General features: G+C 63.7%; 36 protein-coding genes (1 of these 36 only partly in view). 18 read left to right on the top strand and 18 right to left on the bottom strand.

Translation table 11 applies throughout. The annotated features are described in order from the left end of the window. Window positions 1–297: 297 nt before the first annotated feature. Window positions 298–1,362 carry a 23S rRNA (cytidine(2498)-2'-O)-methyltransferase RlmM gene (gene rlmM / locus JV551A3_RS11500; RefSeq protein WP_133978683.1) on the bottom strand — a complete coding sequence of 355 codons (1,065 nt, stop codon included), beginning with the start codon at window positions 1,360–1,362 and terminating at the stop codon, window positions 298–300. A 216-nt stretch (window positions 1,363–1,578) separates the two neighbouring features. Here rlmM and acnA point away from each other — a divergent pair, with 216 nt between their 5' ends. The 3 genes from acnA (at window position 1,579) to JV551A3_RS11485 (ending at window position 7,163) form a co-directional block, all read left to right on the top strand. Beyond that, window positions 1,579–4,320 (top strand): aconitate hydratase AcnA, encoded by a 2,742-nt coding sequence (gene acnA, locus JV551A3_RS11495; RefSeq protein ID WP_133970864.1) that lies wholly within the window; start codon window positions 1,579–1,581, stop codon window positions 4,318–4,320. A 302-nt stretch (window positions 4,321–4,622) separates the two neighbouring features. Next, complete coding sequence (locus JV551A3_RS11490; RefSeq protein ID WP_133970863.1) at window positions 4,623–5,399, top strand: CPBP family intramembrane glutamic endopeptidase; 777 nt, start codon at window positions 4,623–4,625, stop codon at window positions 5,397–5,399. A gap of 198 nt (window positions 5,400–5,597) precedes the next feature. Continuing rightward, window positions 5,598–7,163, top strand: a complete 1,566-nt coding sequence (locus JV551A3_RS11485) for a methyl-accepting chemotaxis protein (RefSeq protein WP_133970862.1) — start codon at window positions 5,598–5,600, stop codon at window positions 7,161–7,163. Between the two features lie 163 nt (window positions 7,164–7,326). Here the strand turns inward: JV551A3_RS11485 and JV551A3_RS11480 are convergent, their stop codons facing one another. From JV551A3_RS11480 to JV551A3_RS11460, 5 genes are all read right to left on the bottom strand, one after another. Next, window positions 7,327–8,211: a pseudouridine synthase gene (locus JV551A3_RS11480; protein ID WP_133970861.1), complete on the bottom strand. Its 885-nt coding sequence runs from the start codon at window positions 8,209–8,211 to the stop codon at window positions 7,327–7,329. A gap of 51 nt (window positions 8,212–8,262) precedes the next feature. After that, the gene (locus JV551A3_RS11475) at window positions 8,263–8,571 is read right to left on the bottom strand and encodes a hypothetical protein (RefSeq protein WP_004376097.1); all 309 of its coding nucleotides are present in this window, start codon (window positions 8,569–8,571) and stop codon (window positions 8,263–8,265) included. A 65-nt stretch (window positions 8,572–8,636) separates the two neighbouring features. Continuing rightward, complete coding sequence (locus JV551A3_RS11470) at window positions 8,637–9,068, bottom strand: D-Ala-D-Ala carboxypeptidase family metallohydrolase (RefSeq protein WP_133970860.1); 432 nt, start codon at window positions 9,066–9,068, stop codon at window positions 8,637–8,639. Between the two features lie 108 nt (window positions 9,069–9,176). Beyond that, a complete protein-coding gene (locus tag JV551A3_RS11465; protein WP_063913871.1) occupies window positions 9,177–9,416 on the bottom strand; it encodes a glutaredoxin family protein in 240 nt (79 codons plus the stop codon). 72 nt (window positions 9,417–9,488) lie between these two features. Continuing rightward, window positions 9,489–10,697, bottom strand: a complete 1,209-nt coding sequence (locus JV551A3_RS11460; protein WP_133970859.1) for an ammonium transporter — start codon at window positions 10,695–10,697, stop codon at window positions 9,489–9,491. A 313-nt stretch (window positions 10,698–11,010) separates the two neighbouring features. Here JV551A3_RS11460 and JV551A3_RS11455 point away from each other — a divergent pair, with 313 nt between their 5' ends. The 8 genes from JV551A3_RS11455 to dacB all read left to right on the top strand — a co-directional run bounded on the left by JV551A3_RS11455 (window position 11,011) and on the right by dacB (window position 20,259). After that, entirely contained in the window at window positions 11,011–11,325 is a 315-nt protein-coding gene (locus JV551A3_RS11455; RefSeq protein WP_085625198.1) for an ElaB/YgaM/YqjD family protein, read from the top strand. A gap of 9 nt (window positions 11,326–11,334) precedes the next feature. Continuing rightward, window positions 11,335–11,709 carry a phage holin family protein gene (locus tag JV551A3_RS11450; protein ID WP_013971683.1) on the top strand — a complete coding sequence of 125 codons (375 nt, stop codon included), beginning with the start codon at window positions 11,335–11,337 and terminating at the stop codon, window positions 11,707–11,709. Next, window positions 11,706–12,035 carry a hypothetical protein gene (locus JV551A3_RS11445; protein WP_112252110.1) on the top strand — a complete coding sequence of 110 codons (330 nt, stop codon included), beginning with the start codon at window positions 11,706–11,708 and terminating at the stop codon, window positions 12,033–12,035. The genes JV551A3_RS11450 and JV551A3_RS11445 overlap by 4 nt, the downstream gene beginning before the upstream one ends. Window positions 12,036–12,203: 168 nt before the next feature. Continuing rightward, window positions 12,204–13,535: a deoxyguanosinetriphosphate triphosphohydrolase gene (locus JV551A3_RS11440; protein ID WP_112252109.1), complete on the top strand. Its 1,332-nt coding sequence runs from the start codon at window positions 12,204–12,206 to the stop codon at window positions 13,533–13,535. A 283-nt stretch (window positions 13,536–13,818) separates the two neighbouring features. After that, on the top strand, window positions 13,819–14,436 hold the full coding sequence (locus tag JV551A3_RS11435; RefSeq protein ID WP_112252108.1) for a response regulator transcription factor: 618 nt from the start codon (window positions 13,819–13,821) through the stop codon (window positions 14,434–14,436). An 8-nt stretch (window positions 14,437–14,444) separates the two neighbouring features. Then, complete coding sequence (locus JV551A3_RS11430) at window positions 14,445–18,074, top strand: ATP-binding protein (protein WP_133970858.1); 3,630 nt, start codon at window positions 14,445–14,447, stop codon at window positions 18,072–18,074. A gap of 41 nt (window positions 18,075–18,115) precedes the next feature. Next, a complete protein-coding gene (locus JV551A3_RS11425; RefSeq protein ID WP_004376110.1) occupies window positions 18,116–18,460 on the top strand; it encodes a YggL family protein in 345 nt (114 codons plus the stop codon). A gap of 341 nt (window positions 18,461–18,801) precedes the next feature. Further along, window positions 18,802–20,259 carry a D-alanyl-D-alanine carboxypeptidase/D-alanyl-D-alanine endopeptidase gene (dacB, locus tag JV551A3_RS11420; protein WP_133970857.1) on the top strand — a complete coding sequence of 486 codons (1,458 nt, stop codon included), beginning with the start codon at window positions 18,802–18,804 and terminating at the stop codon, window positions 20,257–20,259. A gap of 130 nt (window positions 20,260–20,389) precedes the next feature. Here dacB and JV551A3_RS11415 read toward each other — a convergent pair whose 3' ends face one another. Continuing rightward, complete coding sequence (locus JV551A3_RS11415; protein ID WP_133970856.1) at window positions 20,390–22,780, bottom strand: sensor domain-containing diguanylate cyclase; 2,391 nt, start codon at window positions 22,778–22,780, stop codon at window positions 20,390–20,392. A 94-nt stretch (window positions 22,781–22,874) separates the two neighbouring features. Then, window positions 22,875–25,067 (bottom strand): bifunctional 23S rRNA (guanine(2069)-N(7))-methyltransferase RlmK/23S rRNA (guanine(2445)-N(2))-methyltransferase RlmL, encoded by a 2,193-nt coding sequence (gene rlmKL / locus JV551A3_RS11410; protein WP_133970855.1) that lies wholly within the window; start codon window positions 25,065–25,067, stop codon window positions 22,875–22,877. A gap of 561 nt (window positions 25,068–25,628) precedes the next feature. Here rlmKL and rmf point away from each other — a divergent pair. Continuing rightward, complete coding sequence (gene rmf / locus JV551A3_RS11405) at window positions 25,629–25,844, top strand: ribosome modulation factor (RefSeq protein WP_003248687.1); 216 nt, start codon at window positions 25,629–25,631, stop codon at window positions 25,842–25,844. 212 nt (window positions 25,845–26,056) lie between these two features. Here rmf and JV551A3_RS11400 read toward each other — a convergent pair whose 3' ends face one another. Further along, on the bottom strand, window positions 26,057–27,079 hold the full coding sequence (locus JV551A3_RS11400; protein WP_133970854.1) for a quinone-dependent dihydroorotate dehydrogenase: 1,023 nt from the start codon (window positions 27,077–27,079) through the stop codon (window positions 26,057–26,059). 292 nt (window positions 27,080–27,371) lie between these two features. On the opposite strand from JV551A3_RS11400, the gene JV551A3_RS11395 reads away from it, so the two are divergent. From JV551A3_RS11395 to cobA, 5 genes are all read left to right on the top strand, one after another. Beyond that, on the top strand, window positions 27,372–28,583 hold the full coding sequence (locus JV551A3_RS11395; protein ID WP_133970853.1) for a CmpA/NrtA family ABC transporter substrate-binding protein: 1,212 nt from the start codon (window positions 27,372–27,374) through the stop codon (window positions 28,581–28,583). Window positions 28,584–28,595: 12 nt separating this feature from the next. Then, window positions 28,596–29,171, top strand: coding sequence for an ANTAR domain-containing response regulator (locus JV551A3_RS11390; RefSeq protein WP_112252101.1), 576 nt, complete (start codon window positions 28,596–28,598; stop codon window positions 29,169–29,171). A gap of 320 nt (window positions 29,172–29,491) precedes the next feature. Next, a complete protein-coding gene (locus JV551A3_RS11385; protein ID WP_112252100.1) occupies window positions 29,492–30,703 on the top strand; it encodes a nitrate/nitrite transporter in 1,212 nt (403 codons plus the stop codon). A gap of 9 nt (window positions 30,704–30,712) precedes the next feature. Next, the gene (locus JV551A3_RS11380; RefSeq protein WP_133970852.1) at window positions 30,713–32,383 is read left to right on the top strand and encodes a bifunctional protein-serine/threonine kinase/phosphatase; all 1,671 of its coding nucleotides are present in this window, start codon (window positions 30,713–30,715) and stop codon (window positions 32,381–32,383) included. Between the two features lie 27 nt (window positions 32,384–32,410). Then, a complete protein-coding gene (cobA, locus tag JV551A3_RS11375; protein ID WP_133970851.1) occupies window positions 32,411–33,151 on the top strand; it encodes a uroporphyrinogen-III C-methyltransferase in 741 nt (246 codons plus the stop codon). A 213-nt stretch (window positions 33,152–33,364) separates the two neighbouring features. On the opposite strand, the gene JV551A3_RS11370 is transcribed toward cobA, so the two are convergent. From JV551A3_RS11370 to ppsA, 8 genes are all read right to left on the bottom strand, one after another. Beyond that, window positions 33,365–34,402, bottom strand: a complete 1,038-nt coding sequence (locus JV551A3_RS11370; RefSeq protein ID WP_004376136.1) for an OmpA family protein — start codon at window positions 34,400–34,402, stop codon at window positions 33,365–33,367. A gap of 111 nt (window positions 34,403–34,513) precedes the next feature. Further along, complete coding sequence (sigX, locus tag JV551A3_RS11365) at window positions 34,514–35,080, bottom strand: RNA polymerase sigma factor SigX (protein WP_133970850.1); 567 nt, start codon at window positions 35,078–35,080, stop codon at window positions 34,514–34,516. Window positions 35,081–35,192: 112 nt separating this feature from the next. Further along, window positions 35,193–36,017, bottom strand: coding sequence for a mechanosensitive ion channel family protein (locus JV551A3_RS11360; protein ID WP_133970849.1), 825 nt, complete (start codon window positions 36,015–36,017; stop codon window positions 35,193–35,195). Window positions 36,018–36,019: 2 nt separating this feature from the next. Continuing rightward, window positions 36,020–36,292: a CrfX protein gene (locus JV551A3_RS11355; protein WP_133970848.1), complete on the bottom strand. Its 273-nt coding sequence runs from the start codon at window positions 36,290–36,292 to the stop codon at window positions 36,020–36,022. A gap of 205 nt (window positions 36,293–36,497) precedes the next feature. Beyond that, on the bottom strand, window positions 36,498–37,493 hold the full coding sequence (locus JV551A3_RS11345; RefSeq protein WP_112252097.1) for a zinc transporter ZntB: 996 nt from the start codon (window positions 37,491–37,493) through the stop codon (window positions 36,498–36,500). A gap of 27 nt (window positions 37,494–37,520) precedes the next feature. Beyond that, a complete protein-coding gene (rraA, locus tag JV551A3_RS11340) occupies window positions 37,521–38,012 on the bottom strand; it encodes a ribonuclease E activity regulator RraA (protein WP_015269495.1) in 492 nt (163 codons plus the stop codon). A gap of 258 nt (window positions 38,013–38,270) precedes the next feature. After that, window positions 38,271–39,263, bottom strand: coding sequence for an alpha/beta fold hydrolase (locus JV551A3_RS11335; protein ID WP_235874564.1), 993 nt, complete (start codon window positions 39,261–39,263; stop codon window positions 38,271–38,273). A gap of 102 nt (window positions 39,264–39,365) precedes the next feature. Next, window positions 39,366–41,741: a phosphoenolpyruvate synthase gene (ppsA, locus tag JV551A3_RS11330; RefSeq protein ID WP_133970845.1), complete on the bottom strand. Its 2,376-nt coding sequence runs from the start codon at window positions 41,739–41,741 to the stop codon at window positions 39,366–39,368. Between the two features lie 177 nt (window positions 41,742–41,918). On the opposite strand from ppsA, the gene ppsR reads away from it, so the two are divergent. Further along, complete coding sequence (ppsR, locus tag JV551A3_RS11320) at window positions 41,919–42,737, top strand: posphoenolpyruvate synthetase regulatory kinase/phosphorylase PpsR (RefSeq protein ID WP_009684026.1); 819 nt, start codon at window positions 41,919–41,921, stop codon at window positions 42,735–42,737. 167 nt (window positions 42,738–42,904) lie between these two features. Here the strand turns inward: ppsR and JV551A3_RS11315 are convergent, their stop codons facing one another. After that, window positions 42,905–45,536 carry the 3' portion of an NAD-glutamate dehydrogenase gene (locus JV551A3_RS11315; RefSeq protein WP_133970844.1) on the bottom strand. Its footprint extends 2,234 nt past the window's final position, so only the last 2,632 of its 4,866 coding nucleotides appear in the window; the start codon falls outside the window, past its right edge; the stop codon is at window positions 42,905–42,907.

Below are 45,536 nucleotides of genomic sequence, written 5' to 3'. Positions count from 1 at the left end.
AACTTTTATGTAACCCATGTGGGTGACCCGTACATGGCTCCTATCATCCGGCCCCTACGCTGCGCTCCGGGGTTCCCTCGCTACGGGCCTGCTCCCGGGAGTACGCGCTGCAGGCCCCATCCATGGGGCCTCAGCGCTTGACGGGCATCCATGCCCGTCACCTCCCTACGCAGGCCCTTCGCTCGGCCTCCTGAAGTCGCAATCGGCGGCGCTTGAACTATCGCGCGCTTAGAAGCAAAAGCCGAAGCAAGAGCAAGAGCAAGAGCAAGAGCAAGAGCAAAGCGATTCGCGCTGTGCTCAGCGCGGCTTCAAGTCCATCCGGCGTAGATGGCAGGTCACTTCCTCACGGTCGTGATACAGCTGCTTGCAAGCAATCGACACCTTGATCTTGCGCGCCTTGAAGGTCGCCTCCATGCGCTCGAGCAGCCGGCGTACTTCGGCATAGCGCTGTTTCATCGGCAGCTTCAGGTTGACCACCGCCTCACGGCACAGCCCCTCGCCCAGCCAGGTCTCGATCAGCGAGGTGGTACGCGCCGGCTTCTCGACGATGTCGCACACCATCCAGTCCACCGGCTGCTTCGGTTGCCAGGTGAAACCATCGGCCATCAGGTGCTGGACCAACCCGGTGTCCATCAAGCTCTCGGCCATCGGCCCGTTGTCGATGGCAGTCACCAGCATGCCCCGGCGCACCAGCTGGTAGGTCCAGCCACCCGGCGACGCACCCAGGTCAACGCCGGTCATGTCATCGCCCAGGCGCTGCTCCCACTGCTCGCGCGGGATGAACTGGTGCCAGGCCTCTTCGAGCTTGAGCGTCGAGCGACTGGGCGCCTCGCGGGGGAACTTCAGGCGTGGGATGCCCATGGGCCACAGCGCACTGTTGTTGGCCGGGGCAACACCGGCAAATACCCGGCGACCGCTGATGAAGGTGAGCAGCAGGCGTGGGCGGCTGGCATCGTCGACCAGGCGGCCGGCCTTTTCCAAAGCCTTGCGCAGCGGCACCTCGAACTTGCGGCAGAAGGTGGACAGTTCCTTGCCTTCGTTGCTGTCCAGCACCTCCAGCCACAGGCTGCCGAACACCGGAAACCCGGCCAGTTGCGCCAGCAGCACACTGATGCGGTCGCTTTCCGGCAGTTCGACATATCCGCCACGGGCCCACTGCCGCGGGAAAATCAGCTGGTTGAAGCGCAGTTCCCCCATCAAGCGCTCGGCACCGCCCTCCTCGCTACAGACAAACTCGGCACTGGCGCTTTGCGGCTTGCCTTTGGCATAGCCGGCAACACCCAGGCGGGCGGCATGTTCGCTGATTTCGGCGCACACCTCACCCTCGAAACCGGGCCGGCAATGCATGAACAGGGTATTCATCTCTCACTCCACTACGGCTGGCGCACCACAGGCGCTGGCAGGGCGGCGATGATAAAGGAAGATCGGAACCTGCGACACGCCCCGCCGGTCCAGAAAAGGGTCAGGTGGCGCAAAGCGGTCTAACCTGACCTTTCAGCCAGGTCCGTGCCGTGCGGATCGATACACAGCGGTGCCACCGGCAGATCTTGCCAGGCACCGGCGCAGAAGGAGTTGGCAATGCCCTCGCTCGATAGCCTGAATACCCTCAGATCACTCAAGGTCGGCGACCAGACCTACCACTACTTCAGCCTCACCGAGGCCGCCCGCCAACTGGGCGATCTGCAGCACCTGCCCATGTCGCTGAAGGTGCTGCTGGAAAACCTGCTGCGCTGGGAGGACGGCAAGACCGTCACCGGCGACGACCTGCGCGCCCTCGCCCAATGGCTGGGTGAGCGACGCTCCGACCGCGAGATCCAGTACCGCCCGGCGCGGGTGCTGATGCAGGACTTTACCGGTGTGCCGGCCGTAGTCGACCTGGCCGCCATGCGCGCAGCAATGGCCAAGGCCGGCGGCAACCCGCAGCGAATCAACCCGCTGTCACCCGTGGACCTGGTGATCGACCATTCGGTGATGGTCGACCGCTACGGCACGCCGCAGGCCTTCAGCGAGAACGTCGACATCGAGATGCAGCGCAACGGCGAGCGCTATGCCTTCCTGCGCTGGGGCCAGAGCGCCTTCGACAACTTCAGCGTGGTACCGCCGGGCACCGGCATCTGCCACCAGGTCAACCTGGAATACCTCGGCCGCACCGTCTGGACCCGTGAGGCCGATGGTCGCACCTACGCCTTCCCCGATACTCTGGTCGGAACCGACTCACATACCACCATGATCAATGGCCTGGGCGTGCTTGGCTGGGGCGTGGGTGGCATCGAAGCGGAAGCGGCCATGCTCGGCCAGCCGGTGTCGATGCTGATCCCCGAAGTGATCGGCTTCAAGCTGACCGGCAAACTGCGCGAAGGCATCACCGCCACCGACCTGGTGCTGACGGTGACGCAGATGCTGCGCAAGAAGGGCGTGGTGGGCAAGTTCGTCGAGTTCTATGGTGATGGCCTGGCCGAGCTGCCCTTGGCCGACCGTGCGACCATTGCCAACATGGCCCCGGAATACGGTGCCACCTGCGGCTTCTTCCCGGTCGATCAGGTGACCCTGGACTACCTGCGCCTGTCAGGCCGCCCCGAGGCGACCGTGCAGCTGGTCGAGCAGTACTGCAAAGCCCAAGGGCTGTGGCGGCTGCCGGGCCAGGAGCCACTGTTCAGCGACAGCCTGGCGCTGGACATGCAAGAGGTCGAGGCCAGCCTGGCCGGGCCAAAGCGGCCGCAGGACCGGGTAGCCCTGGGCCAGGTCAGCCAAGCCTTCGACCACTTCATCGAACTGCAACCCAAACCGCTGGCCAAAGAGGTGAGCCGCCTGGAAAGCGAAGGTGGCGGCGGCGTGGCGGTGGGCAACGCTGACCAGGCCGGGGAGATCGACTACAGCCATCAAGGCCAGACCCACACCTTGCGCGATGGCGCCGTGGTGATTGCCGCGATCACCTCGTGTACCAACACCTCCAACCCCAGCGTGATGATGGCCGCCGGGCTGGTGGCAAAAAAGGCCCTGGAAAAAGGCCTGCAACGCAAACCCTGGGTCAAGAGTTCGCTGGCGCCGGGCTCGAAGGTGGTCACCGACTACTTCAAGGCCGCCGGGCTCACCACCTATCTGGACCAATTGGGGTTCGATCTGGTCGGCTATGGCTGCACAACCTGCATCGGCAACTCGGGCCCGCTGGATGAAGCGATCGAAAAAGCCATCGGCAGCGCTGACCTCACGGTGGCTTCGGTGTTGTCGGGCAACCGCAACTTCGAAGGCCGCGTGCACCCGCTGGTCAAGACCAACTGGCTGGCCTCGCCGCCGCTGGTGGTGGCCTATGCCCTGGCCGGCAGCGTGCGCCTGGACCTGACCCGCGACCCGCTGGGCACCGGCAAGGATGGCCAGCCGGTGTACCTGCGCGACATCTGGCCCAGCCAGCAGGAAATTGCCGCTGCCGTGGCCAAGGTCGACACGGCAATGTTCCACAAGGAATACGCCGAAGTGTTCGCCGGCGATGCGCAGTGGCAGGCCATCGAGGTACCCCAGGCGGCCACCTACGTGTGGCAGGCCGACTCCACCTATATCCAGCATCCACCATTCTTCGACGACATCGGCGGGCCTCCCCCGCAAATCACCGACATCCAGGGTGCGCGGATTCTGGCGCTGCTGGGTGACTCGGTGACCACCGACCACATTTCCCCGGCCGGCAACATCAAGGCCGACAGCCCGGCCGGGCGCTACCTGCGCGAGAAGGGAGTGGAGCCCCGCGACTTCAACTCCTACGGCTCGCGGCGTGGCAACCATGAAGTGATGATGCGCGGTACCTTCGCCAACATCCGCATCCGCAACGAAATGCTGGCGGGCGAAGAAGGCGGCAACACCCTGCACGTGCCCAGTGGCGAGAAGCTCTCGATCTACGACGCGGCCATGCGCTACCAGCAGGAAGGCACTGCGCTGGTAGTGATCGCCGGCCAGGAATACGGCACCGGCTCGAGCCGAGACTGGGCGGCCAAGGGCACCAACCTGCTGGGGGTCAAGGCGGTGCTGGCGGAAAGCTTCGAGCGCATTCACCGCTCCAACCTGGTAGGCATGGGCGTGCTGCCGCTGCAGTTCAAGGCCGGGCACAACCGCAGGCAACTGGGGCTGACCGGCAAGGAGAAGATCGATGTGCTGGGCTTGAACGGCGCACAGATTCGCCCGGGCATGAGCCTGCCCTTGCGCATCACTCGTGAGGATGGGCAGCAGGAACAGATCGAGGTGCTGTGCCGGATCGATACCCTGAACGAAGTGGAGTACTTCAAGGCCGGGGGAATACTGCATTATGTGTTGCGTCAGCTGATTGCTGGTTGAGGCGCGTATGCTTGGGGCTGCTGTGCAGCCCATCGCCTGTAGGAGCGGCCTTGTGTCGCGATGGGGCGCGCAGCGGCCCCGGGTTTTCAGCTTCGCAGCAAAGATTGCCGGGGCCGCTGCGCGCCCCATCGCGACACAAGGCCGCTCCTACAAGGGCCAGTGCTGGCTTGAAGAGATATTCAAGGCAGTTGCTCCCACAGGCAAAGTACAGCCCTCAGCCTTGAGGCTATCCCTGTGGGAGCTGGCTTGCCGGCGATGGGCCGCGCAGCGGCCCCAATATCGTTCAACGAGAAGGACTACTCGTGCCTCGCTTCAACCTGATCGCACTTTTACTCCTGGCGCTCGGCTACACCCTCGCCCTGAGCCACGGCAGCCTCGCCATCACCACCCTGCCCACCTTCCTCGCCCTGCTCGCCAGCGCCCTGCTCGCCCGCCGCCCCCAGCGCTGGCTACAAGCCCTGGGCCACGCATCGTTCATCCTGCTGGCCATCGCCCTGGCATTGCACTGGCTGCCCGGTTTCAACGCAGCCAAGGTCATCGACGGCGTCATCCTGAGCCCTGGCGCTCTGCCCTTCACGATGTACCTGAACCTGGACAAACCGCTGATTGGCGCCTGGCTGCTGCTGGCCTGCCCTTGGCTGTTGCTATGGCGCAGCCAGGGCCTGGCGACCAGCCTGCTATTCGCCCTGCCCCTGACCCTGCTTGCCTGCCTGGGTGGTGCCTGGGCACTGGGCATGCAGGCCTGGGCCCCGAAATGGCCCGACCAAGCCTGGCTCTGGCTGCTGAACAACCTGCTGCTGGTAAGCCTGACCGAAGAACTGTTGTTCCGCGGTTACATCCAGGCCGGCCTGCAACGGCTGCTGCGCCACCAAGGGCTGGCATTGCTCGCCACCGCCTTGCTGTTCGGCCTGGCCCACCTGGGGGCCGGCTGGCAATGGGTGTACCTGGCCACGCTTGCCGGATTCGGCTACGGCCTGGCGTACCGCTGGGGCGGTGTGGCGGCGGCGGTGCTCTGCCATTTCGCCCTGAACCTGGTGCACTTCACCCTGTTCAGCTATCCGATGCTGGCTCTTGGCTAGCTAATCGGTCATCATTCGACTTATCCGTCATGAAAAAGCAATAAAAACTCAATAATGAGCCTAACTTGCTCAAACGTGCTCGTTGACTAACGCAGATCGATTGATGGCTTATTGCCACAGATCAAGCACATTAAATATCCATTCAATAAAACCAGTGGCTTGCCGATACCTGTCGAAAGCCCTGCGGACTATCAACCCATGCGTAACAACCAGCCGATTACCCAGAGAGAACGGACTTTCCCTGCCCAGCAGCGGTTGATCTCCACCACCAATGCCAAAGGTGTGATCACTTACTGCAACGATGCCTTCATCGAGATCAGTGGTTTCACCCGCGAAGAGCTGACCGGTGCGCCGCACAACCTGGTGCGCCATCCCGATGTGCCGCCAGCGGTGTTTGCCCACATGTGGCAAACCCTCAAGCAGGGCCAGCCGTGGATGGGCATCGTCAAGAACCGCTGCAAGTCCGGCGACCACTACTGGGTCAATGCCTATGTCACGCCGATCTTCGACAACAACCAGGTGGTCGGCTTCGAATCAGTGCGGGTCAAGCCTACTGCCGAGCAGGTCCGCCGCGCCGAGGCGCTGTACCAGCGCATCAACCAGGGCAAGCCGGCGGTACCCCGCCGGGACAAGTGGCTGCCGGTGCTGCAGGACTGGTTGCCGTTCATCCTGATCAGCCAGGTGGGCTTCCTGATCGGCAACTGGCTGGGCCATTCCTGGGGCTTCGCCCTGGCTGCAGGGCTTTCCGTACCGCTGGGCCTGCTGGGCCTGAGCTGGCAGCAGCGCGGCCTCAAACGCCTGCTGCGCCTGGCCGAACAGACCACCTCCGACCCGCTGATCGCGCAGATGTACACCGACAGCCGTGGCGTACAGGCGCGCCTGGAAATGGCCATGCTCAGCCAGGACGCACGCATGAAAACCTGCCTGACCCGCCTGCAGGACAGCGCCGAACACCTCAGCGAACAGGCGCGTCAGTCCGACGTGCTGGCGCACAAGAGTTCTTCGGGCCTGGAACGCCAGCGGGTGGAGACCGAGCAGGTTGCCGCTGCGGTCAACCAGATGGCCGCCACTACCCAGGAAGTGGCCAACCACGTGCAGCGCACCGCCGATGCCACCCAGGAAGCCAACCGCCTGACGAGCCAGGGCCGTCAGATTGCCGGTGAAACCCGCGAGGCCATCGAACGCCTGTCGGCGGCCGTGGGCGAGACCGGCCAGACGGTGACGCAACTGGCCAAGGACAGTGATGAGATCGGTGGCGTGGTCGATGTGATCAAGGGCATCGCCGACCAGACCAACCTGCTGGCGCTGAACGCGGCCATCGAAGCGGCACGTGCCGGTGAAATGGGCCGAGGCTTTGCCGTGGTGGCCGACGAAGTGCGCCAGCTAGCCCAGCGCACTGCCGAATCCACCGGGCAGATCCACGGCCTGATCGCCAAGCTGCAACAAACCGCCAGCAATGCCGTACTGACCATGGAAACCGGCCATCGCCAGGCGCAGGAAGGCGTCGACCGTGTGATGCAGGCCGACGAGGCACTGGTGGGCATCAGTGAGGCGGTTGCCAACATTACCGACATGGCAACCCAGATTGCTGCAGCGACCGAGGAGCAGACTGCAGTGGCTGACGAGATCAGCCGCAACATCAGCACCATCGCCGACCTCGCCGACCAAACTGCCGAACAAGCCCAGCACTCAGCGCTGCTCAGCGAAGAGCTGACCAGCACGGCGGGTACCCAGTACTCGCTGGTGGAGCGGTTCAACCGTTAAAAACTGGCTTGGCACCTACAGGGAAAGCGCATGTTCAAGGCACACGCTATCCCTGTGGGAGCGGGCGTGCCCGCGAACACCGGCGCAGCCGGTGCCATACCCCGAGTTGCCGGCTTCGCGGGCACGCCCGCTCCCACAAGGATTGCGCAGGCTTGAATCAGGTTTACCAGTCCAGGCGCAAGCAGCTCTCGAAGTAGCGCTCTTCCCCGCTCAGCGGGTCTGCAAAGCGCAGGCTCTGCGCCAGCAACTTCAGCGGCCGCTGGTAGTCATCCTCTTCGTTGACCAACTGCGGATAGAACGGGTCATTGCAGATCCCCGCCCCCAATGCTGCCATGTGCACACGCAACTGATGGGTCTTGCCAGTCACCGGCGACAGCCCGTAACGCCACAGCTCACCGTTCTTCTCCAGCACTTCGGCCAGGGTTTCGCTGTTGGCCTCCCCCTCTACCTCATGCATGCGGAAAAACGGCTCGCCATGTACCAGGCGGCTTTTGTGCACCAGCGGGAAAACGTGCTGCGGCATGGCCGCGGCAATGGCCTGGTAGCGCTTGTCGATGCGTCGTTCAGGGAACAGCCGTTGGTAGGCACTGCGGCTCTGCGGGTTGGCGGAAAACAGCACAAGCCCGGCGGTATGCCGATCGATACGGTGCAACGGCACCAGATGCGGGTTGCCCAGGCGTCGGATCAGGCGGCGCAACAAAGTCTGTTCAACGTATTCACCAGTCGGCGTCACCGGCAGGAAATGCGGCTTGTCGGCCACCACCAGGTGCTCATCCACATGCAGTATGGTCTCCTGCACCGGGATCGGCCGCTCGTTCGGCACCTCACGGAAGTAGTGCAAACGCATACCGCGCTTGTAAGGCAGTTCGGCAGAAACCGCCCGCCCCTCGGCATCCAGCACCCGGCCCCGGGCAAAGCGGTCGAGCCACTGGGCGCGGTCGATGGCCTTGAAATGGTCACACAGGCAGTCGAGCACCGTCGCCCAGTTACCGGGGGGCAGGCACACCGTGCTGGCTTGCTGGCGGGCGGGGTCGAAAGGCGTGGTCATGGCAGGGCTCGAAACGTTCACGGCCGCGCATTATCCCCCAAGCCCGCGCCCTCAACCAGCCTGGGCAATGGCCTCACAGCGCTCCTTCAGCCAACGCAACACCTGCACCGGCTCCCAGCGCCCAGGGTCATAGAGGGCATACAGCAACCCCTGGTAACCCACCACGTCCAACCCACGGTGGTAGCCGGCACGCTGGAACAAGGCCTCGATCTCGGCGAAGCAGGTATTGAAGTGGACCTTGCCGAACGGCGTGCGGTCGTCGGTAACCAGGCCTTCGAGGCGCAGTTCCAGAACAGCATCGGCCACCCGCTCGACGGGCATGCGGTTGACGCTGTACTTGAGTTGCTCGACATTGAGCATGGCTTCACCTCGACACTGTATTTATATACAGCATACGAACATCCCCTTGCCGCCGTCAATGCGCTTCATTGCAGCCCCGGCAGATAGCCGGTGCCTTTACGAATGGTCAACACCTGGCGCCGAGGGACGCCGAGCGACACGGCCAGGTGCACCCAGTTATCGAATTCGAGGATCAGCTGGTCGAAGGGAATGGCGCTTTCGCTGACCCGGAGCACAACCTCGCGCGGGCTCAATCCAAACACCGTGAAGTCAGCCGCCAGCCCCTGCAAATGCTTGCTCGTCCGCGCCCCGCCAATGCGCTGGTTGACTGCGGGGCTGCGATAGCCGCTACTGACGATGACCGGTGCGCCGAACAGCGCGCGCACCTGCTCCAGTGAATTGCACAGCAACTGCAGGTTGGCACGCGCCTCGGCTGGTGGATTGTTGTCGAGCCCTTCCCTGGCGGCGAGCTGCGAAACGGTCATTTCATCGAGGGTGAAATGGGGTGAAATGAGCATGGCTGGGTTCCTGATGACCGGTGAAAAATGCCGGCCTCAACGTGCCGGCAGCCGATCATCACAACGCAGCATGCCGCATGGAGCAGGGACAGACCTCCCCTGGCGCAATTACTGCGCGAGAAACGCCACCACTTGTTCGGCATCGAACGGCCAGTGCAGTTCGGCGCCGTTGTCACAGCGGCGCAGCACCGGAATGATCAGGCCATAGCGTTCGAACAGGGCTTCGTTCTCGGCAATGTCGACCAGCTCTACCAGCAGGCCATGGTCGACGAAGGGCATCAGCACGGCCTCGGCCACTTCACACAGGTGGCAGCCGAGGGTGCCGAACAGTTGGCATTCAGGCAGCATGGGGGCAAGTCCGCGTTGGCAGGAGGGAAACCTATTCTAGGTCCGTCCTGCGCACAGTGCACCTGACCTGGCTCAATCCTGGCTAGTGGCGCCGATACGGTGCAGCGACAGGTCCGCGCCCTGGAACTCCTGCTCATGGCTCAAGCGCAGCCCATGCAGCGCACGGATTGCACCATACACGGCAAAACCGCCGGCTAATGCCACCACCACGCCCATCAGGCTGCCCAGCACTTGGCTGACCAGGCTGACACCGCCTATGCCACCCAGCACCTCCTGGCCGAAGATGCCGCAGGCCATGCCACCCCATACGCCACACAGGCCATGCAACGGCCACACACCCAGCACATCGTCGATCTTCCAGCGGTTCTGCGCTGCGGTGAAGGTCCAGACGAACAGCGCGCCCGCCACCAGGCCGGTGGCCAGCGCACCAATCGGGTGCATCAGGTCGGAACCGGCACACACCGCCACCAGCCCGGCCAGCGGCCCGTTATGCAGGAAGCCGGGGTCGTTACGCCCGGCCAGCAAGGCCGACAGGGTGCCACCGACCATGGCCATCAGCGAGTTGATCGCCACCAGGCCACTGACACCCTGCAGGGTCTGGGCACTCATGACGTTGAAACCGAACCAGCCGATGATCAGGATCCACGACCCCAATGCCAGGAAGGGAATGCTCGACGGCGCAAACGCCACCAGCCGGCCCTCGCGGTAGCGCCCGCGGCGCGCGCCCAGCAGCAGCACCGCCGCCAGCGCCAGCCAGCCGCCCATGGCATGCACCACCACCGAGCCGGCAAAGTCATGGAACGGCGCACCGAAGCGTGCCTGCAACCAGGCCTGTACGCCCAGGTTGCCGTTCCACACCACACCCTCGAAGAACGGGTAGATGAAGGCTACGATCAACGCCGTGGCACACAGTTGCGGCACGAAGCGCGCCCGCTCGGCGATGCCCCCGGAGATGATTGCCGGGATCGCCGCGGCGAAGGTCAGCAGGAAGAAACACTTGACCAGCGCATAGCCATGGTCGGCAGCCAGCGTCGCCGCCGGCTGGAAGAAGCTGACCCCGTAGGCGATCCAGTAGCCGATGAAGAAGTACACCAATGCAGAAATAGCGAAATCGCTGAGAATCTTCGACAAGGCGTTGACCTGGTTCTTGTGACGCACCGTGCCCACTTCGAGAAACGCGAAGCCGGCATGCATGGCCAGCACCAGGATGGCGCCCATGAGAATGAACAGGGTGTTGGAACCGTGGACCAGAGAGTCCATCGCGCTGTGCATGTTTTCCATGAAATAGGCAGGCCTGCTGAAAAAGGCACCAGGACAGTTCAAGAACCTGCATCCCTGCACCGAATCGGTGCCAGCCCCCTGCCCTGTTTCGGTGAGCCGGGCGGAGCCTGCGTGGTTTTTTCTTGGGTTTGTCGTGGATTGGGTTAAGGTTTATCGGTATCCGCTGCGCTGGCGCCCTGAATCGGCGCAATACTCGCCCTGGGCGCCCCGCAACGTGGCAAAGCCATAGCAAGGCTCATACCAGCGCCGGCACTTGAACCTTCCGCGCGTGCGATCACTCGAACTACCAACATTCATCGACAGGGAGACACCCATGGCCAGCAAATCGGCAAAGACTGCACAAGAGATATTGATGGCTGACTTCCAGGCACTGGTCCGCGACACCGAGAAGCTGCTGGCCGACACCGCCAACCTGGCAGGCGACCAGGCTGACGAGTTGCGTGAACAGATCCACGACCGCCTGACCCAGGCCCGCGAAACCCTGCAGCTGACCCAGGACTCGGTGCGCGAGCGCGGCCAGGCAGCACTGGGCAGTGCCGAACAGTACGTACAGGAAAAACCATGGCAGGCGATCGGCATTGCCGCTGGCGTCGGCCTGTTGATCGGCCTGCTGGCCAACCGGCGCTAAGGGGTTCCCATGGAGAACGACGCCAACGGCGCCAGCGCCTCGGGCAAGCGCCTGGGTGCGGCTGCCCTGGGGCTGCTGCACAGCCATATCGAACTGTTCGGCATCGAGTTGCAGGAGCAGAAAGGCCGCACCTTGAGCCTGCTGCTGTTCGCTGGTTTGGCCCTGGTATTCGCCCTGCTGCTGCTGACGGCGCTGTCCGGGCTGCTGCTGGTGCTGCTGTGGGACAGCTATCGCCTGGCTGGCATCATCGGCCTGTGCGTGTTCTACGGCATCGCCGCGCTGTATTGCGGCCTGCGCCTGAAGGCAGCGGTGTTCGACGAGTCGTCGCCCTTCGGCGCCACCCTCGAGGAACTTGCCAAGGACCGGGAGCGCCTGTTGCCATGAACCTGCCAGAACTGCCAAACACCCGTAATCCGCGTGAACTGCGCAAGGCGCTGCTGCGCCTGCGCATGGAAATGCACCGCCAGGAAATCCGCCACGAGTCCGCGCAGTTGCTGGAGCCACTGCGCCGTGTGCGCGGCATGGGCAGCTCGCTGCACGATGGGCTGGGCATCAAGCATGCACCGCTGTGGGGGATAGGCGCCGTGGTGGCGCTGGGCTTCCTCACCGGCAAGGGCGTGCGCAGCGGCAACCTGGCGCGGCTGGTGCGCCTGGGCACCAGCCTGCTGCCGTTGCTGCGCCTGTACCTGCAAGGCAGCCGCCGCCCCTGACGACCTGTATTGCCCCTTGTGGGAGCGGGTTTACCCGCGAATGCGGCAGTAGAGCCACCGACGCATTCGCGGGTAAACCCGCTCCCACAGGGTCGGTATCGACCTGCCCCTTGCACATATGCACACGACACTGGAAGCTAATGCCTTCGATCCACAGGAGACCGCGCCTTGGACTGGCACACCCTGCTCACCCGCGAACGCCTGGGCAAAGCCCTGTACAGCGCCGATGAACTCGGGCGCAGCCCCTTTCACAAGGACCACGACCGCATCATCTTCTCCGGTGCCTTCCGCCGCCTTGGGCGCAAGACCCAGGTGCACCCGGTTTCCAGCAACGACCATATCCACACACGCCTGACCCACTCGCTGGAAGTCAGCTGCGTCGGCCGCTCGCTGGGCATGCGCGTCGGCGAAACCCTGCGCGACAGCCTGCCGGACTGGTGCGCCCCCAGTGACCTGGGAATGATCGTGCAGTCGGCCTGCCTGGCCCATGACATCGGCAACCCACCGTTCGGCCACTCTGGCGAAGATGCCATCCGCCACTGGTTCCAGCAGGCCGCCGGGCGCGGCTGGCTGGACGACATGAGCGACGACGAGCGCGCCGACTTCCTCAACTTCGAAGGCAACGCCCAAGGCTTTCGTGTACTCACCCAGCTGGAATATCACCAGTTCGACGGTGGTACCCGGCTGACCTATGCCACCCTCGGCACTTACCTGAAGTACCCGTGGAGCGCACGCCACGCCGACGCCCTGGGTTACAAGAAGCACAAGTTCGGCAGTTACCAGAGCGAACTGCCGCTGCTCGAGCAGATCGCCCGCAAGCTCGGCCTGCCGCAACTGGAACATCAGCGCTGGGCGCGCCATCCGCTGGTCTACCTGATGGAAGCCGCGGATGACATCTGCTACGCGCTGATCGACCTGGAAGACGGCCTGGAAATGGAGCTGCTGCAATATGCCGAAGTCGAAGCGCTGCTGCTCGACCTGGTCGGCGAGGACCTGCCGGAAACCTACCGCCAGCTCGGCCCTGGCGATTCTCGGCGGCGCAAGCTGGCGATCCTGCGCGGCAAGGCCATCGAGCACCTGACCAACGCTGCCGCCCACGCCTTCGTCGAACAGCAGCAAGCCTTGCTGGCCGGGCAGCTGGCGGGCGACCTGGTCGAACACATGCATGGCCCGGCCAAGCGCTGCGTGCTGCAGGCCAAGGACATGGCACGCAACAAGATCTTCCAGGACAAGCGCAAGACCCTGCACGAGATCGGCGCCTACACCACGCTGGAGATTCTGCTGAACACCTTCTGCGGGGCCGCCCTCGAACAGCACGGTGGACGCACGCCGTCGTTCAAGAGCCGCCGGGTACTGGACCTGATCGGCAACAATGCCCCCGACCCGCACGGCTCGCTGCACAGCGCCTTCCTGCGCATGATCGACTTCATCGCCGGGATGACCGACAGCTATGCCAGCGAAATGGCCCGGGAAATGACCGGGCGCTCCAGCCCGACCTGAGCCCTGCCGGTGCAGCCCGGGTATCGCCCGGAGCTGCACCGTACATTGTGAGAAACTTCCTACATATGCTGGCGACAAGTTAAACAGCACGAATAAAAACAAATGAAAAGTTACCAAACACATTTTGACATTGGGTTAAACGCGCCTGTTTCGTAGCCCGAATTGTTTTATCTTGTAAGCCATTTCCCATATAGGGCTGATAGCCCTTCCTCGCATGCCCGATGACTTTCAACTGCGATAAGGTGCCGCCTGTCACCCTCAATCGCCCGCAGGGAAGTTGAACATGCATTCCATATTTATCGTCGACGACCATCCCGTCATCCGCCTGGCTGTTCGTATGTTGCTGGAAAACCAGAATTACAAGGTTGTCGGCGAGTCGGACAATGGCGTGGACGCCATGCAGATGATTCGCGAAACCGCCCCCGACCTGGTCATACTCGACATCAGCATCCCCAAGCTGGACGGGCTGGAGGTGCTTGCCCGGTTCCAGGCCATGGCCCTGCCCCTGAAGGTGCTGGTACTGACCGCGCAATCTCCGGCCTTGTTTGCCGTGCGCTGCATGCACTCCGGTGCTGCAGGCTATGTGTGCAAGCAGGAAGACCTGAACGAACTGCTCAGTGCAATCAAGGCCGTGCTGGCTGGCTACAACTACTTCCCCAGCCAGGCAATAAAGCATGACCAGGCAGTAAATGCCGACTTGCAACTTTTCCGCCAGGTGAATGACCGCGAACTGATGGTACTGCAACTGTTCGCCCAGGGCCGCAGCAACAAGGAAATTGCCAAGGGCATGTTCCTCAGCAGCAAGACCGTCAGCACCTACAAGAAGCGCCTCATGCACAAACTTCAGGTCAATACGCTGGTCGACCTGATTGAAATGGCCAAACGCAACGCGCTGGTCTGAGGGTAGTCATGGCGCACCCTATCGTTCGCCTGCTGGTCACCCTGCTCCTGTTCAGCGGCGTGGCACAGGCTACCCATCACGAGGCTTCGTCCTATACCTTGCTGGCACGCTCATCGGCCAGGCCGGCACTGCCTGCGCTCACCGACGAGCAACGGCAATGGCTCGAAGGCCGTCAGGAACTGGTGCTGGGTACCTCGGCACCGGACTATCCGCCGTTCGACATCACCAGTGGGGGCCGCGACTACCAAGGCCTTACCGCCGAGTACGCAAGCCTGATCGGCAAGGCCCTGCAGTTGCCCGTGCGGGTGCTGCGCTTTTCCAGCCGACAAGCGGCGGTGGAAGCGCTCCGGCAGGGCGATATCGACCTGCTTGGCAGCGCCAACGGCTACGAAGCGGCCAGCGATGGCCTGGCCCTGTCGCAACCCTACGCCATCGACCAACCGGTGCTGGTAACGCGCGAGGACGAAAGCCGGGCGCTGGACACGGGCCTGGCCGGCATGCGCCTGGGCATGCTCTACCACTACCTGCCCCGGCAGGAGGTGAACAGAACCTACCCCAAGGCCGAGCTGCTGGCCTTCGGCTCGTCCAGCCAGGCCCTGAGTGCCGTGGCGTTCGGCCAGGCCGACGTGTTCATCGGCGATACCATTTCCACCCATTACCAGCTCAACCGCGGCCACCTGCCACGCCTGCGCATGGCCAGTTTCGGCAAGCACGAAGCCATCGGCTTCGGTTTTGCCCTGCGCCACGAGGACAGGGTGTTGATGGAGATGGTTAACGCCACCCTGGACAGACAGACCTCGGCCATACGCGCCAGTATCTTCAAGCGCTGGAGCGCCGGTAGCGACCTGCTGCTGACCGACCGCAAGCTGCAACTGACCGACACCGAGGAGCGATGGCTCAAGGACCACCCGGTGATGCGGGTGGCAATCGATGACACTGCTGCCCCTGTCTCCTTCTTCGATGGCTCGGGGCATTTTCGCGGCATCACTGCCGACCTGCTCGAACTGCTTCGCCTGCGCACCGGTTTGCGTTTCGAAGTGCAGCGCGCCAGCGGCCTTGCAGACATGATTGCCCGCCTGAAGGACGGCCGCGCCGATGTCATCGCCGCACTGGCCACCGGCGGGATGAACGAAGACGACCTGCAAATCAGCCAGCCTTACCTGGAAAGCGCCTATGTGCTGGTCAGCCGCAAGGACAAGCAACCCTTCACCTCGCTGGAACAGTTGCAGGGTCATCGCATCGCCATCACCCGCTACAGTGCCATGGACGCCATGCTGTCGCGGCACTATCCGCAAATCGGCTGGGTCGAGACCGAAAGCTCGTTCTATTCCATGGCGTTGCTCAACAGCGGTGCCGTCGATGCGGTGATTACCACCTTGATCGACGCCAACCACGCGCTGGCCGGCAACCCTGAACTGGTCATCCGGGCCACCGTCGGCAGCGACCCTGCCAGCTTCGCCATGGCCACCAGTGCCCCGTCGCAGGCGCTGGTGTCGATCCTCGACAAGGCGCTGCTGAGCATCTCGCCGGAAGAACTGGGGGTCATCAACAACCGCTGGCGCGGCTTCAGCCTGCACGAGGATGGCAACGACCACGGTTACCGAAGGCTGGCGATACAGGTGGTACTGGGCACCGCCGTGCTGTTGCTGCTGGCCTTGCTGTGGAATGCCCGCCTGCGCCTGCAGATTCGCCAGCGGCAACGCGCCGAACGGGCGTTGAACGACCAGTTGGCATTCATGCGCGCCCTGCTCAACGGCACGCCCCACCCCATGTACGTACGTGACCGCGAGGGCTGCCTGCAAAGCTGCAACTACAGCTACCTGGAAGCCGTGCAGGCGCGCTCCGAGGAGGTCATCGGCAAGAACCTGGAGGGGAGCCTGTTCGCCGATTGCGAGCAGACCCGGCAGATCCACGCCGACTACCTGAAGGTAATGGCCGAAGGCTCGCCACTGATCATGGACCGGACACTACGGATCCAGGACCGGGAGATAACCATCTACCACTGGATTCTGCCGTACCGCGACTCACTGGGTGAGGTACAGGGCATCATCGGTGGCTGGATCGACATCAGCGAGCGCCGCCATCTGGTCATGGAGTTGCGCCAGGCCAAGCAGCAGGCCGACGATGCGAACCGCGCCAAAAGCACGTTCCTGGCCACCATCAGTCACGAAATCCGCACCCCGATGAATGCGGTCATCGGCATGCTCGAGTTGGCAGTCAAGCGTGCCGACCAAGGCCGGGTAGACCGCTGCGCGCTGGAGCTGGCCCACCATTCGGCCAAGGACCTGCTGGGCCTGATCGGCGATATCCTCGACATCGTGCGCATCGAATCCGGGCACTTGTCCCTCGCCCCGGAGGCCGTCGACCTGGCGGCCCTGGTCGAATCGGTGGGGCGTATTTTCGAAGGCCAGGCGCGGCAGAAAGGCCTGGCCCTGGAGGTGATGATCGCGCCGGCCGCACGCTGCCATGCCCTGCTCGACCCCCTGCGTTTCAAGCAGGTCCTGTCCAACCTGGTGAGCAACGCCATCAAGTTCACCGAGCATGGTCAGGTGCGCATCTGCGTCGGCCTGGTAGACGACGGCGCCACCACTCCCGCCGTGCTGGAGCTGGAAGTGCGCGACAGCGGTATCGGTATCCACGCCGACGACCTGCAACGCCTGTTCAACCCGTTCATCCAGGCCAACCCACATAGCCAGAGCGCCCGCGCGGGTACCGGGCTAGGCCTGGCCATCTGTCGCAACCTGTGCGAAATGATGGGCGGCAGCCTGACCATCAAGAGCCTGGAGGATGTCGGCACCCAGGTGCGCCTGAAGATGCCGCTGCAGCGGGTTGACGCTGCAGCGCAGCCGGCCCCGCTGATCGAGAACCTCGATGTGCCGGACCCGCGGCTGAACGTATTGGTGATCGACGACCACCCGGCCAACCTGCAGCTGATGGCCCAGCAGCTTGGCTACCTGGGGCTGGAGCACACCAGCGCCCGCGACGGTCGCGAAGGCCTGGCCACCTGGCGGGCGGGGGACTTCGATGTGCTGGTGCTCGACTGCAACATGCCGCACATGAACGGCTACCAGCTGGCCACCGCCGTGCGTACCGAGGAACGCCATGGCAAGCGGCCACGCTGCACTATTCTCGGCTACACCGCCAACGCGCAGCCGGAGGTACGCCGCAAGTGCCTGAGCGCCGGCATGGACGACTGCCTGCTCAAGCCCATAAGCCTGAGTACGCTCAGCCAGCGCCTGGCCGGCATCCGCCCGCGCCGGCAGAAATCGCGGCGCAAGCTGTACAACCTGGACGGCCTGGCCACAGTGGTCGGGCATGACCCGAACGACCGCCAGCGCTTTCTGGTGGCGTTGCAGCAGAGCCTGCAGGCCGACCTGGCAACCTTGATGGCCTTGCATCCGCAGCACGACAGCGATGCCATTGCCGAACAGGCGCACAAGGTGCTCAGTGCCGCACGTATGCTGGAAGCTCCCGAACTGATGAAGGCTTGCGAAGCCCTGGAGGCAGGCGGCTTGCCTACCGCCCAGATACGCCTGCGGCGCCAGGCACTGGCGCGGCATATGTGCCGGGTAGAACGTGCCCTGGCCAAGGAACTGGCCACCGCTACCTGCACACAGGCAGGCAGCCAGGCGTGTTAACTGGTAGACTGCGCGGCGTTATTACCTAAGAGGATTGTTTCATGGCCACAAACCGCTCCCGTCGTCTGCGCAAGAAGCTGTGTGTCGACGAGTTTCAGGAATTGGGCTTCGAGCTGAACCTGGAATTCAAGGAAGATCTGGACGACCAGGCAATCGATGCTTTCCTCGACGCGTTCCTGGCAGAAGCCATGGACGCCAATGGCCTGGACTATGTAGGCGGTGACGATTTCGGCCTGGTGTGCTCGGTCAAACGCGGCTCGGTCAGCGAAGAACAGCGTGCAGCCGTTGAAGCCTGGCTCAAAGGCCGTAGCGAACTGACCAAGATCGAGGTCAGCCCGCTGCTGGACGCCTGGTACCCGGAAAAGCCGATCAACAAGGCCGAGTGATACCGGCCCGGCTCGATCGCTGAAAAGGCCACCCCTACGGGTAGTGCCTGTCAGATTGTGTAATGGGGCTGCTACGCAGCCCATCGCCGGCAAGCCAGCTCCCACAGGAATTGCGCAATCCCTGTGGTAGCTGGCTTGCCGGCGATGGGCCGCAAAGCGGCCCCATTTACTTGACTGACAGGCATTACCCTTCGGGGTGGCTTTTTTATTGGGGGTGCTTTTCCGTCGAACGTGGCGCATCGTCGCTGCGCTTGGGGCATAATGCGTATTCTTTCATTCTGGGGCCATCATTCCTTACAGCCCCAATGCCCTTTTCCCTCGCCGTAGGGTATTTATCGATCATGATCAAAACGCTTCGTCCCCTCATTCTTGCCGGCCTGCTGTTGCCACTCGCCCTGCCCAGCCAGGCCGCCGCCGTCAACACCACGCTGCCTGCCAAAGTGCAACAGGCCCTCAAGGCCAACAAACTGCAGGATTCTGCCCTGTCGCTGGTGATGCTGCCGCTGGACGGCCCCGGCACACCGACCGTGTTCAATGCCGATGTCTCGGTCAACCCGGCCTCGACCATGAAACTGGTCACCACCTACGCCGCCCTCGAACTGCTCGGCCCGACCTTCCAGTGGAAAACCGAGTTCTACACCGACGGCACCCTGAGCAACGGCGTACTCAACGGTAACCTGTACCTCAAAGGTGGCGGCGACCCGAAACTGAACATGGAAAAATTGTGGCTGCTGATGCGTGACCTGCGCGCCAATGGCGTGCGCACCATCACCGGCGACCTGGTGCTGGACCGCAGCCACTTCGTGCAGCCCAACCTGCCGCAGTTCAACGATGACGGCGGTGATGAGAACAAGCCTTTCCTGGTCAAGCCCGACTCGCTGCTGGTCAACCTCAAGGCCCTGCGTTTCGTGGCCCGCAACGATGGCGGCAAGGTCACCATCGCGGTCGAACCGCCGATTGCCAGCATCCGCATCGACAACCAGGTCAAGGCGGTAGCCTCCAAACAGTGTTCGGGTGATGTGCGCTACAACCCCGTGCAGCAGGCCGACGGCATCAGCGTAACGGTCAGCGGCCAGCTGGGTGACGGCTGCAACTCGCAGACCTACCTGTCGCTGCTCGACCACCCGACCTACGCCGCCGGTGCCGTGCGCGCGATCTGGAACGAGCTGGGTGGCAGCATCCAGGGTGGCGACCGCTTCGAGAACGTGCCCAAGGGCGCTCGCCTGCTGGCCCGTGCCTTCTCGCCAGACCTGGTGGAAGTGATCCGCGACATCAACAAGTACAGCAACAACACCATGGCCCAGCAGCTGTTCCTGAGCCTTGGCGCGCAGTTCCGCACCGATGCCGACGGTGACGACGCTCGCGCCGCCCAGCGCGTGGTGCGCCAGTGGCTGGCGAAGAAGGGTATTACCGCGCCGCACCTGGTGATGGAAAACGGTTCCGGCCTGTCGCGTGCCGAACGGGTCAGCACCCGGGAGATGGCGGCAATGCTGCAGGCGGCCTGGAAGAGCCCCTATGCTGCCGAGTTCATGAGCTCGATGCCGCTGGTGGGTATGGACGGCACCATGCGCAAGCGCCTGAAGCGCACCGCCATGACTGGCGAAGGGCACATCAAGACCGGTACGCTGAACACAGTACGGGCAATTGCCGGCTTTAGCCGTGACAGCAACGGCCATACCTGGGCGGTGGCGGCGATCCTCAACGATCCGAAACCGTGGGGCGCCTCGCAGGTGCTCGACCAGGTACTGCTGGACTTGTACCGCCAGCCGAAACTGGCCGGCAGCACAGCAGCCAACTGACAGGTAGCCAGTACCGGCCCTTTCGCGGCTAAAGCCGCTCCCACAGGTACTACACAGGCTTCGAGAACAATGAAGAACCTGTGGGAGCGGCTTCAGCCGCGAAAGGGCCGGCATTGGCAACTGAAAGCTGTCAGGCCAACTCCCCCTCCACCCGGTCCCGCCCAGCCTGCTTGGCTGCATACACCCCGGCATCAGCCCGCAGCAGCAAGGCATCGGCCCCTTCCCCCGGTCGCCACCCCGCCACACCAAAACTCGCAGTCACCCTGCCCACGCCCTCCACCGGCACATTGCGCACGCCTTGCCACAGCTCCAGTGCCAGCAGCCGCGCCTGCTCGGCATCGCTGCCCGGGCACAGCACCATGAACTCTTCGCCGCCCAGCCGGCAGAACACATCGGTGCGCCGCAAACGCTGGCCGATACGCAGGCACAGGCTGCGCAGCACGCGATCGCCAACGGCATGGCCGAAATGGTCGTTGATGCGCTTGAAGTGATCGATATCGAGCATGATCACCGCCAGCGCCAGGCCATCGCGCTGGGCCCGTTCCAGTTCGAGCTTGAGCCGCTCCTGGAAGTAACGGCGATTATGGATGCCGGTCAGCGAGTCGGTCACCGACAGCGCACGCAACTCTTCCTCCACGCCCTTCAGGTCGGAGATGTCGGTCAGGTAGCCATGCCACAAGGTACAGCCCTGCTCGCCCACCTCCGGTGTCGCCTCGCCACGCACCCAGCGCAACCCGGCACGCGGCAGGCAGACGCGGTATTCTTCGCGCCAGGGCGACAGGTGTTCGGCCGAGTAACGCACCGAGCGGCGCACGCGCTCCAGGTCGTCCGGGTGGATGCGCTCGAACACCGCGGTGGCGTCCTCGCGCAGCTGCTGCAGGTCGACTTCGTAGATGTCGTACAGGCCCATGCTGGCATACGGAAAGCAGGAGTGGCCGTTGCCATCCAGGCGGTACTGGTAAATGCCGCCCGGCACCTCGGCACTGAGCTTTTCCAGCAGGCGGTCACGCGCTGCCAGCGCCTCATGCACCCGACGCCGTTCAGTGACATCGATGCAGATCGCCAGGTAACCGATCCATAACCCCTGCTCATCGAGCATGGCGGTGACCAGCATGTTGGCCACCAGTTGGCTGCCATCGGCGCGCAACAAGGTCCACTCCCCCGGCTCGGCGCCATGCTCCTGCACCGTTTCGGCGAACATGGCCTGGCCACCTTCAATCGGTCGGCCGTAACGCAGGCTCAAGGCATGGGCACGCTGGCTCAACTCCTCGGGCAGCACCAGGTCCTCCAGGCGCAGCTGGCCGATCGCCTCGCTGGCCGGGTAACCGAGCATGCGCTCGGCGCCGGCGTTGAAAGTGCTGACCACACCCTTGAGGTTGGTGGCGATGATCGCCACCTGGGTTGCGGCATCCAGCACGCTGCGCAGCTGGTTGTGGGTACCACGCAGTGACTGCTCGCTGACCCGCAGCTCGGCCGTGCGCTGCTCTACCAGGGCCAATGCGCGCTGGCGCTGGCTGAACAGACTGTAGAGCAACACGCTGAGCAGCAGACTCAACAAGCTGCCCAGCAGGCTTACTGCCAGCACCGCGGAGGAACGGTTGGCGCGCACGAAGGCCTGGCTCGGCCGGATACTCAGCTGGAAGTGGTGGTCAGCCAGGTGCAATAGCTGGTTGCTGGCCAGCGGCAGGGGTGCGACCGGGTTCTGCGAATCGAACATCACCTCGGGGCCATGTAGCCCGGTGGGGTCGACGATACGCACCACAAGGTTATCGTCTGCCGTAACCGGGCGCCCGTCGCTGATCAGCTCACGCATGCTCAGCAAGGCCATCACATAACCCACTGCCGCGCCGCGGGGTCTGGCATCGGAAAACACCGGCGCCACCATCAGCAGGCCACGCGCATCCGAGTTGGTATCGAACATGGGCAGTGGCTCGGACACCGCCATGCTGCCCGGCCCAAGCGCCCGCGCCAAGGCCGCCAGGGGCACTTCCTGGCCGGCGAGGTCCAGCCCATAGGGCAACCCGGGCAATTCACCCGACTGGGTATAGAGTACCGGGAAATAATGGTCGCGCTGGGGGGATGGGTGCCACTGGCCTTGTTCATCCTGGTCGCGGATCACATAGCCCGGGCCGGAATGCGCACTGGCCTGGCGCTCGAACTCGGCGCGTTGCGCGGCCTCGACACGCGGCGCCCAAGCGTAGGCCAGGGTCCGTTGCAGCAATGGCCGGGCGTAGCCGTCGAACTCGTGCGGGGTGATTTCGTTGGAAAAGCTGAAAAACCGCCGCAGCCCGTCCAGGCGCTGCTGCTGTTCGTCAAACCGCTCGGCGATACGGCTGAAACGCTCGCTGGCCAGCAGCTCGAAGCGCTGGCGCAGTTGCTGCTTGTAGAAGGTTTGCGCGGCTAGCGCAAGTACGGCCGTCAACAGGCCGCCCACGACCAGGGCGACCAGGGCCACCGCCCAGGCGGATAATGCCTCTGTGCACAGGCCAAGCAACCGCGCGCACACGCCACCCTTTGACATACACCCATCTCGTCACGTCAGCGTCCTGCGGATTATCTTGCCCTGTCCCCAGTTATAGCTATTGGCCATTAGCCGCGCAATGTACCTCGTCGCCTCAACGAAGCTGCAGGCGCCAGGCGCGATGGATACGGTTGTTGCGGGCGAAGTCCGGGTCCAGGGTCTGGGCCGTGATTTCCTCCACCGCGTAACGCGCCATCAGGTGCTCGTCCAGCTGGAACTTGCGGAAGTTGTTGGAGAAATACAGCACGCCACCCGGTGCCAGGCGGGCCATGGCCAAATCAAGCAGCTGCACGTGGTCACGCTGCACATCGAACACGCCTTCCATGCGCTTGGAGTTGGAGAAGGTCGGCGGGTCGATGAAGATCAGGTCGTAGCTGTCGCGGTTACCCTCCAGCCAGGCCATCACGTCGCCCTGCTCCAGGCGGTTGCGATCCGAGAAGCCATTGAGCGCCAGGTTGCGCCGCGCCCAGTCCAGGTAGGTTTTCGACAGGTCGACGCTGGTGGTGCTGCGCGCGCCACCCTTGGCCGCATGCACGCTGGCCGTGGCGGTGTAGCAGAACAGGTTGAGGAAGCGTTTGCCGGCTGCTTCGCGCTGGATGCGCATGCGCATCGGGCGATGGTCGAGGAACAGGCCGGTGTCGAGGTAATCGGTAAGGTTGACCAGCAGCTTGACGCCGCCTTCGTTCACTTCCTGGAAGCGGCCTTCGGTTGCCTGGCGCTCGTACTGGCGCGTGCCGCTCTGCCGCTCGCGGCGCTTCAACACCACACGCTGCGGCGAAATGCCCAAGGCCTGCGGGATGGCTGCCAGCGCGTCGAGCAGGCGTGCCTGAGCCTTTTCCGGGTCGACCGAACGTGGCGCGGCGTATTCCTGCACGTGAACCCAGTCCTGGTACAGGTCGACTGCCAGGGCATATTCGGGCATGTCGGCATCGTACAGGCGGTAGCAATCGACCTGCTCGCGGCGGGCCCACTTGCCCAGTTGCCGGAGGTTTTTCTGCAGGCGGTTGGCGAACATCTGCGCACCTTCCGACAAACGTGCCGGCTCGCTGGCCGGTACTGCCTGCTGGCGGGTTTGCGCACCTTCAGGCTGCGCCTCGCGGCGCTCGCCGGTGACGAACTGGTCGGGCTGCACCTTGAACAGCAGCAGCTTGCACGGCAAGGCGCCGTTCCAGAACGCGTACTGCTTGTGGCTGCGAATACCCATGCGCTTGCCCAACTGCGGCGCGCCAGTGAATACCGCCGCCTCCCAGCCCATGCAGGCCTGACGCAGGCGCTCGCCGAGGTTCTGGTAGAGGTACAGCAAGCTGGCTTCGTCACCCAGGCGCTCGCCATAGGGCGGGTTGCTGATGACCAGGCCTTTCTGGTTCTGGTCCGGGCGCGGCTCGAAGGTGCTGACTTCGCCCTGGTAGATCTTGACCCAGTCGCCCAGGCCGGCACGCTCGACGTTGTTGCGGCCTGGCTGGATCAGCCGCGGGTCGGCCTCGTAGCCACGGATCCACAGCGGTGGCTTGGCCAGGCCGGCCTGTGCCCGCGCCTGCGCCTCGTCATGCACCTTGCGCCACAACGCCGGTACATGGCCGAGCCAGGCACTGAAGCCCCAGCGTTCGCGCTTGAGGTTGGGCGCGATATCGGCGGCGATCATTGCTGCTTCGACCAGGAAGGTGCCCACACCGCACATCGGGTCGGCCAGCGCGCCACCTTCGGCGGCAATGCGCGGCCAGCCGGCGCGGATAAGCACCGCCGCCGCCAAGTTTTCCTTCAGCGGCGCGGCGCCTTGCTGCAGACGGTAGCCACGCTGGTGCAGGCTGTGCCCGGAAAGGTCAAGGGAGAGAATGGCTTCGCCGCGGTCCAGGCGCAGGTGCACGCGCACATCCGGGTCGATCTTTTCCACCGACGGGCGCAGTCCTTCGCGGTTGCGCAGCTTGTCGACGATCGCGTCCTTGACCTTCAACGCACCGAAGTGGGTGTTGTCGATGCCCGAGCCATGGCCGCTGAACTCCACTGCCAAGGTGCCGTCGGCTGCCAGGTGATCAGCCCAGTCGACCGCGTGCACGCCGTCGTAGAGGTCGTCGGCGTTCTTCATGGAGAAGCGCTTGAGTACCAGCAGCACCCGGTTGGCCAAGCGTGACCACAGGCACAGGCGGTAGGCGGTTTCCATGTCGGCGGCGCCGCGAATGGCCGAGGTGTGCTCGCGCACGTCATCCAGGCCGAGGGCCCGGGCCTCTTCGGCAAGCAGGCCTTCCAGGCCTTTGGGGCAGGTGAGGTAAAGTTCGAAACGGTCCGACATGAGTAATCCAGCGCCTTGGGCTATTTGACTGACGGGGCGACGCATCGCCCCGCGATGTTTGCCCGCACACCTTTCCAGCAGGCGTGCGGGTGGCCTTTCTTGGCACGCGAGCGTGCGGTGAAAGGCCGGGCCGCCTGACCGATCTGTGCTTGGCCCAGTGGCAAAGACAGCTTAGATCATCAGGCAGTACAAAAAATTCTGGCGATGCCGGGGCCGATGTGACCCTTCGTCGCATTTCAAATTATTTCTGTCATCCACAAGCAACGCTGGCGAAATGACGTCAATGATCGGCAAACCCTGATCATAGCGGGCTCAACGCTAAATAAGGTTGAGTCGCATTTATTTACTTATCCCCTCACCCTTGGAAAGGTTACGTGCTTATGACAAATCGATCATTCACACCGTGACTCGCATTCGATAGAACTGGTCTCAGGCCGCTTCGCAACGAGGCGGCACTTTCAGCTCGCCACGCCGGCAGCGAGCGCACACCGGCAGAAAGACTCTGCCCGGCCTCGGAGAGGCCGACGGGACATTACAGTCAACAAGTGAGGGCAACACCCTATGAGAAGACTTAAGCGTGATCCGTTGGAAAGAGCATATTCACGTGGCTACCAATACGGGGTCACCGGCAAATCCCGCGAGCTTTGCCCCTTCAATCTTCCTTCTGTTCGCCAAGCCTGGATCAACGGCTGGCGTGAAGGTCGCGGTGATAACTGGGACGGAATGACTGGCACCGCTGGCATCCATAGACTCAACGAAAATCACGCCGTTGGCTGAACGAGGACACTGAATTCGATTCACCATGCACGCCCTATCCGGGCGGCGGGCGCAGGCCCAGGGGCCCCTTGATGGGGCCCTTTTTTATGACTTCGAATCCATATCCGCGCTGGCTTCTTCGCGGGCTCGCCCGCTCCCACAGATATAGCGTCAGCCTCAGCAGTGCGCTGAATCCTGTGGGAGCGGGCATGCCCGCGAATGGGCCGGTCAGGTCACCGCGGCATCGCAGCGATAGCATCCACCGCTTCGCGAATCAGCGCCGGCCCCTTGTAAATGAAACCCGAATAAATCTGCACCAGGCTCGCGCCGGCAGCGATCTTCTCGGCGGCATGGCGGCCTTCGGTAATACCGCCAGCGGCAATGATCGGCAGCTTGCCGCCCAGCTCGCCCGCCAGCACCTTGACGATGTGGGTGCTCTTTTCCAGCACCGGCGCGCCCGACAGGCCGCCCGCCTCGCCACCGTATGGCAGCCCTTCGACACCTTCACGCCCCAGCGTGGTGTTGGTGGCGATCACCGCATCCATGCCCGACTCCATCAGCGCTGCGGCCACCAGGGCGGTTTCTTCGTCGCTCATGTCCGGGGCAATCTTGATTGCCAGAGGTACGCGCTTGCCATGCGTGCCGGCCAGTTGCTCGCGGCACTCGGCCAGGGCATCGAGCAACTGCTTGAGCGAATCGCCAAATTGCAGGCTGCGCAGGCCCGGGGTGTTTGGTGAACTGACGTTGACCGTGATGTAACTGGCAGCGGTGTACACCTTGTCCAGGCAGATCAGGTAGTCATCGACGGCACGCTCCACCGGGGTGTCGAAATTCTTGCCAATGTTGATGCCCAGCACGCCGTTGTAACGCGCAGCACGCACCCGGTCGAGCAGGTGATCAACGCCTAGGTTGTTGAAGCCCATGCGGTTGATGATGGCCGTTGCCTCCGGCAGGCGGAACAGCCGCGGCTTGGGGTTGCCCGGCTGCGGTCGCGGGGTGACGGTGCCGATTTCGACGAAGCCGAAGCCCAGTTGGGCGAACCCGTCGATGGCCGCACCGTTCTTGTCCAGGCCGGCCGCCAGACCCACCGGGTTGGCGAAGTTCAAGCCCATGACCGTAACCGGCAAAGCCGCCGGCTGCTTGCACAGCACGCCGTTGAGGCCAAGACGGCCACCTGCGCCGATCAGGTCCAGGGACAGGTCGTGGGAGGTTTCCGGGGAAAGCTTGAACAGCAGCTGGCGGGCCAGGGTATACATGGGCGGGCAAGGCTCGGGGTGAATGAGGTGGCGATTATAGCCAGCGTGGGGCCGGCATGACAGCAAATCGTGGGGCTGCTGCGCAGCCATGGCCGGCCAACACCGACCTGTAGGAGCAGCCTAGTGCTGCGAAGAGGCCATTACAGCCACACAAAATCTTTTGCCATGCCGGCCTCTTCGCAGCACAAGGCTGCTCCTACAGGGTCGAGCCATCGCAAAGCGGCCCACGGCCTTTGGCACATGCGTTGCACCGGAAAAGCCCACAGCCTTATCAGTACGGGCGAGGAACCTTGTGAACACTGTACCCCGAGCAACGCCCCTGGCCTGGGTCAACGGCAGCGACGCGCCGGAAAAGCCCAGCCTGAACATCGGCTACATGGCTCTGACCGACTGCGCCTCGGTGGTGGTCGCCGCCACCCAAGGCTTCGCCCAGCAGCACGGCCTTACCCTCAACCTCAAACGCCAGGGTTCCTGGGCCGGGCTGCGCGACAAGCTGGTCACCGGCGAACTGGATGCGGCGCACTGCCTGTATGGCCTGGCCTATGCCGTGCACCTGGGCATCGGCGGTGTACCGGCCAGCGAAATGGCCGTGCTCATGGGGCTGAACCAGAACGCCCAGGCCATAAACCTGTCTCCGGCCCTGCAGCGCAAAGGCGTGACCAACCCTGAAGCATTGGCGCGCCTGGCGCACCAGCATGGCGCACGCCTCACTTTTGCCCAGACTTTCCCCACCGGCACCCACGCCATGTGGCTGTATTACTGGCTTGCCAGCCAGGGCATCCACCCATTGCGCGACGTCGACAGTGTGGTGGTACCACCTGCACAAATGGCCGCGCATATCCAGGCCGGGCGCATCGACGGTTTCTGCGTGGGCGAACCCTGGGCTGCCGATGCAGTGGCCACGGGCCAGGGCTTCACCCTGGCTACCAGCCAATCGATCTGGCCGGACCATCCGGAAAAGGTCCTGGCCTGCGCCCGCGCCTTTGCCGAGCAATACCCCAACAGTGCCCGCGCGCTGATCAAGGCGGTGCTGGCCGCCAGCCGCTTCATCGAGCAAAGCCCGGAAAATCGCCGCAGCACTGCGCAACTGCTCAGCGGCAGCGCCTACCTGGCCACCCCGCTGGCGAGTATCGAACCACGCCTGCTCGGCAGCTACCACGATGGCCTGGGCAACCACTGGCAAGACCCCCATGCACTGCGGCTGCACGACCATGGCCGGGCCAACCTGCCGTACCTGTCCGACGGCATGTGGTTCATGACCCAGTTCCGCCGCTGGGGCCTGCTGCGCGATGACCCCGACTACCTCGGCGTGGCCCGCCAGGTCCAGCAGCTGGCGCTGTATGGCGAGGCGGCACAAAGCCTCGGCGTGGCCTGCCCAGAGCCAATGCGCAGCAGCCTGTTGATCGATGGCAGCCGCTGGGACGGCAGCGACCCCTACGGTTATGCCCGCAGTTTCAGCCTGCATGCCATGGGCGACCTGCCCGATGCCCGTGTCGGCGCGTGAGGGGGACCATTCATGTTGCGCATCCTGCTGATCGACGACACCCAGAGCAAACTCGGCCGCCTCAAGGCGGCCCTGAGCGAGGCCGGCTTCGAGGTCATCGAAGCCCCCGGCCTGACCATCGACCTGCCCGCCTGCGTCGAAACGGTGCGCCCGGATGTGGTGCTGATCGATACCGACTCACCGGACCGCGATGTGATGGAACAGGTGGTGCTGGTCAGCCGTGACCAGCCACGCCCCATCGTACTGTTCACCGACGAGCACGACCCCGCCGTGATGCGCCAGGCGATCCAGTCGGGGGTCAGCGCCTACATCGTCGAAGGCATCCATGCGGCGCGGCTGCAGCCGATCCTGGATGTGGCCATGGCCCGCTTCGAAAGTGACCAGGCGCTGAAGGCACAATTGCTGGCGCGCGACCAGCAACTGGCCGAGCGCAAGCGCATCGAGCAGGCCAAGGGTTTGCTGATGAAGATGAAGGACTGCAACGAAGAACAGGCCTACACCCTGATGCGCCGTCAGGCCATGAGCCGGCAGCAGAAGCTGATCCAGGTGGCAGAGCAGATCATTGCCATGCACGAGATGCTGGGCTGACGCCTCGTTCAAAACCTCACGCGATCCATGTGGGAGCGGCCTTGTGTCGCGAAAGGGGCGCGTAGCGGCCCCCGAATTTTCAGCTTCGCCGCAGATATTGCCGGGGCTGCTGCGCAGCCCTTTCGCGACACAAGGCCGCTCCCACATAACCCGAGTCAACCCACGGTCCAAGTTGGCCCATCTCTTGCTGAACAAATATCACCGGTAGCCAACGGCGGTTGCCCACTTGATCCCGACAAAGACGTCGCTCTCCCCTCCACCCATGTGGAGCGGGTGGCGGCGTCTTTTTCGTTCCGTTGCATTGCCGAGTGAGGTGTTCGATGAGTACCAGCTTCTGGAAATCCGGGCATGTGCCCACGCTGTTCGCCGCGTTCCTGTACTTCGACCTCAGCTTCATGGTCTGGTACCTGCTTGGCCCACTGGCGGTGCAGATTGCCGCCGATCTGCAGCTGAGCGCACAACAACGGGGCCTGATGGTGGCCACCCCGATCCTGGCCGGGGCGATACTGCGCTTTGCCATGGGCGTGCTGGTCGACCGCCTGTCGCCCAAGACCGCCGGGCTGATCGGCCAGGTGGTGGTCATCGTCGCTCTCGCCGCTGCCTGGCACCTGGGCGTGCACAGCTATGAACAAGCGCTGCTGCTGGGCGTTTTCCTCGGCTTTGCCGGCGCTTCGTTCGCCGTGTCACTGCCGCTGGCCTCGCAGTGGTACCCGCCTCAGCATCAAGGCAAAGCCATGGGCATTGCCGGTGCCGGCAACTCCGGCACAGTGTTCGCCGCCCTGTTGGCCCCTGCGCTGGCTGCAGGCTTTGGCTGGAACAATGTGTTTGGCTTCGCGCTGATCCCGCTGTCGCTGGCCCTGTTGGTGTTCGCCCTGCTGGCACGCAATGCCCCGCAGCGGCCCAAGCCAAAAGCCATGGCCGACTACCTCAAGGCCCTGGGCGACCGTGACAGCTGGTGGTTCATGTTCTTCTACAGCGTCACCTTCGGCGGCTTCATCGGCCTGGCCAGCGCCCTGCCCGGCTACTTCAGCGACCAGTATGGCCTGAGCCCGATCACCGCCGGCTACTACACCGCTGCCTGCGTGTTCGCTGGCAGCTTGATGCGCCCACTTGGCGGCGCCCTGGCCGACCGCTTCGGCGGCATCCGTACCCTGCTGGGCATGTACAGCGTGGCGGCCATCTGCATTGCCGCAGTCGGCTTCAACCTGCCTAGCGCCGCCGCCGCACTGGCCCTGTTCGTCAGCGCCATGCTCGGCTTGGGGGCCGGCAATGGCGCAGTGTTCCAGCTGGTGCCGCAACGCTTCCGCCAGGAGATCGGCGTGATGACCGGGCTGATCGGCATGGCCGGCGGCATCGGAGGCTTCCTGCTGGCCGCCGGGCTTGGCACCATCAAGCAGCACACCGGTGACTACCAACTGGGGCTGTGGCTGTTCGCCAGCCTGGGCTTGCTGGCCTGGTTCGGCCTGCACGGCGTGAAACAGCGCTGGCGCACCACCTGGGGCTCGGCTGCGGTTACCGCGGCGCGAGTTTGAGGCACAGCCATGAGCCTGCAGCTGAAGTTTGCCCAGGCCAGCGCCACCGGGCCGCGCGAGGAAAACCAGGACGCTCTGCGCCTGGTTACCCCGGCGCCGGAGCTGGCTGCCAGCAAGGGCTACCTGTTCGCCCTCGCCGACGGCGTCAGCCAATGTGCCGATGGTGGCCTGGCAGCCCGTGCCAGCCTGCAGGCGCTGGCCCTGGACTATTACGCCACCCCTGCGACCTGGAGCGTGGCCCAGGCACTCGACCGCCTGTTGTTGGCACAGAACCGCTGGTTGCGCGCCCAAGGCAGCGGCCAGCCACTTTTGACCACCCTCAGCGCACTGGTACTGCGTGGCCGGCGCTTTACCTTGGCCCACGTGGGGGACTGCCGCGCGTACCGCTGGCACGCCGGGCGCCTGCAATGCCTGAGCGAAGACCACGTATGGGACCAGCCCGGCATGCAGCATGTGCTGAAGCGCGCGCTGGGCCTGGACCAGCACTTGCTGGTGGATTACCTGGAAGGCGAACTGCAGCCGGGCGAGAGCTTCCTGCTGTTGAGCGATGGCGTATGGGCCAGCCTGGGCGACCAACATATCCAGGCGGTGCTGCGCGAGCAACCCGACCTGCAACTGGCCGTCGACACCCTGGTCGCCAGCGCGCACCTCAACGGCAGCCAGGACAACGCCAGTGCCTTGCTGGTACAGGTCGAGCAACTGGGCACCGCCAACCTGGGCGACACCTTGGCGCAACTGCAGCAATGGCCGGTGCCCGGCCCGCTGCGTGAAGGCCAGGTAATCGATGGCTGGCAAACCGAAAAGCTGCTTTCGCACAGCCGCCAGTCGCTGCTGTACCGGGTGCGCGATGGCCAGGGCCGAGCCTGGCTGCTGAAGACGCTGCCACCCGCGCGCGAGCAGGAGCCCGGCGCGGCACAAGGGCTGTTGCTGGAAGAATGGTTCCTGCGCCGTGTCGCTGGCCGCCACTTCCCCGAGCTGCACACCGCCAGCCAGCGCCAGCACCTCTACTACGTGATGCGGGAATACCCCGGCCAGAGCCTTGCAGCGCTGCTGGCCGAGCACGGCCCGCTGCCCATGCCGCAGTGGCTGGAGCTGGCCCGGCAACTGCTGCAGGCGGTCGGCGTATTGCACCGGCGCAACCTGCTGCACCGCGACATCAAGCCAGAGAACCTGCACCTGGGCAGCGATGGCCAGCTGCGCCTGCTGGACTTCGGCCTGGCCTACTGCCCGGGCTTGTCCGAAGACCCGCTGCACGAGTTGCCGGGCACGCCGTCATATATTGCCCCGGAAGCATTCGATGGCCAACCGCCCAGCCGACGTCAGGACCTGTATGCCGTGGCTGTGACGCTGTATTACCTGCTGACCGGGCACTACCCCTACGGTGAAGTGGAGGCCTTCCAGCGCCCGCGCTTCAGCCAGCCGGTCAATGCCGCGCGCTACCGCCCCGACCTGCCGGAATGGCTGCAGCACAACCTGCAGCAGGCACTGGCAGCCGACCCGGCGCAGCGCTTCGAAACCGCCGAACAATGGCTGCTGCTGCTCGAACGTGGCGACCGCCAGGAACTGCCCAGCCGGCCACGGCCGTTGCTGGAGCGCGAGCCATTGAAGGTATGGCGCACCCTGGCGCTGCTGTCCTTGCTGTTCAACCTGATATTGCTGCTCACCCTGCTCAAGGGCTGAACGCACCTTGCCGATGAGGAAACCCCGATGAATGCGAAAGTCTGGCTGGTTGGTGCTGGCCCTGGCGACCCCGAACTGCTCACCCTCAAGGCTGTACGCGCCTTGCAGCAAGCCGCGGTGGTGATGATCGACGACCTGGTCAACCCGATGGTGCTGGAGCATTGCCCACAGGCCCGGGTGATTGCCGTGGGCAAGCGCGGCGGCTGCCGCTCCACGCCACAGGCGTTCATCCAGCGCCTGATGCTGCGCCATGCGCGGCAAGGGCGCTGCGTGGTGCGGCTCAAGGGCGGCGACCCATGCATCTTCGGCCGTGGCGGTGAAGAGGCGCTGTGGCTGCAGGGGCATGGCATCGAGGTGGAAGTGGTCAACGGCATCACCGCCGGCCTGGCCGGCGCCACGCAATGCGGGATTTCCCTGACCTCACGGGGCGTGAGCCAGGGCGTGACGCTGGTCACGGCACATACCCAGGACGACAGCGAACTGAACTGGGCGGCCTTGGCCCAGGGCGGCACGACGCTGGTGGTGTACATGGGGGTGGCCAGGCTGGAGCAAGTGCGCCAAGGGTTGCTGGACGGGGGCATGGCACCGGGGACGCCGGTGGCGATGATCGAAAATGCCTCGTTGCCGCAGCAGCGGGAGTGCAGGAGCGATGTGCGGGGGATGGTTGAGGATGCGCGGGGGTTTGGCTTGCGTAGCCCGGCGATATTGGTGATTGGGGAGGTGGTTGGGGGGCAGGTGGCCCGGGAATTGGTGGCAATTGCTGGATGATGCGCTGCCTTCGCCGGCCTTTGTGGGAGCGGCCTTGTGTCGCGAAAGGGCTGCACAGCAGCCCCGGCAATAACTGCGGCGAAGCTGAAAATCTGGGGCCGCTACGCGCCCCTTTCGCGACACAAGGCCGCTCCCACAAGGGGCACACAAATCCAGGAAACAGGCAAAGAAAAACCCGGCCGAGGCCGGGTTTTTCATGAAGCTTCAAACCAATTACTTGGCCTGAGCTTCTACCTGAGCTTCAACGCGACGGTTGACAGCGCGGCCTTCTTCGGTGGCGTTGTCGGCAACCGGACGGGTTTCGCCGTAGCCAACCGAGTCAACACGGCTGGATTCCACGCCGTACTGCTGGGTCAGGACCTGCTTGACAGCGTTGGCACGACGCTCGGACAGCTTCTGGTTGTAAGCGTCTGGGCCGACGGAGTCAGTGTGACCTTCCACGGTGGTGGTGGTCTGTGGGTACTGCTTCATGAAGTCAGCCAGGTTCTTGATGTCGCCGTAGCTGTTTGGCTTGACGACCGACTTGTCGAAGTCGAACTTGACGTCCAGCTCAACGCGAACGACTTCGGCAACAGCCGGGCAGCCATCAGCGTCAACGGTAACGTTGGCTGGGGTGTCAGGGCACTTGTCGACGTTGTCGCAAACGCCGTCGTTGTCGGAGTCGGAGCACACTTCGGCAACTGGAGCCGGAGCGACTTCAGCTTGCTTCGGGCTACCGCCGAAGTTCAGACCAACACCAACGGTCGGACCCCACTCGGTGTTGCCGTTGTCGATGTTGTACATGGCTTCTACGCCAGCACGGGCGAAGAACATGTCGGTGATGTACCACTTGGCGCCAGCGCCAACGTTGGCGAAGGTGGAGTGGTCGCGGCCGCTACGAGTGGCCTGGCCCAGGCTCTCGTGAGCGAAACCGGCGGAAACGTACGGACGCAGAGCGTCGCCCACGGTACCGAAGTGGTAGGTAGCGTCGAGCTTGGCCTTGGAACCTTTGATGTCTTTGTTGAAGACTTCACCACGAGCGTTGTGGGTCTCGTTGTAGCCGAGGTCCAGGGAAACGTCGTCGGTCAGGAAGTAGCCCAGGCGAACACCAGGATTGGTGCCGTCGTTCTTGAAGTTACGTTCGCTGTCGTAGTACTGCTTGGTAACGTTGCCTTCGATTTCCACAGCGCCTTGGCCTTGAGCCAGAACGCCGAACGAAGTAGCAGCGACGAGCGAGCCAATGGCCAAGCCCAAGGTGTTTTTCAATTTCATCCGTTAAATCCCCATCTGGTGATAGTTAAGCAGTCCCACCACAAACAAGGGGGACAACTCGACGGCAAGTCTAGCAGAACTCGCCGGTTCGTTAGAGATATTTGCATGCCACTAAGTTTCATCGAGGCCGGCAAATTTCTCCCGAAGCTTGTCTAGCGCGCGCTTGTAGCGCATTTTCGTCGCGCTCAGGCCCATGTGCATGATGTCCGCAATTTCCTGAAATTCCAGCTCTGCGACAAAACGCAGCACCAGGATTTCCCGGTCAATCGGGTTCACATGCACCAGCCACTTGTCCAGCCCGCCCTTTTCTGCCGGCTTCGGAGCCTTGTCTTCGGACGCCTCTTCCACAGGGTCCAGGCTCAAGGCATCCATCAACCGACGTTTACGGCGCTCTTTGCGGTACTGGGTAATGCATTCGTTGTAGGTGATGCTGTAGAGCCAGGTCTTGAACTTGGACTTACCCTCGAAGTTCTTCAGCCCGTACAGCACTTTCAACATGACTTCCTGACAGACATCGTCCGCGTCACGGTCGTTCCCCAGATAACGCGCGCAGACGTTGAACAGGGTCCGTTGGTAGCGCCGCATGAGCTCCTCATAGGCGCGGGTAACGTGGTACAGCTCCTCATGCGAACGCGCCACCAACTCTTCGTCGGTGAGCTCGCGGGGGTCATAACGCATGGGCGGCGAATGAACTTTATTCAAAACGGATCTGGCCGACAGTCAGGTCAATGTCGCCGCGCGACCCCGTGGGTCGATTTTCGCGGCGGCATACATTAACAGCTTTGTGCGGTTAGCGGCTATTGACTCGCTGTTCAAGCAACTCGCGATTGGACAGCGACACCAGTTCGCCATCATCGGTCAGCAGCGTCGTCTTGACCGTACCGATCTCCTCGATATGCCCTTCGACCTCTCCAATCCGCACCTGCTGGCCGACCTGATACAGTTCGCGCACGTAGATGCCGGCCAGGATCTGCCCGGCGATTTCGCGGCTGCCCAGGCCCATTGCCAGCGCAACGGCCAGACCAACGGTAATCAGCCCGATCACGATCACATGGTTCAGCAGGTCGGTTTTAACTTCCAGCTGGCTGATGGCCACCGAGATGCTGATGATGATCACCAGGCCCTGGGTGATACGCCCCAGGCCTGCCGAGTATTCCAGGCCGATGCCTTCGGCAGCGCCGCGCACCAGGCCGTTGGCCACTTGCGCCAGCAGCACGCCGGCCAGCAGCACCAGGGCTGCGCCAAATACCTTCGGCAGGTACAGGGCAAGCATGTCGAGGGTTGCCGAGACCCGCTCCAGGCCCAGCGACTCTGCGGCCGAGACCAGGAAGATGAGCAGCACGAACCAGTAGACGATCTTGCCGATCAAGGTGGAGATGGGCACCTGGATGCCGACCCGGCCGAGCATCTTGGTCAGGCCGGTGCCGCCCATCAGTCGGTCCAGGCCGAACTTGGCCAGCAGTTTGGACAGCAGCGTGTCGAGCAGCTTGGCCACCACGAAACCGAGCAGCACCACGACCAGCGCGCCGAACAGGTTGGGGATGAAGTTCGCTACCTTGGTCCAAAGGGCAGTCATGGCGGTGACCAGGCTCTGGGTCCAGAGATCGAGTTCCATATTCAATCGGCCTTATCTGCTTTGCTGCCGTTGGCAGCGTTGCGGGAAGAGTGTCGACGCACCGGCGCAACATGCGCCGCGCCATTGTTCACGGCGATCAGCAGCGCCTGGCTCCAGCGGCCAAGCAGGCTGAACAGATCACCCGCGCCAACCTGGCGGTTGGCGGTTTTCAGTACGCGACCCAGGCAGGCGGCGTCGTCCCGGTCGTCCCGGTCATTACCGGAGGGGGACACCTTGAGCAGGTCGCGCAGGGATTCTTCAAACGGATCGTGCATGGGCACCTCGCGCAGTGTCAGTCAGAGACGAGATGGCCGGGCGATGGGTCACACATCGCATTGGGACGAGTGTTTCAAAATGAATGCGCGTCAGCTTCTTCGCGGGCACGCCCGCTCCCACAGGGATCCCACAGAACTTGAAAGGTGTGGTGTCCCTGTGGGAGCGGGCGTGCCCGCGAAGAGGCCGGTGCAGGTCAACGAGCATCTATACCCACCGCAACCGCCGGAACAACCACCACTGCCCCACCGCCAGCCCCAGCACGACGATGCAGGCGAACAGGAAGCCATAGGGGTTTTCCGCCCCGGGGATGCCGCCGACATTGATGCCCAGCAGCCCGGTGATGAAGCTCATGGGCAGGAAGATGCAGGTGATGATGCCGAAGCGGTACATGGTGCGGTTCATGCGCTCGCTGCGCCGGCGATCCTGGCTTTCCAGCACCAGCGCGGCCCGTTCGCGGGTCAGCTCCAGCTCTTCGAGGTAGCGGATCAGGCTGTTGTTCAGCTCGTTCCAGTAATCGGCGTCGGCATCGGCGAACCAGCTCCATTTGTTGCGCGACAGTTGTGCGTAGATCTCCCGCTGCGGAGCCAGAAAACGCCGCAGGCCGGCGGCACGTCGGCGGATCTGCTGCAGGCAACCGTTCTCCGGGGTATACCGTTCGTCGGATTCGACCTTTTCTTCTTCCACATCGACCAGTTCGGACAGGTCGCTGACCAGGCCCTGGACCTTTTCGGTCAGCAGTTCGCCCATCAGCAGCAGCAGTTCGGAAGCCGATTTCGGGCCCCTGCCCTCTTCGAGCTGCTGGAGAATCTCGTCACTGGCACGCAACGGCCGCAGCCGCAGCGAGATGACCCGCTGCGCTTCGGCGAAGATGCGCACCGAGACCATGTCTTCTGGCTCTGCGCCCGGGTTGAGGTTGACCCCACGCAGGAACAGCAACAACTGTTCATCGGCCATGGGCAGCAGGCGCGGCCGGGTGTTTTCTTCCAGCAGCAGCTCGCAGGCGAACGCACTCAGGCCGCTGTCGTGCAGCAGCCAGGTACGGGTTTGCGGATGGCTGCGGTCCCAGTGCAGCCACAGGCTCTGCTCGGGTTGCAGCTGCAGGTCGTCCAGTTCGGTACGGGCAATCGAGCGCGCCCCGCCTTTGCCATCGAGCACCAGGGCGTGTACCAGCCCCCACTGCGCGTTGTCTTCCTCGAACATCAAAGCTCCATCAGCGCAGGCGGCGCCTCACTCAGGCATTTTCAGCGGGCTTGGCGAGACCAGCACGCCATTGTTGTCGGCATACACGTACTCGCCCGGGCGGAAGGTCACCCCGGCGAAGGTCACTGGCACGTTGAGGTCGCCGATGCCGCGCTTGTCGGTCTTCATCGGGTGGCTGGCCAGTGCCTGCACGCCGACGTCGGTCTGGATCAGCACATCGACGTCACGCACGCAGCCGTAGATCACCAGCCCTTCCCAGCCATTCTTGGCAGCCTTCTCGGCGAGCATGTCACCGAGCAGTGCGCGGCGCAGCGAGCCACCACCATCGACAACCAGGACCTTGCCCTTGCCATCGAGCTCTACCTGCTCCTTGACCAGCGAGTTGTCTTCGAAGCACTTGATGGTGACGATCTGGCCACCGAACGAATCGCGGCCGCCGAAATTGCTGAACATCGGTTCCAGCACCTGTACCAGGTCCGGGTAGGCATCACACAGGTCGGGCGTAACGTAATGCTGCATGGGAAGCTCCTGTCAGTCACAACGAAAGCGGGTATCGGCCAAGGCTACACCGTAGAGCCCATTGCAGTCATCCGGGACTTGTAGGAGCGGCCTTGTGTCGCGAAAGGGCCGCGCAGCGGCCCCAGGGATAATCTGCTTGAGGCATGAGTCATGGGGGTGCTTTGCACCCCTATCGCGACACAAGGCCGCTCCTACAGCTGGCGCGATCCCTGTGGGAGCGGGCGTGCCCGCGAAAGGGCCAGTACAGGCGACGCAAACTCAGCTAATGGGCACAGGCTCCGCAGCCACGGTAGACACATGCACCGGCACCAGCGGGTCCCGCAGCCACCGTTCCACCAGCGGCCACACCTGCACCTGCGCGGCCTTGCTTACCAGCATGTCGACATGCCCGAAAGCCTCGAAGCCTTCCTCGGGGCCCAACCGCAGAAACTGCTTGCGCTCACCGCCCAACTGCTCGAACAGCTTGCGGCAGGCCCACACCGGGTCCTGGAAGTCTCCCGCACCAGCCACCGCCAGCAGCGGCACATCCACCTCGGCCAGCCCCGCCCACCAGTCGCTCTGCTTGTCGCCAAAGCGCCCGAACAGGCCATGCCAGCGCATGCTTTCCAGGGCCAGGCCAATCGGCTCGTCCTCCGGCCCACGCTTGAACCGCGGGCCGGAAATCTGCCCCCAGCGCTTGAGCAACAGCTTCGCCCCCCAGGTCATCGGCGGCACCTTCAACGGCCAGTACACGCGGCTGATCTGGGTACCGAACAGCGCCACGCTGGCCAGCTCCTCGGCCTTCAGATAGCCGCCGCCAAGCGCTGCCGCCAGCGTCGTACCACCCAGCGAATGGCCCACCCAGTGCGGTGCCTGGCCCGACTGCTCGCGCACGAAGGCGTTGATCAGTGGCAGATCATCGCGGGCGTAGGCGGCCACGCTGTTGTGCTGCCAGTCATGGTTGCGCGGCGACAGGCCGTGGCCACGCATTTCCGGGATCCACACATCGAAGCCGGCGCGGGCTAGGTAGGCTCCCAGGCCAACCCCTTTGGGCGAATACCAGAAGCGGCGGTTGGAAAAGCTGCCATGCAGGAGAATGACCGGCACGCCCTGGGCCTGGCCCTGATCGGCCAGCCCCAGGCGGGTGACGGCCAGCTCGACGCTGGGGTCAGGGCTGTTGCCGGCCTTGATCCGGTACACGTCTTCGCTGAGGTCGCCGCGGCGTTCGGCACTGAGCAAGGCCACGGGGAATAGAGTGCTGCTGCTTTGCATAAGGTTGCTTGGTGCACAAAAAAGGGCGGGATCCATTACTGGAGCTCGCCCTGGAAAAAACCAGGCGGGGATACGCCAGACGTACCCCCGCGTTTTACTGCATCAGACCGCGCCTTGCCCTTCGGCCAGGTAGAACCAGGTTTCGAGTACCGAGTCCGGGTTCAGCGACACGCTGTCGATGCCCTGTTCCATCAGCCACTTGGCCAGGTCCGGGTGGTCCGACGGGCCTTGGCCGCAGATGCCGATGTACTTGCCGGCCTTGTTGCAAGCGGCAATGGCGTTGGCCAGCAGCTTCTTCACCGCAGGATTTCGCTCGTCGAACAGGTGGGCAATGATGCCCGAATCACGGTCCAGGCCCAGGGTCAGCTGGGTCAGGTCGTTGGAGCCGATCGAGAAGCCGTCGAAGTATTCCAGGAACTCTTCGGCGAGGATGGCGTTGGACGGCAGTTCGCACATCATGATCACGCGCAGGCCGTTGTCGCCACGGGCCAGGCCGTTTTCGGCGAGCAGGTCGACGACCTGGCTGGCTTCGCCCAGGGTACGCACGAACGGCACCATGATCTCGACGTTGGTCAGGCCCATTTCGTTGCGCACGCGCTTGAGCGCACGGCATTCGAGCTCGAAGCAGTCACGGAACGATTCGCTGATGTAACGCGAAGCGCCACGGAAGCCCAGCATCGGGTTTTCTTCTTCCGGCTCGTACAGCTTGCCGCCGATCAGGTTGGCGTACTCGTTGGACTTGAAGTCCGACAGGCGCACGATGACCTTTTTCGGGTAGAAGGCCGCAGCCAGTGTGCTGATGCCCTCGACCAGCTTCTCGACATAGAAGCCTACCGGGTCGTTGTAGCCGGCGATGCGCTTGTCGACGCTGTCTTTCAGGTCGGCAGGCAGGCCTGCGTAGTTCAGCAGCGCCTTGGGGTGCACGCCGATCATGCGGTTGATGATGAACTCCAGGCGCGCCAGACCGACACCGGCGTTGGGCAGCTGGGCGAAATCGAACGCACGGTCCGGGTTGCCGACGTTCATCATGATCTTGAACGGCAGGTCGGGCATGGCATCGACCGAGTTCTGCTTGATGTCGAAGCCCAGCTCGCCCTCGAAGATGAAGCCGGTATCGCCTTCGGCGCAAGACACGGTCACACCCTGGCCGTCTTTCAGCACCTGGGTGGCGTTGCCGCAACCGACCACGGCCGGAATGCCCAGCTCACGGGCGATGATCGCTGCGTGGCAGGTGCGCCCGCCGCGGTTGGTGACGATGGCGCTGGCGCGCTTCATCACCGGTTCCCAGTCCGGGTCGGTCATGTCGGAGACCAGCACATCGCCCGGCTGGACCTTGTCCATTTCCGATACGTCGTTGATCACGCGGACCTTGCCGGCGCCGATGCGCTGGCCAATGGCGCGGCCTTCAACCAGCACGGTGCCCTTCTCTTTCAGCAGGTAGCGTTCCATGACGTTGGCGCTGGAGCGGCTTTTCACTGTCTCTGGGCGCGCCTGGACGATGTACAGCTTGCCGTCGTCACCGTCCTTGGCCCATTCGATGTCCATCGGGCGCTGGTAGTGCCGCTCGATGATCATGGCCTGCTTGGCCAGCTCGCTGACCTCGGCATCGGTCAGGCAGAAGCGCGCGCGCTCGGCACGGTCCACTTCGACGGTCTTGACCGAACGGCCGGCCTTGGCTTCTTCGCCGTAGACCATCTTGATCGCCTTGCTGCCCAGGTTGCGGCGCAGAATGGCCGGGCGGCCGGCCTGCAAGGTGTTCTTGTGCACGTAGAATTCGTCAGGGTTGACCGCACCCTGCACCACGGTTTCGCCCAGGCCGTAGGCGCCGGTGATGAACACCACGTCGCGGAAGCCCGACTCGGTGTCGAGGGTGAACATGACGCCGGCGGTGCCGGTTTCGGAACGGACCATGCGCTGCACGCCGGCGGACAGGGCCACCAGCTTGTGGTCGAAGCCCTGGTGCACGCGGTAGGCGATGGCGCGGTCGTTGAACAGCGAGGCGAACACTTCCTTGGCCGCGCGGATCACATTGTCGACGCCACGGATGTTGAGGAAGGTTTCCTGCTGGCCGGCGAACGAGGCGTCCGGCAGGTCTTCGGCAGTGGCCGAGGAACGCACGGCAACTGCCATGTTGTCGTTGCCGGCAGCCATTTCGGCGAAGGCCGTACGGATTTCCGAATCCAGACGGGCCGGGAAGTCGGCTTCCATGACCCACTGGCGAATCTGCGCGCCGGTCTTGGTCAGGGCGTTGATGTCATCCACGTCGAGTGCGTCGAGCGCGGCGTGGATACGGTCGTTGAGACCACTCTGTTCGAGAAAATCGCGGTACGCCTGCGCCGTAGTGGCAAAGCCGCCCGGCACCGATACACCAGCACCTGCGAGGTTGCTGATCATCTCGCCCAGGGATGCGTTCTTGCCCCCCACATGCTCCACATCATGGACGCCGAGCTTATCGAGGGAAACTACGTACTCTACCAAGGTGATCTCTCCACTAACTGTGTTGGAAAAGCTCAAGGGCGCCCGCCTGCCTTCGTTGACTTGGCCGGACGCTTGTGGCCTGTACCCGGAAAATAAGTGAGAATGCCGACAGCCGCATTCGGCAAACCGAACTTATCATATCCAGAAAACGTCATCAGCTTAAGGCCCAGATCGCAAATGAAACGAACCGCGTTCTTCATCTCCGACGGCACCGGCATCACTGCCGAAACCCTGGGCCAGAGTCTGCTCGCTCAATTCGAGAGCATTCCGTTCAATAAATTCACCCGCCCCTACATCGATTCGCCGGAAAAGGCACGGACCATGGTCCAGCAAATCAACGCTGCGGCCGAGCGCGATGGTGTACGCCCGATCATCTTCGACACCATCGTCAATCAGGACATCCGTGAAATCCTGGCGACCTCGAATGGCTTCATGATCGACATCTTTTCTTCGTTTTTGTCCCCGCTTGAGCAGGAATTGACTGCCCATTCGTCGTATTCCGTCGGCAAATCGCACTCCATCGGCGGCAATTCCAACTACATGGAACGCATCGAGGCGGTGAATTTCGCCCTGGACAACGACGATGGCGCGCGGACCCACTACTACGACAAGGCCGACCTGATCCTGGTAGGCGTATCGCGCTGCGGCAAGACCCCCACCTGCCTGTACATGGCCATGCAGTTCGGCATCCGCGCCGCCAACTACCCGCTGACCGAGGACGACATGGAGCGCCTGCAGCTGCCGGCGGTGCTGAAAAAGCACCACAACAAGCTGTTCGGCCTGACCATCGACCCGGACCGGCTGACCGCCATCCGCCATGAGCGCAAGCCCAACAGCCGCTATTCCAGCTTTGCCCAGTGCGAGTTCGAAGTGCGCGAGGTGGAAAGCCTGTTCCGCCGGGAGAACATTCCCAACATCAATTCCACGCATTTTTCCGTGGAAGAGATTTCGGCAAAGATCCTGGTGGAAAAAGGGGTGGAGCGCAGGTTCAAGTAAGCCTGTACCGGCCTCTTCGCGGGCGCGCCCGCTCCCACAGGTATCGCACAAGACTCAAGGTCGGTGGGGACCTGTGGGAGCGGGCATGCCCGCGAAGAGGCCAGCACAGGAATACAAAAAAAGCCCCGGCATAACTGCCGGGGCTTTCTTTTACCGCCTCATGAAGCTCAGGACGGCACCACCGCCGCCTGCCCGCTCATGGCCAGGTCGACCAGCTCGCGGTTGGCCACCGCGTACATCGCATAGTCGGTACCGGTGGCATTGCGCAGGTCATCCAGCATGGCGCGCCAGCGTTCCACCATCACCCGGTGCTGCTCGGCCCACAGCGCCACGCGGGCGTCCATGTCTTCCGGCGCATCGGCCATCTGCAATACCGAGATGGTGATCGCCCGCTGCTGCAGGTCGATGTCGTCGCGGAAGGCCTCGCGGGCCAGCGCCTGCCAGTTGTTCTCCACCGGCAGGTTGCTGATTTCCTGCAGGTACCAGGTCAGGTCCAGCGCGCTGCCCACGGCGAAGAACGCCTTGGCCACCTGCGCCGGCTCATGGCCGGTGACATCCGCCGCCTCGATGATCGGCAGCAGGGTGTACAGATGGCTGGTGCCAGCCACCATGCGCGCCAGCAACTCCGGCACACCGGCGTCGACGAAGCTCTGGTAGCGCACCATCCAGCGCTCGCGGGTCGGGCCCTCGAGCAACTCGTCGAGCTTGAGCCCCAGTTGTGCGATCTTCGGCCCGAAGTGCGCGGTGTCACGCCCGGCGTCCTGCTCGTTGCGGCGGCTGCGCAGGAACCAGCGGGTGGCACGGCGGCCCAGGCGCATCAGCTCGTCCATCAGGGTCAGCTGGATTTCCGCCGGCACCTGGTAGTCCAGTGCCTCGATCTGGCGGAACCAGTGCGGCAGGTGGAAGATGTCGCGCACGATCACATAGGCCCCGGCCACGTTGGCCGGGCTCATGCCGGTCGACTCCTTCAGGCGCTGGACGAAGGTGATGCCCATGTTGTTGACCAGGTCGTTGGCGATCTGGGTGCTGACGATCTCGCGCTTCAGGCGGTGACGGCGCATGGACTCGGCGAACTTGCTGACCAGCGACGGCGGGAAGGCGGTTTCCATGTCGCGGGTCAGGTAGTCGTCGTCCGGCACCAGCGACTTGAGCAGCTGTTCCTTGAGGTCGATCTTGCTATACGAGATCAGCACCGACAGCTCGGCGCGGGTCAGGCCCTGGCCGGCGGCCAGGCGCTCGGCCAATTGCTCCTCGGACGGCAGGAACTCGATGGCGCGGTCCAGCTTGCCACGGGCCTCCAGGTCGGCCATCAGGCGCTTGTACTCGGCAATGCGCTCGCGGGCACGACGTGCCGCCAGCGACAACGCCTGGGTCTGCTTGTAGTTGTTGCCCAGCACCAGGCCGGCCACTTCGTCGGTCATGCTGCCCAGCAGCTGGTTGCGCTGCTTCTCGGTCATGTCGCCACCCTGCACCACTTCGTTGAGCAGGATCTTGATGTTGACCTCGTGGTCGGAGCAGTCCACGCCGCCAGCGTTGTCGATGAAGTCGGTGTTGGTGGCGCCGCCATGCAGGCCGAACTCGACCCGGCCAAGCTGGGTCATGCCCAGGTTGCCGCCCTCGCCCACCACCTTGCAGCGCAATTCGTTGCCATTGACCCGCAGCGCGTCGTTGGCCTTGTCGCCGACATCGGCATGGCTCTCGGTGCTGGCCTTGACGTAGGTACCGATGCCACCGTTCCACAGCAGGTCTACCGGTGCCTTGAGCAGCGCATTGAGCAGCTCGGTCGGGGTCAGGCGGTCAGCGTCGATGGCGAAGCGCTCTTTCATCTGCGGGCTGATGGCGATGCTCTTGGCACTGCGCGGGAAGATCCCGCCGCCTTCGGACATGATGCTGGTGTCGTAGTCGCTCCAGGCCGAGCGCGGCAGGTCGAACAGGCGCTTGCGTTCGGCAAAGCTTGCGGCTGGCTCCGGATTCGGGTCGATGAAGATGTGCAGGTGGTTGAACGCCGCCACCAGTTGCAGCTTGTCGGACATCAGCAGGCCGTTGCCGAACACATCGCCGGCCATGTCGCCGACGCCAATGACGGTGATCGGGTCTTCCTGCACATTGATGCCGCGCTCGCGGAAGTGGCGCTGTACGCCCACCCACGCGCCGCGCGCGGTAATGCCCATCTTCTTGTGGTCGTAACCGGCCGAACCGCCCGAGGCGAAGGCGTCGCCCAGCCAGAAGCCGTAGTCGATGGCGATGCCGTTGGCGATGTCCGAGAAGGTCGCGGTGCCCTTGTCGGCCGCCACCACCAGGTACGGGTCGTCATCGTCATGGCGTACCACGTTGGCCGGCGGCACCACGCCACCGTCCTTGAGGTTGTCGGTGATGTCGAGCAGGCCGGAAATGAAGATGCGGTAGCACGCCACGCCCTCGGCGGCGATCTCGTCACGGCTGCCGCCCAGCGGCAGGCGGCGCGGCAGGAAGCCGCCCTTGGCGCCGACCGGCACGATGACCGAGTTCTTCACCTGCTGGGCTTTGACCAGGCCCAGCACCTCGGTGCGGAAGTCTTCCTCGCGGTCGGACCAGCGCAGGCCACCGCGGGCCACGTTGCCAAAGCGCAGGTGCACGCCCTCCACACGTGGCGAGTAGACGAAGATCTCGAACTTTGGCACAGGTTTGGGCAGCTCGGGGATCAACTTGGGGTTGAACTTGAAGCTGAAGTACGACTTGTTGAGGCCGTTGGCGTCCGGCTGGTAGAAGTTGGTGCGCAGGGTGGCCTTGATCAGGTCCAGGTAGCGGCGCAGGATGCGG

The sequence above is a fragment of the Pseudomonas inefficax genome, assembly GCF_900277125.1.
GTDB classification, from domain to species: Bacteria; Pseudomonadota; Gammaproteobacteria; order Pseudomonadales; family Pseudomonadaceae; genus Aquipseudomonas; species Aquipseudomonas inefficax.
Note: the sequence above shows the minus strand (reverse complement) of the source record. Positions and strands in the feature narration are given on the sequence as shown.

Coding starts and splice junctions, on each gene's coding strand:
- rlmM (WP_133978683.1), bottom strand. CDS start 1,362: ATGAATACCCTGTTCATGCATTGCCGGCCCGGTTTCGAGGGTGAGGTG.
- acnA (WP_133970864.1), top strand. CDS start 1,579: ATGCCCTCGCTCGATAGCCTGAATACCCTCAGATCACTCAAGGTCGGC.
- JV551A3_RS11485 (WP_133970862.1), top strand. CDS start 5,598: ATGCGTAACAACCAGCCGATTACCCAGAGAGAACGGACTTTCCCTGCC.
- JV551A3_RS11480 (WP_133970861.1), bottom strand. CDS start 8,211: ATGACCACGCCTTTCGACCCCGCCCGCCAGCAAGCCAGCACGGTGTGC.
- JV551A3_RS11475 (WP_004376097.1), bottom strand. CDS start 8,571: ATGCTCAATGTCGAGCAACTCAAGTACAGCGTCAACCGCATGCCCGTC.
- JV551A3_RS11470 (WP_133970860.1), bottom strand. CDS start 9,068: ATGCTCATTTCACCCCATTTCACCCTCGATGAAATGACCGTTTCGCAG.
- JV551A3_RS11465 (WP_063913871.1), bottom strand. CDS start 9,416: ATGCTGCCTGAATGCCAACTGTTCGGCACCCTCGGCTGCCACCTGTGT.
- JV551A3_RS11460 (WP_133970859.1), bottom strand. CDS start 10,697: ATGGAAAACATGCACAGCGCGATGGACTCTCTGGTCCACGGTTCCAAC.
- JV551A3_RS11455 (WP_085625198.1), top strand. CDS start 11,011: ATGGCCAGCAAATCGGCAAAGACTGCACAAGAGATATTGATGGCTGAC.
- JV551A3_RS11450 (WP_013971683.1), top strand. CDS start 11,335: ATGGAGAACGACGCCAACGGCGCCAGCGCCTCGGGCAAGCGCCTGGGT.
- JV551A3_RS11445 (WP_112252110.1), top strand. CDS start 11,706: ATGAACCTGCCAGAACTGCCAAACACCCGTAATCCGCGTGAACTGCGC.
- JV551A3_RS11435 (WP_112252108.1), top strand. CDS start 13,819: ATGCATTCCATATTTATCGTCGACGACCATCCCGTCATCCGCCTGGCT.
- JV551A3_RS11430 (WP_133970858.1), top strand. CDS start 14,445: ATGGCGCACCCTATCGTTCGCCTGCTGGTCACCCTGCTCCTGTTCAGC.
- JV551A3_RS11425 (WP_004376110.1), top strand. CDS start 18,116: ATGGCCACAAACCGCTCCCGTCGTCTGCGCAAGAAGCTGTGTGTCGAC.
- dacB (WP_133970857.1), top strand. CDS start 18,802: ATGATCAAAACGCTTCGTCCCCTCATTCTTGCCGGCCTGCTGTTGCCA.
- JV551A3_RS11415 (WP_133970856.1), bottom strand. CDS start 22,780: ATGTCAAAGGGTGGCGTGTGCGCGCGGTTGCTTGGCCTGTGCACAGAG.
- rlmKL (WP_133970855.1), bottom strand. CDS start 25,067: ATGTCGGACCGTTTCGAACTTTACCTCACCTGCCCCAAAGGCCTGGAA.
- rmf (WP_003248687.1), top strand. CDS start 25,629: ATGAGAAGACTTAAGCGTGATCCGTTGGAAAGAGCATATTCACGTGGC.
- JV551A3_RS11400 (WP_133970854.1), bottom strand. CDS start 27,079: ATGTATACCCTGGCCCGCCAGCTGCTGTTCAAGCTTTCCCCGGAAACC.
- JV551A3_RS11390 (WP_112252101.1), top strand. CDS start 28,596: ATGTTGCGCATCCTGCTGATCGACGACACCCAGAGCAAACTCGGCCGC.
- JV551A3_RS11385 (WP_112252100.1), top strand. CDS start 29,492: ATGAGTACCAGCTTCTGGAAATCCGGGCATGTGCCCACGCTGTTCGCC.
- JV551A3_RS11380 (WP_133970852.1), top strand. CDS start 30,713: ATGAGCCTGCAGCTGAAGTTTGCCCAGGCCAGCGCCACCGGGCCGCGC.
- cobA (WP_133970851.1), top strand. CDS start 32,411: ATGAATGCGAAAGTCTGGCTGGTTGGTGCTGGCCCTGGCGACCCCGAA.
- JV551A3_RS11370 (WP_004376136.1), bottom strand. CDS start 34,402: ATGAAATTGAAAAACACCTTGGGCTTGGCCATTGGCTCGCTCGTCGCT.
- sigX (WP_133970850.1), bottom strand. CDS start 35,080: ATGCGTTATGACCCCCGCGAGCTCACCGACGAAGAGTTGGTGGCGCGT.
- JV551A3_RS11360 (WP_133970849.1), bottom strand. CDS start 36,017: ATGGAACTCGATCTCTGGACCCAGAGCCTGGTCACCGCCATGACTGCC.
- JV551A3_RS11355 (WP_133970848.1), bottom strand. CDS start 36,292: ATGCACGATCCGTTTGAAGAATCCCTGCGCGACCTGCTCAAGGTGTCC.
- JV551A3_RS11345 (WP_112252097.1), bottom strand. CDS start 37,493: ATGTTCGAGGAAGACAACGCGCAGTGGGGGCTGGTACACGCCCTGGTG.
- rraA (WP_015269495.1), bottom strand. CDS start 38,012: ATGCAGCATTACGTTACGCCCGACCTGTGTGATGCCTACCCGGACCTG.
- JV551A3_RS11335 (WP_235874564.1), bottom strand. CDS start 39,263: ATGCAAAGCAGCAGCACTCTATTCCCCGTGGCCTTGCTCAGTGCCGAA.
- ppsR (WP_009684026.1), top strand. CDS start 41,919: ATGAAACGAACCGCGTTCTTCATCTCCGACGGCACCGGCATCACTGCC.